This is a genomic window from Nonomuraea sp. NPDC048881 (genome assembly GCF_040649795.1).
Lineage (GTDB): Bacteria > Actinomycetota > Actinomycetes > Streptosporangiales > Streptosporangiaceae > Nonomuraea.
On record NZ_JBEZGC010000007.1, the window covers coordinates 4222 to 60875 of the forward strand.

48 protein-coding genes and 1 pseudogene (1 of these 49 running past the window's edge) are annotated in these 56654 nt (G+C 71.3%); 21 read left to right on the plus strand and 28 right to left on the minus strand.

The features are described 5' to 3' along the window. A pseudogene (locus tag AB0C33_RS24955) lies at positions 1-720 on the plus strand (hypothetical protein); the annotation flags it as partial. Between the two features lie 592 nt (positions 721-1312). Here the strand turns inward: AB0C33_RS24955 and AB0C33_RS24960 are convergent. Next, positions 1313-2569 carry a glucarate dehydratase family protein gene (locus tag AB0C33_RS24960; RefSeq protein WP_358291842.1) on the minus strand — a complete coding sequence of 419 codons (1257 nt, stop codon included), beginning with the start codon at positions 2567-2569 and terminating at the stop codon, positions 1313-1315. A 107-nt stretch (positions 2570-2676) separates the two neighbouring features. On the opposite strand from AB0C33_RS24960, the gene AB0C33_RS24965 reads away from it, so the two are divergent. Next, positions 2677-4149, plus strand: coding sequence for an aldehyde dehydrogenase (NADP(+)) (locus AB0C33_RS24965; RefSeq protein WP_358291844.1), 1473 nt, complete (start codon positions 2677-2679; stop codon positions 4147-4149). 60 nt (positions 4150-4209) lie between these two features. Here the strand turns inward: AB0C33_RS24965 and AB0C33_RS24970 are convergent, their stop codons facing one another. The 5 genes from AB0C33_RS24970 to AB0C33_RS24990 form a co-directional block, all read right to left on the minus strand. Continuing rightward, positions 4210-5118 (minus strand): 5-dehydro-4-deoxyglucarate dehydratase, encoded by a 909-nt coding sequence (locus tag AB0C33_RS24970; RefSeq protein ID WP_358291846.1) that lies wholly within the window; start codon positions 5116-5118, stop codon positions 4210-4212. Positions 5119-5141: 23 nt separating this feature from the next. After that, positions 5142-5903, minus strand: a complete 762-nt coding sequence (locus AB0C33_RS24975; protein WP_358291848.1) for an IclR family transcriptional regulator — start codon at positions 5901-5903, stop codon at positions 5142-5144. A gap of 66 nt (positions 5904-5969) precedes the next feature. Further along, entirely contained in the window at positions 5970-6830 is an 861-nt protein-coding gene (locus tag AB0C33_RS24980) for a carbohydrate ABC transporter permease (protein ID WP_358291850.1), read from the minus strand. Continuing rightward, complete coding sequence (locus AB0C33_RS24985; RefSeq protein WP_358291853.1) at positions 6827-7753, minus strand: sugar ABC transporter permease; 927 nt, start codon at positions 7751-7753, stop codon at positions 6827-6829. Before AB0C33_RS24985 ends, AB0C33_RS24980 begins: the two co-directional genes overlap by 4 nt. After that, positions 7750-9057 carry a sugar ABC transporter substrate-binding protein gene (locus tag AB0C33_RS24990; protein WP_358291855.1) on the minus strand — a complete coding sequence of 436 codons (1308 nt, stop codon included), beginning with the start codon at positions 9055-9057 and terminating at the stop codon, positions 7750-7752. The genes AB0C33_RS24985 and AB0C33_RS24990 overlap by 4 nt, the downstream gene beginning before the upstream one ends. Before the next feature lie 135 nt (positions 9058-9192). On the opposite strand from AB0C33_RS24990, the gene AB0C33_RS24995 reads away from it, so the two are divergent. The 3 genes from AB0C33_RS24995 to AB0C33_RS25005 all read left to right on the plus strand — a co-directional run bounded on the left by AB0C33_RS24995 (position 9193) and on the right by AB0C33_RS25005 (position 11964). Further along, complete coding sequence (locus tag AB0C33_RS24995; protein WP_358291857.1) at positions 9193-9987, plus strand: NAD(P)-dependent oxidoreductase; 795 nt, start codon at positions 9193-9195, stop codon at positions 9985-9987. An 82-nt stretch (positions 9988-10069) separates the two neighbouring features. Continuing rightward, positions 10070-11032 carry a LacI family DNA-binding transcriptional regulator gene (locus AB0C33_RS25000; protein ID WP_358291859.1) on the plus strand — a complete coding sequence of 321 codons (963 nt, stop codon included), beginning with the start codon at positions 10070-10072 and terminating at the stop codon, positions 11030-11032. After that, complete coding sequence (locus AB0C33_RS25005; RefSeq protein ID WP_358291861.1) at positions 11029-11964, plus strand: aldose epimerase family protein; 936 nt, start codon at positions 11029-11031, stop codon at positions 11962-11964. Before AB0C33_RS25000 ends, AB0C33_RS25005 begins: the two co-directional genes overlap by 4 nt. Here the strand turns inward: AB0C33_RS25005 and AB0C33_RS25010 are convergent. Both AB0C33_RS25010 and AB0C33_RS25015 read right to left on the minus strand, forming a co-directional pair. After that, positions 11954-14416: a SpoIIE family protein phosphatase gene (locus AB0C33_RS25010; RefSeq protein WP_358291863.1), complete on the minus strand. Its 2463-nt coding sequence runs from the start codon at positions 14414-14416 to the stop codon at positions 11954-11956. The genes AB0C33_RS25005 and AB0C33_RS25010 overlap by 11 nt on opposite strands. Positions 14417-14467: 51 nt before the next feature. After that, complete coding sequence (locus tag AB0C33_RS25015) at positions 14468-14650, minus strand: hypothetical protein (protein WP_358291865.1); 183 nt, start codon at positions 14648-14650, stop codon at positions 14468-14470. Positions 14651-14816: 166 nt separating this feature from the next. Between AB0C33_RS25015 and AB0C33_RS25020 the strand changes: the two genes are divergently transcribed. Further along, positions 14817-15524, plus strand: coding sequence for a GntR family transcriptional regulator (locus tag AB0C33_RS25020; RefSeq protein WP_358291867.1), 708 nt, complete (start codon positions 14817-14819; stop codon positions 15522-15524). Here the strand turns inward: AB0C33_RS25020 and AB0C33_RS25025 are convergent. Further along, positions 15508-15795 (minus strand): hypothetical protein, encoded by a 288-nt coding sequence (locus AB0C33_RS25025; protein ID WP_358291869.1) that lies wholly within the window; start codon positions 15793-15795, stop codon positions 15508-15510. The genes AB0C33_RS25020 and AB0C33_RS25025 overlap by 17 nt on opposite strands. 81 nt (positions 15796-15876) lie before the next feature. Between AB0C33_RS25025 and AB0C33_RS25030 the strand changes: the two genes are divergently transcribed. The 6 genes from AB0C33_RS25030 (at position 15877) to AB0C33_RS25055 (ending at position 22409) form a co-directional block, all read left to right on the plus strand. Continuing rightward, positions 15877-18387, plus strand: coding sequence for a DNA translocase FtsK (locus AB0C33_RS25030; RefSeq protein WP_358291871.1), 2511 nt, complete (start codon positions 15877-15879; stop codon positions 18385-18387). Between the two features lie 77 nt (positions 18388-18464). Next, entirely contained in the window at positions 18465-19229 is a 765-nt protein-coding gene (locus AB0C33_RS25035) for a helix-turn-helix domain-containing protein (protein WP_358291873.1), read from the plus strand. A gap of 58 nt (positions 19230-19287) precedes the next feature. Then, positions 19288-20697 carry a 30S ribosomal protein S12 methylthiotransferase RimO gene (gene rimO, locus AB0C33_RS25040; protein WP_352323163.1) on the plus strand — a complete coding sequence of 470 codons (1410 nt, stop codon included), beginning with the start codon at positions 19288-19290 and terminating at the stop codon, positions 20695-20697. Then, positions 20694-21266: a CDP-diacylglycerol--glycerol-3-phosphate 3-phosphatidyltransferase gene (gene pgsA / locus AB0C33_RS25045; protein ID WP_357985696.1), complete on the plus strand. Its 573-nt coding sequence runs from the start codon at positions 20694-20696 to the stop codon at positions 21264-21266. The genes rimO and pgsA overlap by 4 nt, the downstream gene beginning before the upstream one ends. Positions 21267-21274: 8 nt before the next feature. Continuing rightward, positions 21275-21766, plus strand: a complete 492-nt coding sequence (locus tag AB0C33_RS25050; protein ID WP_358291875.1) for a nicotinamide-nucleotide amidohydrolase family protein — start codon at positions 21275-21277, stop codon at positions 21764-21766. Positions 21767-22052: 286 nt separating this feature from the next. Further along, positions 22053-22409 carry a helix-turn-helix transcriptional regulator gene (locus AB0C33_RS25055; protein WP_352323171.1) on the plus strand — a complete coding sequence of 119 codons (357 nt, stop codon included), beginning with the start codon at positions 22053-22055 and terminating at the stop codon, positions 22407-22409. Here the strand turns inward: AB0C33_RS25055 and AB0C33_RS25060 are convergent. The 3 genes from AB0C33_RS25060 to AB0C33_RS25070 all read right to left on the minus strand — a co-directional run bounded on the left by AB0C33_RS25060 (position 22406) and on the right by AB0C33_RS25070 (position 25599). Further along, positions 22406-23185 carry a DNA-formamidopyrimidine glycosylase family protein gene (locus tag AB0C33_RS25060; protein WP_358291877.1) on the minus strand — a complete coding sequence of 260 codons (780 nt, stop codon included), beginning with the start codon at positions 23183-23185 and terminating at the stop codon, positions 22406-22408. The genes AB0C33_RS25055 and AB0C33_RS25060 overlap by 4 nt on opposite strands. Positions 23186-23269: 84 nt before the next feature. Further along, complete coding sequence (locus tag AB0C33_RS25065; RefSeq protein ID WP_358291879.1) at positions 23270-23719, minus strand: Rrf2 family transcriptional regulator; 450 nt, start codon at positions 23717-23719, stop codon at positions 23270-23272. 8 nt (positions 23720-23727) lie between these two features. Continuing rightward, entirely contained in the window at positions 23728-25599 is a 1872-nt protein-coding gene (locus tag AB0C33_RS25070) for an endonuclease/exonuclease/phosphatase family protein (protein WP_358291881.1), read from the minus strand. An 89-nt stretch (positions 25600-25688) separates the two neighbouring features. On the opposite strand from AB0C33_RS25070, the gene AB0C33_RS25075 reads away from it, so the two are divergent. Then, complete coding sequence (locus AB0C33_RS25075) at positions 25689-26870, plus strand: ROK family transcriptional regulator (protein ID WP_358292763.1); 1182 nt, start codon at positions 25689-25691, stop codon at positions 26868-26870. Positions 26871-26894: 24 nt separating this feature from the next. On the opposite strand, the gene AB0C33_RS25080 is transcribed toward AB0C33_RS25075, so the two are convergent. The 4 genes from AB0C33_RS25080 to AB0C33_RS25095 all read right to left on the minus strand — a co-directional run bounded on the left by AB0C33_RS25080 (position 26895) and on the right by AB0C33_RS25095 (position 31593). Continuing rightward, on the minus strand, positions 26895-28334 hold the full coding sequence (locus tag AB0C33_RS25080) for a glycoside hydrolase family 3 protein (RefSeq protein WP_358291883.1): 1440 nt from the start codon (positions 28332-28334) through the stop codon (positions 26895-26897). A 75-nt stretch (positions 28335-28409) separates the two neighbouring features. Beyond that, positions 28410-29261, minus strand: coding sequence for a carbohydrate ABC transporter permease (locus AB0C33_RS25085; RefSeq protein WP_352352381.1), 852 nt, complete (start codon positions 29259-29261; stop codon positions 28410-28412). Then, on the minus strand, positions 29258-30271 hold the full coding sequence (locus AB0C33_RS25090) for a sugar ABC transporter permease (RefSeq protein WP_357985677.1): 1014 nt from the start codon (positions 30269-30271) through the stop codon (positions 29258-29260). The genes AB0C33_RS25085 and AB0C33_RS25090 overlap by 4 nt, the downstream gene beginning before the upstream one ends. 2 nt (positions 30272-30273) lie before the next feature. Then, on the minus strand, positions 30274-31593 hold the full coding sequence (locus AB0C33_RS25095) for an extracellular solute-binding protein (protein ID WP_358291885.1): 1320 nt from the start codon (positions 31591-31593) through the stop codon (positions 30274-30276). A gap of 137 nt (positions 31594-31730) precedes the next feature. Between AB0C33_RS25095 and AB0C33_RS25100 the strand changes: the two genes are divergently transcribed. The 3 genes from AB0C33_RS25100 (at position 31731) to AB0C33_RS25110 (ending at position 34708) form a co-directional block, all read left to right on the plus strand. Next, entirely contained in the window at positions 31731-32879 is a 1149-nt protein-coding gene (locus AB0C33_RS25100; RefSeq protein ID WP_358291887.1) for an ROK family transcriptional regulator, read from the plus strand. Positions 32880-32891: 12 nt separating this feature from the next. Beyond that, entirely contained in the window at positions 32892-33548 is a 657-nt protein-coding gene (locus AB0C33_RS25105; protein WP_358291889.1) for a M15 family metallopeptidase, read from the plus strand. Positions 33549-33622: 74 nt separating this feature from the next. Next, positions 33623-34708 carry a glutamate--cysteine ligase gene (locus AB0C33_RS25110; RefSeq protein WP_358291891.1) on the plus strand — a complete coding sequence of 362 codons (1086 nt, stop codon included), beginning with the start codon at positions 33623-33625 and terminating at the stop codon, positions 34706-34708. A gap of 20 nt (positions 34709-34728) precedes the next feature. Here AB0C33_RS25110 and AB0C33_RS25115 read toward each other — a convergent pair whose 3' ends face one another. The 4 genes from AB0C33_RS25115 to AB0C33_RS25130 form a co-directional block, all read right to left on the minus strand. Next, entirely contained in the window at positions 34729-35475 is a 747-nt protein-coding gene (locus tag AB0C33_RS25115; RefSeq protein WP_358291893.1) for a sulfite exporter TauE/SafE family protein, read from the minus strand. 178 nt (positions 35476-35653) lie between these two features. Next, a complete protein-coding gene (locus AB0C33_RS25120; protein ID WP_358292766.1) occupies positions 35654-37468 on the minus strand; it encodes a gamma-glutamyltransferase family protein in 1815 nt (604 codons plus the stop codon). Between the two features lie 125 nt (positions 37469-37593). Further along, positions 37594-38271 carry a GntR family transcriptional regulator gene (locus AB0C33_RS25125; protein ID WP_358291895.1) on the minus strand — a complete coding sequence of 226 codons (678 nt, stop codon included), beginning with the start codon at positions 38269-38271 and terminating at the stop codon, positions 37594-37596. Between the two features lie 57 nt (positions 38272-38328). After that, positions 38329-43116, minus strand: coding sequence for an ATP-dependent helicase (locus AB0C33_RS25130; RefSeq protein ID WP_358291896.1), 4788 nt, complete (start codon positions 43114-43116; stop codon positions 38329-38331). Between the two features lie 191 nt (positions 43117-43307). Between AB0C33_RS25130 and AB0C33_RS25135 the strand changes: the two genes are divergently transcribed. After that, positions 43308-43694 carry a VOC family protein gene (locus AB0C33_RS25135; RefSeq protein ID WP_352352390.1) on the plus strand — a complete coding sequence of 129 codons (387 nt, stop codon included), beginning with the start codon at positions 43308-43310 and terminating at the stop codon, positions 43692-43694. A gap of 252 nt (positions 43695-43946) precedes the next feature. Then, positions 43947-44141, plus strand: a complete 195-nt coding sequence (locus AB0C33_RS25140; protein WP_352352391.1) for a DUF3046 domain-containing protein — start codon at positions 43947-43949, stop codon at positions 44139-44141. 28 nt (positions 44142-44169) lie between these two features. Here AB0C33_RS25140 and AB0C33_RS25145 read toward each other — a convergent pair whose 3' ends face one another. Beyond that, positions 44170-44436: a hypothetical protein gene (locus AB0C33_RS25145; protein WP_358291898.1), complete on the minus strand. Its 267-nt coding sequence runs from the start codon at positions 44434-44436 to the stop codon at positions 44170-44172. A 681-nt stretch (positions 44437-45117) separates the two neighbouring features. Here AB0C33_RS25145 and recA point away from each other — a divergent pair. Next, positions 45118-46215 carry a recombinase RecA gene (recA, locus tag AB0C33_RS25150; protein ID WP_358291900.1) on the plus strand — a complete coding sequence of 366 codons (1098 nt, stop codon included), beginning with the start codon at positions 45118-45120 and terminating at the stop codon, positions 46213-46215. 257 nt (positions 46216-46472) lie between these two features. Here the strand turns inward: recA and AB0C33_RS25155 are convergent, their stop codons facing one another. Then, positions 46473-46814: a hypothetical protein gene (locus tag AB0C33_RS25155; protein WP_358291902.1), complete on the minus strand. Its 342-nt coding sequence runs from the start codon at positions 46812-46814 to the stop codon at positions 46473-46475. 387 nt (positions 46815-47201) lie between these two features. Between AB0C33_RS25155 and recX the strand changes: the two genes are divergently transcribed. Continuing rightward, the gene (gene recX / locus AB0C33_RS25160) at positions 47202-48707 is read left to right on the plus strand and encodes a recombination regulator RecX (protein ID WP_358292770.1); all 1506 of its coding nucleotides are present in this window, start codon (positions 47202-47204) and stop codon (positions 48705-48707) included. Positions 48708-49348: 641 nt separating this feature from the next. Here the strand turns inward: recX and AB0C33_RS25165 are convergent. After that, complete coding sequence (locus tag AB0C33_RS25165) at positions 49349-49741, minus strand: NUDIX domain-containing protein (RefSeq protein WP_358291904.1); 393 nt, start codon at positions 49739-49741, stop codon at positions 49349-49351. Positions 49742-50269: 528 nt separating this feature from the next. Here AB0C33_RS25165 and rny point away from each other — a divergent pair. Beyond that, a complete protein-coding gene (rny, locus tag AB0C33_RS25170; RefSeq protein WP_358291906.1) occupies positions 50270-51886 on the plus strand; it encodes a ribonuclease Y in 1617 nt (538 codons plus the stop codon). 226 nt (positions 51887-52112) lie between these two features. Here rny and AB0C33_RS25175 read toward each other — a convergent pair whose 3' ends face one another. From AB0C33_RS25175 to AB0C33_RS25195, 5 genes are all read right to left on the minus strand, one after another. After that, positions 52113-53075 (minus strand): ABC transporter permease, encoded by a 963-nt coding sequence (locus tag AB0C33_RS25175; protein ID WP_352327360.1) that lies wholly within the window; start codon positions 53073-53075, stop codon positions 52113-52115. Between the two features lie 42 nt (positions 53076-53117). Continuing rightward, positions 53118-54173 (minus strand): ABC transporter permease, encoded by a 1056-nt coding sequence (locus tag AB0C33_RS25180; RefSeq protein ID WP_358291908.1) that lies wholly within the window; start codon positions 54171-54173, stop codon positions 53118-53120. Continuing rightward, entirely contained in the window at positions 54170-55168 is a 999-nt protein-coding gene (locus tag AB0C33_RS25185; protein WP_358291910.1) for a dipeptide ABC transporter ATP-binding protein, read from the minus strand. Before AB0C33_RS25185 ends, AB0C33_RS25180 begins: the two co-directional genes overlap by 4 nt. Then, a complete protein-coding gene (locus tag AB0C33_RS25190; protein ID WP_358291911.1) occupies positions 55168-56205 on the minus strand; it encodes an ABC transporter ATP-binding protein in 1038 nt (345 codons plus the stop codon). The genes AB0C33_RS25185 and AB0C33_RS25190 overlap by 1 nt, the downstream gene beginning before the upstream one ends. Before the next feature lie 61 nt (positions 56206-56266). Beyond that, a protein-coding gene (locus tag AB0C33_RS25195; RefSeq protein WP_358291912.1) for an ABC transporter substrate-binding protein crosses the window boundary here: on the minus strand, positions 56267-56654 show its 3' end. Its footprint extends 1283 nt past the window's final position; only the last 388 of its 1671 coding nucleotides appear in the window; its start codon lies off the right edge, out of view; its stop codon occupies positions 56267-56269.

The following is a 56654-nucleotide window of genomic DNA, read 5'->3' on the forward strand; positions in this document are numbered from 1 at the left end:
GGTGGGGTCTCTGAGGTGAGGGTCCGTGAGGGTGGGGTCTCTGAGGTGAGGGTCCGTGAGGGTGGGGTCTCTGAGGTGAGGGTCCGTGAGGGTGGGGTCTCTGAGGTGAGGGTCCGTGAGGGTGGGACCTCTGAGGCTTGGGTCCCTGAAGTGGGGGTCCCTGAAGTGGGGGTCCCTGAAGTGGGGGTCCCTGAGGGTGGGATTTCTGAGGTTGGCCGACCGGAAGCTGGCGTCTTTGAGGCTGACGTCTCCGAGGCTGAGAGCCCTGGAGCTGGGGTCTCCGCGGCCGAGGGCCACGGGGGTGGGGTGTCCAGGAGCGGGGTGCCGGGGCCTGCGGAGGGGGATTTCGGGGGGTGGGGGGCACGGGAGACGGCCTGTGCGCTGCTTGGAGCTGCGGGCGGTACGCCTTTCGCGCGTGTGGCCGCGGTGGTGTCGGTTGGGGACAAAGACGTCGCGGTGGTGTCGGTTGGGGACGAAGACGTCGCGGTGGTGTCGGCTTGGGACAAAGGGGTCGCGGTGGAGGCGGTTGGGGGAGGAGAGGTCGCGGTGGAGCTGGTTGAGGTGTCGGCAGCCGAAGGGGCGGTGGTCGGGGTTTCGGAGGCAGCGGCGGGGATGGTTGAGGCGGGTGGGGGGTTGGTCGGGAGGGGGAGGGTGGTGGAGGGGGGCTTGGCGGTGTCGATGGTGGTGCGGACTTGTGCGGCGGTTTCCGGGGGGTATTGAGGGGCGCAGGTGGTGCAGAAGCACAACGAGAGGAGGGCGGCGTCGGTGGGGGTCCAGTCGGCGCCGGACGTCTTCTCGTGCACGCCCTGATGCCCGAACCCCATCGGCCCGCACGCCTCCAGGATCAGGCCGTCCGGTTCGGCGAGGGTGAGGATCTCCGTGACGAGGGTCTCGCAGTACGCCAGGACGTCCTCATAGGCAGGGCAGAGCGCGTACGGGTACGGGTCGCCGAAGGCGTTGCGCACGACCACGTCGGGGAACCGGCTTCCGAGGTAGGAGTTGTGCGTGAGGACGGCCCAGGCATGGACCTTCAGGCCGGCCTGCCGCAGGGCCGTCTGGGCCTGGAGGTAGGCGTCCGGCGGGGTCCAGGTGGGGGCGGCGGGGACCAGGCGGGACCAGGCATGGGGGCGGATCGGCAGGTAGAAGGCGGGATGGGGGACGTCCAGGACGCGGTGTGCCGGGTGGTACGGCGTGGCGGCGCGGGTGGAGTGGTAGCCGGCGGCCAGGGCGATCGTGTCCACGCCCAGCTCGGCCAGGCGGGCGGGGGCGGCCGGGTCGCCGACGACGTCCCAGGGGTAGACGTAGGCGACGTTCACCAGCGGGGGATCTTCGCGGAGAAGGAAGGTTCGATGCGCCGCATGTAGGTCGTGTCGTCGCGGGCGCGGAGGCCGCAGGTCTCGTACTGCTCGTGCATGACCGCCAGCGCGTCGCGGTCCAGTTCGACGCCCAGGCCCGGGCCGGTGGGCACCGGTACGGCGCCGTCGACGAAGCGCAGGCTGCCGGGGAGCACCACGTCCTGGCCGTCCTGCCAGGGGGTGTGGGTGTCGCAGGCGAAGGTCAGGTTCGGGGTGGCGGCGGCCAGGTGGGTCATCGCGGCCAGGCTGATGCCGAGGTGGGAGTTGGAGTGCATCGACAGGTCCAGGCCGAAGGTGCCGCAGAGGGTGGCGATGTGCGCGGATCGTACGAGGCCGCCCCAGTAGTGGTGGTCCAGCAGGAGCACGCCGATCGCGCCGGCGGCGATGGCGGGCGGCAGGTGTGCGGGGGTGACGACGCACATGTTCGTGGCGAGCGGCATCGGGACGGCCCTGGCTACCTCGGCCATGCCCGCGATGCCCGGCGTGGGGTCCTCCAGGTACTGGAGGGCGCCGTCGAGTTCGCGGCCGACGCGGATGGACGTCTCGACGGTCCAGGCGGCGTTGGGGTCCAGGCGGAGGGGGACGCCGGGGAACGCCTCGTGCAGGGCGCGGATGCCGGCGATCTCCTGGTCGGGCGGCAGGACGCCGCCCTTCAGCTTGATCGAGGAGAAGCCGTGCTCCTTGATCAGGAGGGTGGCCTGCGCCACCAGGGCCGCCTCGTCGAGGGCCGGGCCGAAGCGGTCGGGGTCCGCGCCGGGGTGGCCCGCCCACTTGTAGAACAGGTACGCGCTGTAGGGGACGGCGTCGCGGACGCGCCCGCCGAGCAGGTCCACGACGGGCACGCCGGCCGCTTTGCCGCGGATGTCCAGACAGGCCACCTCGAAGGGGGAGAAGACCCGGTCGACGCTCTTCTCCTTGGTGGCGACGCCGGTCAGTCCGTGCAGGTCGGTGACGACGTCGCCGACGGTGGCCGCGATGCGCGCGTACATCTCGTTGGTCGCGTGGACGTCGAGCCCGAGCAGGACCTGCGCGCACTCGCGGACCTTGGTGAGGTGGCCGAGGTCGCCGTAGGTCTCGCCCAGTCCGGAGATGCCCTCGTCCGTGACGATCTCGACGATGGTCCGCAGGGCCCACGGCTCGTGCACGCCGGCGGCGTTGAGGAGGGGCGGGTCCCGGAAGGCGACGGGGGTGACGTGGATCTGCCGGATAATCATTTCAGAACCGCCGTCCATATATGTGAACAATGGCCAGATTTGTGGACAGGTTGCCGCAACTGTAAGAATCGGGCGGAGAAAGTGTCAAGACTCCGAAGGGCCACTCGATGATCTACGGATACGACCCCAGGACCGGTGAGACCGTGGGCGGCGGCCTGCCCGAGACCGACGGCGCCGGGGTCGACTTGATCGTCTCCGCGGCGACGGCGGCCGGGGCCGCGTGGCGCGCCACCCCGGCGGACGAGCGGGCGGCGGCGCTGGAGGCCGTCGCCGACGCGCTCACCGCGCACGTGGACGAACTGTGGCAACTCGCCGACCGGGAGACCGCGCTCGGAGAGGCGCGGCTGCGGGGCGAGGTGGCGCGTACGGCCGGCCAGTTCCGGCTTTTCGCCCAGGTCGTCAGGGACGGCGGCTATCTGGAGGCCGTCATCGACCACGCGGACCCGGCGCTCACGCCGCCGCGGCCGGACGTGCGGCGGATGAACCATCCGCGGCCCGGGGTCGTCGCGGTGTTCGCGGCGAGCAACTTCCCGTTCGCGTTCTCGGTGGCCGGCGGGGACACCGCCTCGGCACTGGCCGCGGGGTGTGCCGTGGTGGTCAAGGCGCATCCGGGGCATCCGCACACGTCCGAGCGGGTGGCGAAGATCGTACGGAACGCCCTGCCCTATCCGGACCTGCTCGGGTTGGTGCAGGGGATGCAGGCGGGTGCCGACCTGGTACGCCACCCGCGGGTGGTCGCGGCCGGGTTCACCGGGTCGGTGGCGGGCGGCAAGGCGATCCAGAAGCTGATCGACGAGCGGGAGACGCCCATCCCCTTCTACGGCGAGCTGGGCAGCGTCAACCCCGTCGTGGTGCTGCCGTCGGCGCCGGCGCAGGAGGTGGCGAGCGGGTTCGCGGCGTCGCTGACGCTGGGGGTCGGGCAGTTCTGCACGAACCCGGGGGTCGTGTTCGTGCCCGAGGACGACGAGTTGCGCAAGGCGCTGGTCGCGGCGGTGGAGGGCACGAGCGGCGGCCCCATGCTGGCCGAGCGGATCAGGGACGGGTATCTGGGCGGGCTCGGCCGGCTCGGCGAGCTGACCCTGCTGGCGGAGGGGAAGCCGGGGGAGGGGGCCTGGGCGGTGGCGCCCAAGGTGTTCACGACCGATCTGGAGTCGTTCGGCGAGCGGCTGCCGGGGATCGCGGAGGAGTGCTTCGGACCGGCGGCTGTTGTAGTGACCTATCGGGAAATTTCCGAGCTGAGGAGGGTGCTGGAGCGGCTGGAGGGGTCGCTCACGGCGACCGTTCACGGCGGTGATCCGGACGAGGCCGAGGCGATCGTCGAGGTGCTCGGCCGGAAGGCGGGGCGGCTGATCTGGAACGGATGGCCGACCGGGGTGGCGGTCTGCTGGGCGATGCACCACGGTGGACCGTGGCCCGCGTCGACGTCGGCGTACACGTCGGTGGGGGCGACGGCGATCGGGCGGTGGGTGGCGCCGGTCGCGTACCAGGACTGGCCGGAGGCGCTGCTCCCGGACGAGCTCAAGGACGCCAACCCCCTCGGGATCCCGCGCCGGGTGGACGGCCGCCCGCGGACGGCGTGACAGGCCGCCCACGGCCCTGGAAAGCGGGCCCACCAGGCGCTTCTCGAAGCCAGGAGCGGGTCAGGGCGTGGCCAGTTCGAGGCCCCTCGCGATGAGGTGGCGCAGGATGGCCAGATGGTCGGGGGCCGGGTCCGTCAGGGGGGCGCGGACGCCGCCGACGTCCAGCCCCTGCATCCGTACGCCTGCCTTGACCAGCGAAACCGCGTACCCCGGCACCAGGTCCCGCAGCTCCACCAGCGGCAGGTAGAACCCGGTGAGCAGCCGCCGCACGAGCAGGTCGTCCCCGCGGGTCACCGCCTGGTGGAAGGCCAGCGCGATCTCGGGCGCGAAGGCGAACACGGCGCTGGAGTACAGGTTCACCCCGAGCCCCCGGTAGGCGGGCACGGTCAGCTCGGCGGTGGGCAGTCCGTTGAAGAACGTGAACTCCCCGGCGGGCGCGGCCGCCCGGACGGTCAGGATGATGCGCTGGAGAAGGTCGAGGTCGCCCAGCCCGTCCTTGAAGCCGATCACGTTCGGCAGGGCGGCGAGCTCGGCCACGGCGGCGGGGGAGAAGCGCGCGTTCCCCCGCTGGTAGATGACGACCGGCAGGTCGGTGGCCGCCGCGACCTCCCGCACGTACCGCACCAGCCCCGCGGGCGGGGCGCTGACCAGGTACGGCGGCAGCAGCAGCAACCCGTCGGCCCCGCTGTCGGCGGCGGCCCGCGCGGTGGCCCTGGCGGTGGGCAGCGGCCCGCCCGCCCCGCCGAACACCGGCACGCGCCCGCCCGCCGCCGCCACCGACGTGGCCATGACCTTGGCGTGGTCGGCGAGGTCGAGGGCGTTGTACTCACCGGTGCCGCAGGCGGCGAACACTGCTCCCGCCCCGGCCGCGACCCCGGCGGAGACGTGCTCGGCCAGCACCGGCTCCGAGACGGCGCCGTCGCCGTCGAAGGGGGTCACGGGAAAGAAGAGAACACCATCCAGCCGCATCGGCAGTCCTTCCAACGAGGGGTCTAGCGGATGCCCTCCCTGCGCAGAGTGGCAGCCAGCTTGCGGGTGTGCTTGATCACCGCTTCGGTGACGCGCTCGATCTCGGCGGGCGGCGACGCGGCCGGCATCGAGCAGCTGATCGCGTCGGTGGCCGGGATGCGGTAGTCGACCGCCACGGCCACGCAGGCCACGCCGGGGGTGCCCTGCTCGCGTTCGAGGGCCCAGCCGCGGGTGCGGACCTGGTCGAGCTCGTCGGTCAGCTTGGTCAGGTCGGTGATGGTGTGCTCGGTCAGCGCCCGCAGCGGGTCGGGCAGCAGGGCCACGACCTCGTCGTCGGTGAGCTGGGCGAGCAGCACCTGGCCGAGCGCGGTGACGTGGGCGGGCAGCCGCCGGCCCACCCTGGGGATCACGTGACCGGCCTCGCGCGACTCGCGGGTGGCCAGGTAGAGGACGTGGGCCTCGTCCCTGCGGGCGAAGTGCACGGTCTGGCCGATCTCGTCCCGCAGGTCCTCCAGGGTCTCCTGGGCGAAGCGCAGGGCCGGGTCCTTGTCGAGGTAGGCGGTGCCGGTCAGCAGGGCGTGCGGCCCGATCCCGAACGCCGACCTGGTCGTGTCGGTCTCGACCCAGTTGAGCTCGACGAGGGTGCGCATGAGGGCATGGAGGCTGCTGCGCGGGAAGCCGGTGCGCCGCTGAAGCTCCGACAGCGTCATGGGGGCGGCGGACTCCGCCAGGGTCTCCAGGATGCGTACGGTCCGCTCGGCGGACTTGACCAGCTGTGGCTCCATACTCGTCCCATCTCGGCGGCGGCTTCAGGGTGTCAGGATATGGGATCCCGTCCAGATACATGGACATCAACCCTTGATCGCGCCACTTGTCAGACCCCGCATGAACTGCCGCTGGAACGCCAGGAACACGATGATCGACGGCAGCAGCGCCAGCAGCGAGGCCGCGAGCAGCACGCCGATGCCGACCTCCTCGTCGGAGCGGAGCGAGCGCAGGGCGATGGGCAGGGTCCAGGTGCTGGAGTCCGTCGAGACGATCAGCGGCAGCAGGTACTGGTCCCAGATCATGGTGAAGCCGAAGACGCCGATCACGCCGAGCGCCGGCCGGCACAGCGGCACGATGATCGTCGCGAAGACGCGCAGCTCGCCCGCGCCGTCGATGCGGGCCGCCTCCTCCAGTTCGACCGGCACCTCCTTCATGAACTCCGTCATGACCAGGATCGAGAAGCCCCAGGCGCCGACGGGCAGGATCATCCCGGCGTACGTGCCGATCAGGTTGAGGTGCAGGACGGGCAGGTCGGCGAGGACGAGCGACAGCGGGATCGCGATGATCTCCTCGGGCAGCATCATCGTGGCCAGCATGAGCAGCATCACGACGGTCATGCCGCGGAACCGCTTGCGCGCCAGCGAGTACGCCGCGAACACGCTCACCAGCAGTTGCAGCAGCAGCCCGAACCCCACGACGACGAAGGAGTTGACCAGGTACAGGTAGACGTTCTTCTCCCCGGCCTGGACGAAGTTCTCCAGCGTGAGGTCGTCCGGCCACAACGAGAAGGACGTCGGGTCGAGCGTCCTGCTGAACGCGCTGACCAGCAGCCCCACCAGCGGCCCGGTGAACACCAGGACCATCGCCGAGTAGAGCGCGACCTTCCCGAGGGTGGCCGCCGGCCCCTTGCGCGCCTCCAGGCCCAGGGCGCTGTCGAACCTCATGTCGCCTGCCTCCTGCGCAGCGTCTGCACGACCAGGGTGAGCGCCAGCGTGGCCAGGAAGAGCACGATCCCGCCCGCGGCGGCCACCCCCAGCTCGTTCTTCTGGAAGCCGAGCTTGTAGATCAGCGTCATCAGCACCTCCGACGAGCCGTTGGGGCCGCCGTTGGTCAGGACGTAGACCTCGACGAACACCCGCAGCCCGCGGATGGCGGCCAGCGTGAACAGGATCCAGAACACCGGCCGCAACGCCGGCAACGTGATGTGCCGCAGCCGGTGCCGGGTGGCGGCGCCGTCGACGGCGGCGGCCTCGTACAGGCTGCGGTCCACGCCGACCAGACCGGCCAGGAAGATCATCATGTCGTACGGCGTCCCACGCCAGACGCTCATCATCATGATCGACCAGAGCGAGGAGTCCTCGCTGCCCAGCCACGGCTGCGGATCGACGCCCACCCAGCCGATGACGACGTTGAGCAGGCCGGTGTCGCCCGGATGGAACATGATCCGCCACACCTCGGCCACCGCCGCCATCGTGGTGACGACCGGGAGGAAGGCCGCGGTCCTGACGAACCACAGGTAGCGGGCGGGCCCCTCGATGAGCAGCGCGAGCACGAGCCCGAGCAGGAGCGAGCCGACCGTGGTGCCGAGCGCCAGCACGAGACTGTGCCAGGCGGCCGAGACGAACGCGTCGTCGGCGATGATCGTGCGGTAGTTGCCGAGTCCGACCCATTCGTCGGAGGCGTACTGGACCTTGTTGAAGCTCTTCCACAGGCCGAGGGCCATCGGGATGAACTTGAAGTAGAGGAACAACAGCAGGGCGGGCGCGAGGAACAGCCAGGCGACCAGCGTTCCGCGCCGCCGCGCCCGCCCGGCGCGGCGGCGCGGGGCGGCCGTTGTCGCCGGCGTCCCCGTGACGGTCGCGGTCATGACGCTTTCTGGCTCTGCAGTTCCTGGTTGAGCCTGGCGGTCAGCTCGGCCATCTTGGCCTTGACGTCGGCGCCGCAGTCGGCCCACACCGTGTTGATGACGTCGGCCGAGTCCTGCCGGATGGGCGCCCAGTTGGGCACCGGCGGCGCGTAGACGGCGTGCTCGTAGGACTCCTGGAACACCTTCCAGCGCGGGTCCTGCCGCTCGGCGGCCAGGTCGACGCCCTTGTTCACGGGCAGACGGACGATCGCGCCGTTGGCGTCCTTGTTCATGCCGATCCGCTGGCCTTCGGGGGAGATCGCGAACTCGGCGAACTTCTTCTGGGCGTCGGCCAGGTCCGAGCCGACCATGAGGTAGACGTTCTCGCCCTCGCCGAGAGTGCCGGGGCCGCCGGACGGGCCCTTGGGCACCGGCAGCACCTCGATCCTGTCGGTCCCGACGCTCTTGACGAACCGGGCCAGCACGTACGGCCCGACCAGGTAGATGCCGCCCTGTCCCTTCTCGAACACCTCGTGCGTGACGGTGGTGTCGTTGCTCACCGCGCCCGGATTGACCGTCTTGCTCTTGCAGAACTGGTCCTGGAGGAACTGGACGGCCTCGACGGTCCTGGGATCGTCCGTCATCGCGGCGAACTTGCCGGGTCCGGTGGGCTTCACGAAGTCGCCGCCGTTGGCGTAGACGAGGGAGGAGGCGTACCAGGAGGCGTAGCCGCGTTTGGTGCCGGCCGGGATCACGAAGCCCGCGGTGTCCTTTTGCCCGTTGCCGTCCGGGTCCTTCTCGGTGAAGGCGCGCGCGAGCGCGGCCAGGTCGGCCCAGGTCGCCGGCGGTCGCATGCCGATCTTCTCCCGCCAGTCCTTGCGCACGATCAGGGCGAAGGCCTGCGCGGAGAAGGGGGCGCCGTAGAACTTGCCGTCGGAGCCGGTGGCCGCCTTCCAGGCCAGGTCGGAGAGCTGGTCGCCGCCGGCCAGCCGGCCCTTGTCGACCTCCTGCAGCCAGCCCTGCGAATGCATGTTGCCGAGTTGGGCGGTGTCGTTGATGACGATGTCGGGAAGCGCCTTCTGGGCGGCCTGCTGGTTGAGTTTCGTCTCGAAGTCGTCGAAGAGCGCGACGACTTTGGTCCTGACCCCGGTGGCCTTGGTGAAGGCGTCGGCGAGTTTCACCGCCGTCTTCGCGGAATCGGAGTCGGGCGGTTGCCTGATCCAGATCTCCAGCGTGTCGTTCTTGCTCGATCCCCCGGAACCGCAGCCCGTCAGCGTTGCGGCCAGGGCCGCGGCGAGCACGACCCCCAGCAAACGGCGTGACATCAGACCGCCTCCCGTTCACATACGTGGACACGTGTCGTGTGTATGAACTTGTTCCTGTGAAGGTAACTAGCGCGAGACAAGGCGGTCAATATTCAAGTATGTGAATTTGAATCAGAATTGTGTACAACGGTGGGCATGCGCATTCTGATGACCGGCGCCGCGGGAAAAGTCGGCACGCTGCTCCGTCCGCGGCTCGCCCGTCCAGGCCGTACGCTGCGGCTCTCCGACCTCCGGCCGGTCGAGCCGGGCCCGGGCGAGGAATGGGCGGGCGCCGACCTGGCCGACCGCGCGGCCGTGGCCGAGGCCATGAAGGGCGTGGACGCCGTCCTCCACCTGGGCGGCCAGAGCCGCGAGCACCCGTGGGAGGACATCGTGCACGCCAACGTCAACGGCACCCAGGTCCTCATGGAGGCCGCCAGGAACGAGGGCGTCCGGCACCTGGTGCTTATGGGCAGCCACCACGCGGCCGGCTTCCACACCAGGCCGCGGGACGGCTCCGACCTGCCCGACTACGCCTTCCCGCGGCCCGACACCTTCTACGGCGTCAGCAAGGTCGTCATGGAGGCCCTGGGCAGCCTGTACCACGACCGGTTCGGCATGAACGTGACCGTGATCAGGCTCGGCACCTGCAACGAGGGCTCGGCCGACACCCGCGGCCTGGCCACCTGGATCTCGCCCGGCGACCTCGCCCGCCTGGTGGAGGCCGCGCTGGTCGCGCCCGGCTACCACGTCGTCTGGGGCGTGTCCGGCAACGCCCGCCGGTGGTGGTCGCTGGAGGAGGCCCGCCGCCTCGGCTACGAGCCCCGCGACGACTCCGAGCCGCAGGCCGCCGCCCTCGTCGCCGAACAGGGCGAGCCCGACCTGTCGGACCTGGTGCACGACCGCGCCGGCGGGATGTTCACGCTCAACGAACTCGGCGGCTCCTGGTAGGCAAACGGTTGCAGAAACCTTGACGCCGGGACCGCCGAAGGTCAAGGCTTGGCTCTGGCAACCGTTTGCAAGGAGGACGGCCATGACGGTGACGATCAAAGACGTCGCCCGCGCCTGCGGCGTGCACGTCTCGACCGTCTCGCGCACGTTCTCGGCGCCGCACCTGGTCAATCCTGCCACGCGGAACCGGGTGCTGGCCGCCGCCGACGACCTCGGCTACCGGCCCAACAGGGCGGCCAGGGCGCTGACGACCGGCCGCACGTTCAACCTCGGCCTCATCGTCGCCGACATCGCCAACCCCTTCTTCCCGCCGCTGATCAAGGCCGCGCAGGCGCAGGCGCGGGGGCGTGACTACCACGTCTTCGTGGCCGACACCGACGAGGATCCGCGGGTCGAGGAGGAGCTGATCCGCACGTTCGCCAAGCAGGTGGACGGCGTGCTGCTGTGCAGCCCCCGGCTGTCCAACCGGATGATCGAACGCCTGGCGGAGGACGTGCCGTTCGTGCTGGTCAACCGGCGGATCAAGGGCATGCCCGCGGTGCTGATGGACGTCGGCAAGGGCGCCAGGCTCGCGCTGGAGCACCTGGCCGGGCTCGGCCACCGCAGGATCGCCCTGCTGTCCGGCCCGCCCGGCTCGTGGACCAGCAACGAGATGCAGGCCGCCGCGGCCGAGATGCCGGGCCTCGACCTGCTGTTCTTCGGCCCCAACCAGCCCACCGAGTCCGGCGGCCTGGCGGTGGCGCCGGAGGTGGCCGCCTGCGGGGCGACCGGCGTGCTGGCCTACAACGACCTCGTCGCGCTGGGCCTCATCGAAGGGCTCACCGCGATGGACGTCGAGGTGCCGGGCCGGATCAGCGTGATCGGGTTCGACGACATCCTGCCGGGGCGGCTCGGCCGGCCCAAGCTCACCACGGTGGCGATGCCCGCCGCGGTGGCCGGCCGGATGGCGGTCGATCTGCTGCTGCAGTCAGAGGGCGAGGGCGCGGTGATCAACCTGGACACCGACCTCATCGTCCGCGAGTCCACGGGAAAGGCCAACTCATGATCTTCGGAACGCTGCCGTCGGGGGAGACCGTCGAGCGCGTGGAGCTGTCGTCCGGACGGCTGCGCGCCGAGGTGCTGACCTACGGCGCCGTCCTGCGCTCGCTGGCGGTCTCCGGCCTCGACGTCGTGCTCGGCCTGGACACGCTGGAGGACTACCGCACCCGCAGCCGCTACTTCGGCGCCGTGGTCGGCCGCTACGGCAACCGCATCGCCGGCGGCTGCTTCACCCTCGACGGCCGCGAGCACCGCCTGCCCGTCAACCACGCCCCCAACAGCCTGCACGGCGGCACCGAGGGCTTCGACGGCAAGGTATGGACGATCACCGCCCGCACCCCCGCCTCCGTCACCCTCGAACTGACCAGCCCCGACGGCGACCAGGGCTACCCCGGCACGCTCACCGCCGCGGTCACCTACACCCTGGAGGACGACGCCCTCCGCCTCGACTACGCCGCCGAGACCGACGCGCCCACCGTGCTCAACCTCACCAACCACTCCTACTTCAACCTGACCGGCGGCGGCGACGTGCTCGGCCACCTGGTCAGGCTGGAGGCCGCCCACTACCTCCCGGTGGACGACGGCAAGATCCCCACCGGGGAGCTCGCGCCGGTCAAGGGCACCCCCTTCGACTTCACCGAGCCGCACGCGGTGGGCGAGCGGATGGGCGGCGCCTACGACCACTGCTACGTGCTCGACGGCGACATCGAGGTCAGCGCGGGCGGCCTGACCATGCGGGTGACCACCACCGAGCCGGGCGTGCAGTTCTACACGGGCGGCATGCTCGACGGGGTGGCCACGCCGTACGGGCCCTTCGCCGGGTTGTGCCTGGAGACCCAGCACTTCCCCGACTCGCCGAACCAGCCGCACTTCCCCTCCACCGTGCTGCGGCCCGGCGAGCGCCACACCTCCTCGACCACCTACCGCTTCACGGCCTGACCCCGCGCAGCTCCGTCGCGGCCTTGATGACCAGCAGCGCCACGTCGTCCTGCGACGGCTCCTGGGCGAACGTCTCGACCGCGTGCCGCACGCGTTCGGCCACCGCGTGGGCGCTCAGTCCGCGGCAGGTGGACAGCAGCGCCGACAGGCCGTCGTCGTCGTCGAGCAGCCGGTCGCCGTCGCGCCGCTCGGTCACGCCGTCGGTGACGCACAGCAGCACCTCCTCCGGCGCCAGCTCGAACGTCTCGACGTAGAACCTGGCGCCGGCCTCGACGCCGAGCAGCAGTTGCGGCGCGGCCACCGTGTCGACCGCGCCGTCGGCGCGCAGCAGCAGCGGCGGCGGGTGCCCGGCGGACGCGATCGTGCACAGCGCGCCGCCCTGGGGCAGCGGGATCAGCTCGCCGCACAGCAGGCTCAGGAAACGGCCGTCGTCGCCCTCCTCCAGCAGGGCCTGGTTGAGCCGGTCGAGGATGTCGGCCACCGTGTAGTGCTCCTTGGCCAGCAGCCGGACGGCGTGCCGGGCCAGGCCGGTCACCGCGGCCGCCTCGGGGCCGCTGCCGCACACGTCGCCGAGGGCGAAGCACCAGTGGTCGGAGACGGTGAACAGGTCGTAGAAGTCGCCGCCCACGTCGGCGCCCTCCTCGGCCGGCTCGTAGACGACCGCCGACTCCAGGCCCGGCATGGGGGCCACGCGCATGGGCAGCAGGCTGCGCTGCAACACCCGGGAGGTGGTCGCCTGGCGGGCGTACAGCATGGCGGTGTGCAGGTTGAGCGCGACCAGCCGGCACAGGTCGGCCAGCAGGTCGGCCAGCTCCAGCGGCAGGGTCGGCTCGGCGCGGCCGATCACCAGCGCGCCGTGCGACCTGCCCTGCGTGAGCAGCGGGAACGACAGCACCGTCTCTGGGCCGACCGGCCAGCTCACCTCGTTGAGCGCGGTGCGCGGGATCGCCGGCAGCGACCTGCGCAGGTTGGCGTTGTAGCGCTCCTCGCTGTGCCAGACGTGCGCCAGCCTGGTCATGCCCGCCAGATCGGTCAGGTAGACCGCCGCCCACGTCGCGATCTTGGGCACGACGAGCTGCGCGGTCAGCGCGGCGATCAGCTCCTCGTCGTGCACCCCGGCCAGCAGCTCGCCCGCCTCGGCCAGGAACGACAGGCGGCCCCGGTGGGCGCGTTCGCGCTCGGCCAGCCGCTCGCGCTGCACCGGCACGGCCACCTGGTCGGCGATGTGCTGCAGGCTGACCGTGAGCTCCTGGTCGAAGCGGCCCGGCTGGGCCGCGGTCACCACGATGTAGCCGGTCACCTCGCCGCCCACGCTCATCGGCGCGCACGCCAGCGACCTGGCCCGCAGCTGCTGGGCCAGCTCGACGTCGCCGGCCAGCAGGTCGTCGATCATCGACGGCGTCCTGCCGTCGGGGCCGAACACGCCCGCGGCCAGCACGCCGACCAGCCCCGCCGTCGCGCCCGCGCCCGCCGCCACGCCGAACCGGTCGCCGCCCTCGGCGGCCAGCAGCACGTACGCCGCGTCGCCGCCGCTGCTGGTCTGGACGATCCGCGCGATGGTGTCCAGCAGCTCCGCGAACGGCATGTCCCGGTCGAGCAGGTCCTTGATCCGCCGCCCGGCCTCCCTGCGCAGCGGCGCGGCCGGCGGCGTCAGCACGTAGCGGTGGTCGCCGGCCACCATCATCCAGATCGACCGCCGGTCCTGCGACCCGCCGCGGCTGCGCACGTGGGAGACGTAGACGGGGATCAGCCGGCCGTCGAGGTGGCGCATGCGCGCCTCGCCCCGCCAGCGGCCCAGGGACAGGGTGCCGGCCAGGGACATCGCGTACGGGCCGTGGCCGCGCCAGGCCACCAGGTCGGCCAGCGGCCTGCCGACGGCCTGCTCGGACGTCCAGCCCAGCAGGTGCTCGGCCTCGGAGTTCCACGACTGCACGGTCCCGTCGCCGTCGGCGAGCAGCACCCCGACGTGCAGCCCCTCGATGGGCGCGGCCACGGTGGCGGGCGCCAGGCCCGGCGTGCCGACCATGACCTCCTGGTGGTCGGGCCCGTCGGTCAGCTCCATGCGGACCCACACCCGTTTGGCGGTCCTGGTGTAGGTGACGCCCCAGGCGTCGGCCAGCATGGCGGCCAGCGCCAGCCCGCGCCCGGACGTGCGCGCGGGGTCGGTGGACATGGCCTCGGGGGTCGGGACCGTCCTGCCGGGCCGGTGGTCGTCGACCTCGATCTCCAGCCTGGCCGGGCTCGCCGCGACGTCGAGGCGGCAGGTCAGCTCGATGCCGGTGCCCGCGTGCAGCACGGCGTTGGTGACGAGCTCGCTGGTCAGCAGCACCGCGTCCTCCGTCAGGTGGCCCAGGCGCCACTCGCCGAGCACCTGGCGGATGAAGCGGCGCGCGTGCGCCGGGGCGTGCGGAGTGCCGTCGAAGGCTGTGCTCGACACTCTGGTCGTGTCCACTGTGCGTCCTAGAACATCACTCGTTGTGGCAGTTCGGTCACAGTCAGAGTGTCAGATGGGTGCCGTTGATACCTCCGGTTGTGAAGAAGGTGCTCCCGGCCGCCGCTCGTCGGGCAGCACCTGGGTCACCATGCCGAGGTCGATCGCGTAATAGACGCCGGTCGCCGCCTCCGAGACCACGGCCACCAGCACCACGACGGCCACGCTCGCGGTCGCCGCCTTGAGCAGCGGCATGGCGGCGACGATCCAGCCGAGCGCGACCAAGGGGACGGAACCGGCCGTTGCCGGCAGGAGCAGGCCGGCCAGGCCGGTGAGTGAGCCGCCGAGGATCCAGGGGCGGCGGAATGGCTGCCCGCATGTGGCCGGAGGATGAACCCCGCGGCGCCTTTAAGGTGTTCACGTGCCACGACAAGCCCGCTACCGGGAGATCGCCCAAGCCCTCGGCAGGTCCATCGAGTCGGGCGAGCTGGCGCCGGGCGAGCGCCTGCCGACCGAGGACGCGCTGGCCGAGCGCTACGGCGTCCACCGGCTGACCGCCCGCCAGGCGATGGTGGAGCTGCGCAAGGCCGGCCTGGTCGAGACCCGGCAGGGGCTCGGGAGCTTCGTCAGGCGGGCGCCGCGCCGGATCGAGGTCTCCGTCGACCCCGAGACGCGTCGGCACCGCCCTTCGGACATCGCGGGCATGGCGGGCGTGTTCGGCGGCGGCGAGCGGGTCGTGGAGCGCGCGGAGGCGGCGCATCCGGTGGCGGCCGGTCACCTGCGGCTGCCCGGCGGCGTCGTGCACGAGATCACCACCCTGCTCCGCAACGCCGAGCGGCCCTGCGTGCTCAGCCGCTACCGCCTGGCCCCCGAGCTGGCCGGGCTGCGCCTCGACGCCAGGGCGGGCGTGCTCGCCGCGCTGGAGGCCGCCGGGCACGCCTACCGCTACGCCTGGCACGCCATCTCGGCCGAGCCCGCCGACCTGCACGACCAGAGCATGCTGGAGATGCAGGCGGGCGAGGCGGTGCTGGTGCGGGAGGGGCTGCTCACGCACGACGGGCAGCCCCTGTGTCACGTCGAGCGGCGCTGCCGCGGCGACATGATCTCGTTCGTCACCCGATATGACTGAGCAGGACCTCGGTGTCCGGCTCGTGGACCGGCGGCGCGGCCGACAGCGGCACGAGCGTGGCGAGCGCCCCTGACGGGCCGAGGTCCACGCGGGTGAACGCCTGCAGCGGCCGCGCCCGCGCGGCCTCCCCGACCGCCTCCGCCGGCAGCCGGTGCGAGGCCGCCGAGCCGTGCAGCGGCCCCTCGGGCACGACGTGGACGTCGGTGAGATGGATCAGCGGGTACGTCATGACGGCGGACGACGCACGACGCCACTGAACGTGATCGGCCATCTATATGAATAGAGTAGGACATTTCGGGCGCACGGCGCGTCTCCGCGCGTGCGACGCCGTCTCCGACGTACCTTTGGCATCATGGCCACCCGTACGCCGAAAAGCGCATCGAAGGGGCCGGCGAAGCGGTCGACCTCGCCTCGATCGACCCCCGCGAAGCGGCCGGCCACGGCGGCGGGGCGACCGAGGGCGAAGGCCGCGAGCTCCGGCCGCAAGTCCTCCGTGACCCATCCCGACCCGATCAGCTGGGTCTTCACGATGATCGGCAAGCTGATCGTCGGGCTGTGGATGCTGCTCGCCAACGGCATCGGCAGCACCGCCCGCGCGCTCGGCAAGAACGCCCGCGAGCTCGACCCCGCACACCGGCGCGACGGCGTGGGCCTGTCGGTGCTGGCCGGCGCGATCGTGCTGGCCTCGATGACCTGGCGCAACCCCGAGGGCACGGTCTCCGGCGTCGTGAACACCGTCGTGCACGCCGTGTTCGGCTCGCTGGCCTGGGCGCTGCCGCTGCTGCTCGGCCTGCTGGCCTGGCGCTACCTGCGCCACCCCGACCAGAACGCCGACACCGGCCGCATGGTCATCGGGTGGAGCGCGCTCATGGTCGGCGTGCTCGGCGTCATCCACGTGGCCAACGACACCCCCTACCCGGCGGGCCAGGGGCAGGGCATGGACAAGGTGTCGGCCGCCGGCGGCATGATCGGGTTCATCGTGTCGGCGCCGCCGATGAGCATCCTGCCGTCCTGGATCACGATCCCGCTGCTGCTGCTGCTGTCCGGGTTCGGCGTGCTGGTGATCACCGCCACGCCCGTCCACCGCATCCCCGAGCGACTGTCGGAGCTGCGGCACATGTTGTTCGAGCGGCACGCCGAGCCGCTCGCGCCGCGCGAGCCCGCCAAGCGCCGGCCGCGGTCCAAGAAGGCGGAGGGCGAGGGCGTCGAGACGGTCAAGCCGTACGACACCCCGGTCATCGCCGAGAAGGACAAGCTGGCCGACCACTCGCCGGAGATCGTGCCAGGGCTCGTCGACGGGCCCGCGGACGAGGAGCCGTCCGTGCCCGAGCGCAGGCCGGAGCCGCCGGAGCCCACGCCCGCGCCGCGCAAGGTCGAGCAGCTCGTGCTGTCGCCGCAGGCGGGGCCGTACAGCCTGCCCGACCTGCAGTTCCTCAAGCCAGGCACCGCGCCCAAGCCGCAGACCAAGGCCAACACGACCGTGGTCAACGCGCTGACCAGCGTGCTGGAGCAGTTCTCCATCGACGCGCAGGTGATCGGCTTCACCCGCGGCCCGACGGTCACCCGCTACGAGATCGAGCTGGGCCCGGCGGTCAAGGTGGAGAAGGTCACCGCCCTCACCAAGAACATCGCCTACGCCGTCAAGTCGGCCGACGTCCGGATCCTGTCTCCCATCCCCGGCAAGTCGGCGATCGGCGTCGAGATCCCCAACGCCGACAAGGACCTGGTCGCGCTCGGCGACGTGCTGCGCTCCCAGGTGGCCCAGGCCGACCACCACCCGATGATCGTGGGCCTGGGCAAGGACGTCGAGGGACGGACCATCGTCGCCAACCTCGCCAAGATGCCTCACCTGCTCATCGCGGGCGCGACCGGCGCCGGCAAGTCGGTCTGCGTCAACGGCCTCATCACCAGCATCCTCATGCGCTCCACCCCCGACGAGGTGCGCATGGTGCTGGTCGACCCCAAGCGCGTCGAGCTCAGCGTCTACGAGGGCATCCCGCACCTCATCACGCCCATCATCACCAACCCGAAGAAGGCCGCGGAAGCCCTGGAATGGGTCGTGGGCGAGATGGACCGCCGCTACGACGACCTGGCCGCCAGCGGGTTCCGGCACGTCGACGAGTTCAACAAGGCCGTGCGCGCGGGCAAGCTCGTGCCGCCGCCGGGCAGCGAGCGGGTCTACCAGCCCTACCCGTACCTGCTGGTGATCGTGGACGAGCTGGCCGACCTCATGATGGTGGCCCCGCGCGACGTCGAGGACTCGATCGTGCGCATCACGCAGCTCGCCCGCGCGGCCGGCATCCACCTGGTGATCGCCACCCAGCGGCCCTCGGTCGACGTCGTCACCGGCCTGATCAAGGCCAACGTGCCGTCCAGGCTGGCCTTCGCGGTGTCGTCGCTGACCGACTCGCGGGTCATCCTCGACCAGCCGGGCGCCGACAAGCTGGTCGGCCAGGGTGACGCGCTGTTCCTGCCGATGGGCGCGAGCAAGCCCATCCGGATCCAGAACGCGTTCGTCTCGGAGAAGGAGATCGCCGAGATCGTCACGCACTGCAAGGAGCAGATGCAGGTCGAGTACCGCGACGACGTGGCCGCCGCGCCGGTCAAGCGGGAGATCGACGAGGAGATCGGCGACGACCTCGACCTGCTGATCCAGGCCGCCGAGCTGATCGTGACCACCCAGTTCGGCTCGACCTCGATGTTGCAGCGCAAGCTGCGGGTCGGCTTCGCCAAGGCCGGACGGCTGATGGACCTGCTGGAGAGTCGCAACGTGGTGGGCCCCAGCGAAGGCTCCAAGGCCCGCGAAGTCCTGGTGAAACCGGACGATCTGCCCGGCCTGCTGGCCGACCTGCGTGGCGAATGACCCCAATGCACGGTTCCACGGCGATAACTGATTGAATATGAACCACTACGCACTGTCGTGGTGGGGAGGCGTTCGCTGTGCAGGAACAGAGCATCGGGGCCATGCTGGCAGCGGCCAGGCAGGCGGCGGGATTGACGGTCGCGCAGGTCAGCGCGGCGACCCGGATCAGAGAAACGATCATCAACCGGATCGAGCAGGAAGACTACGAACAGTGCGGGGGCGGGTTCTACGCCCGCGGTCACGTCAAGGCCATAGCCAAGGTCGTCGGGCTCGATCCCGAGGCCACGGTCCACCTGTTCGACCAGCAACACGGCGGGGCGCCGCAGCCCGTCCGCGCCGCCGCCGTGTTCCAGGCCGACCGCACGCTCGCCCTGCGCGAACGCCGGGGGCCCAACTGGACGATGGCGCTCGGCGTGGCGCTGGCCGTCGTGGTGGTGTTCGGCACGGTGCGCGTGCTCGGCGGCGCGAGCGACCAGGTGCGCACCGCCGACGTGCACGCCATCACGCCCAAGCCCAGCGTGCCGCCGAACACGCCCATCACCGAGGGGCCCAGGGCCGCGGCGGGCAAGGGCAAAGCGGGCAAAGGCATGGTCACCCTGAAGATCGAGGCTAGGCGTACGTCGTACGTGAACGTGCGCGACGGTCAGGGCCGGATGCTCTTCGCCGGGATGTTGAAGGCCGGAGACAGCTCGACCTGGCGGGCCGCCGAGAAGGTCAGCCTGCTCCTCGGTGACGCCGGAGCGGTGTCCTTGCAGGTCAACGGCAAGAAGGTGGACAAACTCGGGGGCCGGGGCGAGATGGTGACCCGCTCGTTCGGCCTCGACGCGTCGCCTCCGCGGTAGTCCGGCGGGGAGGCCGTGCATCAGGTGGTGGCCAACTCCCGATATCGTAGTGTTCACCATGTCATCCCGCCGAACCGCATCGCTGATCACCCTGGGCTGCGCGCGCAACGAGGTCGACTCCGAGGAGCTGGCCGCGCGACTAGAGGCTGCCGGCTGGCAGCTGGGCGACGACGACCCCGACGTCGTCGTCGTCAACACGTGTGGCTTCATTGACTCGGCCAAGAAAGACTCCATCGACACGCTGCTCGCCGCCGCCGACTCCGGGGCGAAGGTGGTGGCCGCGGGTTGCATGGCCGAGCGCTACGGCAACGAGCTGGCCGAGGCACTGCCCGAGGCGAGCGCCGTCATCTCCTTCGACGACTACACCGAGATCGGCGGCCGGCTCGACGACGTGCTGGCCGGGCGTCCGCTCAAGCCGCACACGCCGCGCGACCGCCGCACGCTGCTGCCCATCTCGCCGGTCGAGCGCGGCAGCGCGCCCAAGACCGGCATCCCCGGCCACGGCGAGCTGCCCGACGGGCTCGCGCCCGCCAGCGGCCCGCGCGTGCTGCGCAAACGCCTCGACGAGAGCCCGGTCGCCTCGCTCAAGCTGGCCTCCGGCTGCGACCGGCGCTGCACGTTCTGCGCCATCCCGGCCTTCCGCGGGGCCTACGTCTCGCGCAACCCCGACGAGCTGCTCGCCGAGGCCGACTGGCTGGCTCATCGCGGCGTGCGCGAGCTCGTCCTGGTCTCGGAGAACTCCACCTCCTACGGCAAGGACCTGGGCGACCTGCGGGCGCTGGAGAAGCTGCTGCCGCAGCTGGCCGCCGTGCCGGGCATCGACCGGGTGCGGGTCAGCTACCTGCAGCCCGCCGAGCTGCGGCCGGGGCTGATCGACGTCATCACCGCCACCGAGGGCGTGGCCGACTACTTCGACCTGTCCTTCCAGCACGCCAGCGGCGGCGTCCTGCGCCGGATGCGCCGCTTCGGCGACCCCGAGCGTTTCCTCGGCCTCCTGGAGAGCGTGCGCAAGGGCGCTCCCGAGGCGGGCGTGCGCTCCAACTTCATCGTGGGCTTCCCGGGCGAGACCGAGGAGGAGTTCGGCGAGCTGGTCGGCTTCCTGGAGCAGGCCAGGCTCGACGTGATCGGCGTGTTCGGCTACTCCGACGAAGACGGCACGGAGGCTGCCAACCTGCCGGGCAAGCTCGACCAGGAGGTCATCGACGAGCGCGTGCGCGTGCTCACCGAGCTGGCTGAGGAACTGACCGCCCAGCGCGCGGAGGAGCGCATCGGCACGGAGGTCGACGTGCTCATCGACGACGACCTGGGAGACGGCGGCTACGAGGGCCGGGCCGCCCACCAGGGCCCGGAGGTCGACGGCTCGGTGACGGTCCAGGGCATCGGCCTGGTCAAGGGACAGATCGTGCGCGCGGTCGTGGTCGACGCCGAGGGGGTTGACCTGATCGCGCGCATCAAGGCCAGTCCATGACCAGGGACGAGCGCCGCGTGGTGAGCCCGTGGAACATCGCCAACGTCCTCACGGTCCTCCGGTTGGCGCTCGTCCCCTTCTTCGTCGCATGCCTGTTCCTGCCCGGCACCGGCTGGCGGCTGGCCGCCCTAGGGGTGTTCGGGGTCGCCTCGATCACCGACCATCTCGACGGCGAGCTGGCCCGCCGCTACGGGCTGATCACCGATTTCGGCAAGATCGCCGACCCGATCGCCGACAAGGCGCTCACCGGGGCGGCGCTGGTGTGCCTGTCGATCCTCGACGAGCTGCCGTGGTGGGTCACGATCGTGATCCTGGGCCGCGAGCTGGGCATCACCCTGCTCCGGCTGGTCCTGCTGCGGCACGCGGTCATCCCGGCCAGCTACGGCGGCAAGGTCAAGACCGTGCTGCAGATCGCCGCCATCGTGCTCTACATCCTGCCGGGGGTGCCCGACCCGCTGCGATGGGTGGTGATGGGCGCGGCCCTGGTCGTGACCGTCGCGACGGGCGTCGACTATCTCGTACGGGCGGTCAAGCTGCGCCAGGTGGCCAGACGGGCGCGTGGGGAGTGATCTGAGCGATGGCGGACGTGGCCGAGGTCGTGGCCCTCCTGGTGCGGCAGGACGCCACCGTGGCGGTGGCCGAGTCGCTGACCGGCGGGCTCATCGGGGCCGCGTTCACGTCGGTCCCTGGGGCGTCCAAGGCGTTCCGGGGCGGGGTGATCTCCTACGCCACCGATCTCAAGCGCGATCTGCTGGGCGTGCCCGGCGAGCTGCTGAGCCGCGAGGGGGCCGTGCATCCCGAGGTGGCCGCGGCGATGGCCGAAGGGGTCGCCCGGGTGTGCGGGGCGGCGTACGGGCTGGCCGTGACTGGTGTGGCCGGCCCAGAACCACAGGACGGAAAGCCCGTGGGCCTGGTGTACGCCGCGGTCCACGGCCCGGGCGGGGAGAACCTGGTGCGTGCGTTGAGCCTTGAGGGGTCGCGCGAACGTATCCGGGTAAGGACGGTGCACGAGGCAGTCGATCTCCTCGCAGGTGTGCTGAAGGCCAACAAAGGGGAACATTCCGGATGATTACCGTGTTACGTCCCGAGCGAACATGCGAAGCACGGTCTGACGCGGTGTCGGTGGATACGGGTACGGTGGAGCTGTGAGTGAGGTCCGTGAGCCAACTGCAAGCACCGAGCGCCCGGCAGGCGGGCCTGATGAGTCGCGCGACCAGGCACGAGCGGCAGACCCGGGGAGGCGACGCCCCATGATGACGGCGAGGAGTATGTACGAAGCCAAGAAGACCAATGTGCGGCACGATCCGATCGCGCGGGGCGTGGTGAAGACATCCACGCCGGGGAGGGAGCGACAGATGATTCTGCTGCGTCAGCTGCTCGGTGACGTGCTGAGGCGGTTGCGGGTGCGTCAGGGGCGCACGCTACGCGAGGTGTCCACGCTGGCGCGTGTCTCGCTCGGTTATCTTTCCGAGGTCGAGCGTGGCCAGAAGGAAGCCTCGTCCGAGCTGCTCGCGTCCATTTGCGGTGCCCTCGGTGTGCCGCTCTCGCAGGTGTTGCGTGAGGTTTCCGACCAGTTCGCGCTGGCGGAGCTCCAGGCCGCGCCTGTTCTGGCCGACATGCCCGAGCACGAGCGCCTGCCCCTTGCCGAGACGGTTCCCGGTTCGATCGGCGACACTGTCTTCCCCGAGGTCAAGGACATGGTGGCGGCCTAACGCGGCTGGCAGCCACCACACCACAGGATCAGCCTTTCCTGTGGCTGTGCCCCCATCTCCCCGCGGCTGATGCGCGTGCCGCATCGGCGACAGGGTCTCCCTGCCCTGCCGTAGACCCAGGTCTGGTTCGCCGGGCGGCGATCACCTGTGGTCACCGTGCCGCCATGTCCCTTGTTGGCCTCCAGCAGCCGGTGGGCCAGCGTGACGAGCCCGTCGAGATCCTCGATCTCCCCGACCTTCCGCCACGGCCAGATCCCGCGCAGGAACAGGGTCTCGGCGCGATAGATCGTGCCGATCCCCGCCAGGTTGCGCTGATCGAGCAGCGCTTCGCCGATCGTCCTGTCCGGTGCCGCTCGTAGCCTTCGCACGGCCTCGCCCGGATCCCAGTCGGCGCCCAGCAGGTCCGGCCCCAGGTGCCCCACCAGGCGCTCCTCGTCGGCGGTCGTGACCAGGTCGACCATGCCGAGCTTGATCCCCACCGCCTGCCACTCCTCGTTGGCCAGGATCAGCCGCACCTGGTCGCCGCCGGCCGTGCGCCGGCCCGCGGGCATGACCCGCCAGCTTCCGTCCATGCGCAGGTGGGTGTGCACGGTCAGGCCGCCCTCGACCCGGGTCAGCAGATGTTTGCCCCTGGAGACGGTGGTGAGCACCGCCCGGCCTCTCAGGTCCGCGGTGGCGTGCCGTGGGACGCGGAAGTCCGACCTGGTCAGCACGCGGCCGTCGAGCGCGCCGCGCAGGCGCGCCGCGGTGCGGTAGACGGCGTCTCCCTCGGGCATCCCTCCAGTCTAGGTACCCGCCTCCCGGCCGGGACGGCGGCCATGGGCCCGAGGGCGCCGGCCGCCAGGCCCGGCCGGGAGGCGTCAGTCCCAGGCGGCGGGGTCGGCGGCGAGCTGGCGGACGCGCTCGGGAAGGCTGCCCGAGGCGACCTGTTCGAGCGTGACCTCCTCCAGGATGGCCCGCTCGGTGGCGCGCAACGCGATCCACACCTGCTGCAACGACTCGGCCGGACCCCGGTAGCCGACGTGTTCGGGACGCTCGCCCCGCACGTTGGCCAGCGGCCCGTCGACGGCCCTGATCACGTCGGCGAGCGAGATGTTCGCGGCGGGCCGGGCCAGCACGTAGCCGCCCTCGGGACCCCGCTGGCCGCGCACCAGGCCGGCGCGGCGCATCTGGAGCAGGATGTTCTCCAGGTATTTGGGAGGCATGTCCTGTTCCTTGGCGAGCTCACCCACGGTAGTCGGACCCGCGCCGGCTGCGGCGAGTTCAGCGGCGGCACGGAGGGCGTAGTCGACACGAGCGGAAAGGCGCATGTTCTCGATTATCCCTCCTGGTCAACACTGGTTAGGCGCAAGGTCGTCAGAACGGGCAGGTGATCCGAATACGGCAACCGCGGCGCCTGCGCAGAAACCGCGGTCAATCCCTTGGTGAGCAGGACGTGGTCGATGCGCTCCTTGGGGGCGTCGGCGGGCGAGGTCGGCGGGTCCCCGAACGCGGTCAGCGGGTCGCTCAGCCCGGCCGCCTTCAGCACCTCCATGGCCGGATCGGTGGGCCGCGTGTTGAGGTCGCCGGCCAGGACCACCGGTCGCCTCACCTGCTCCCCGGCTCCGGCCGCGCTGTGCCCGGCCTCGTCGGCGTCCCGGCCGGCGGCCAGGGCGCGGGCGATCGCGGCGACCTCGGGCGCCTGGCCCTCGGGAGCCTGCAGATGGGTGTTGACGATGCCCACCTCCCTGCCGCCGACCTCCAGGACGACCGTCTGGGCCTGCGCCCCCGTCGGGTAGTCGTGGGAGCCCAGCGGGTGGGAGTGCACCTGCTTGACCGGGAGGTTGGTGAGCAGCGCGTCGCCCCACACCTGGTCGGCGGCGGGCGCGAAGTGGTAGCGCATGCCGAGGCGGCGGGCGATCCTGGCCAGGTCGTCGTGGCCGCCGTTGAGCAGCCAGCCGCGGTCCACCTCGCTGAGCAGCACGACGTCGGGCTTCTGGGCGGCGGCCCACGCGCCGATCTTGTCGAGCGACAGGCGGCCGTCCAGGCCGTAGCCCATGCGGATGTTGTAGGCGATCAGGGTGAAGGTGTCGCCCTGCTTGGCCCGTACGGGCGGCGCGGACGGCGCCCCGAGGGTGACGAGCCCCACCAGCAGCACGGCGGCCGCCGGCGGCAGCCAGCTGAGGCGGATCGGCCCGGCTGGCGGCGGCGAGTGCCGGACCAGAGCCGTGATCACGCTGAGGGCGGCCACCAGCACTGCCACCGCCACGAGGATCTGGCCGTTGGGGAAGCCGAGGTTCATGTCGTAGGCCGCGTAGTAGACGAACAGCCCGACGAAGAAGACCAGCCCGCCCCCGAGCACGGCCACGCCAGGACGTCGCCCGGCGGGATAGTCGGGCCGCGCGGTTCCGGCGAGCAGGGCGCCGAGCCAGCCGATCAGCAGCACGGCGACGTAGGGCGCCGACAGTGTGAAGAGCACCGTGAAGGCCACCAGCAGGACGCCGATCATGAGATCGAAGACCGGCGACAGCGGCGGGCGGGCGGCCTGCACAACGGCCATGACCAGGACAGCGGCGAGCAGGCCGGTGCCCACCAGCATCTGCCACAGGTCGGTCGGGCTCTGTTCCGGCTTGGCCCAGCCCGTGGCGGCGACGCCGGTCAGCAGCATCGCCGGGCCGAGCAGGAACCACGTCAGCGCGGGCGCGCGGTCCACCTCGGCGACCGGCGGGCGGAGGAGGCTCAGGAAGGCGGCGCAGACGCAGAGCACCGCCAGCCACGGGACCAGGCCGTCGCGCCAGACCAGGTCCACGCCGTCCAGCAGCAGGTGGACGACCAGCGACAGGCTCAGTCCGCCCATGACGCCGATCGGGACCGCCCGGCGCGGGACGGTGTGGGCGCAGCCGTACAGGAACACCAGGCCCGCGGTGACGCCGGCGGAGGCGACGTAGAGCTGGCTCACGCCCGCCTGCAGCAGGATCCTGGTGAGGACCAGCGCCGCGGCGCCGCCGAGCAGAGCGTGGCGCGGCTTGGCTAACAGCGCCAGGAAAGGCAGGATGAACCAGGCGGCGGCGTAGAGGCCCATCAGCTCCGGCGGCGTCTCGCCCGCCCGGCCGAACAGGGTGATCAACGACGGGAGGAAGACTCTCAACACGTCCAGCAGCAGCACGAGGCCCAGCGCGAGCATGATCGCCGGGCCGCGGGGGATTGTCATGAGGCATCCTCGTGTTCGGCTCCGATGATATGCAAGAGCTGGGACGCTAAACTTCCAACAACCTTTTCGAATTGACGGTGGGAATCAGCGTGGAGCGTCGTCCTGGTGTGCCCAGACTTCTCCGGGAGATCAACGATCGGGCCGCACTGGAGCTGTTGCTGGCCACCGGCCCCATGACGAGGGGGCAGATCGGCGACCTGACCGGTCTGTCCAAGGTCACCGCCTCCCAGACGCTCGCGCGGCTGGAGGAACGCGGCCTGGTCGAGGTGGTGGGCGCGCAGGCGGGCGGCAGGGGGCCGAACGCGGCGCTCTACTCGGTCATCCCCTCCAGCGCGTACGTGGCCGGTCTGGAGGTCGGGCCCGAGCTCATCTCCACCGCCGTCGCCGACATCCACGGCCGCACCATCGCCGAGGTCACCGTCGATCCCGGCGGCCACGACGACCCGGTGGCCGCCGTGCACGGCGCGATCGTCAAGGCGTGCCGCAGCGCGAAGGTCAGCCTGGCCAAGCTGCGCGGCGTGGTGATCGGCACCCCGGGCGTGGTCGATCCGCGCAGCGGCGACGTGCGCTTCTCCTTCGACCTGCCGGGCTGGCACGAGGGCATCCACGAGGCGCTCGCCGGCGACCTGCGGCGCGAGGTGACGATCGAGAACGACGTGAACCTGGCCGCCATCGCCGAGTACGCCGACGGCGCGGCCAAGGGCGTCGACGACTTCGTGCTGGTGTGGGCGAGCCGGGGCCTCGGCATGGCCGTCATGCTGGGCGGCAAGCTCCACCGGGGGCGTTCGGGCAGCGCGGGGGAGATCGGCTACCTGCCGGTGCCCGGCGTGCCGCTGCCGGAGGACATCCGCACCAAGCCGGGCCGGCTGCCGTCGCTGGCGGGCGGCCTGCAGTCGCTGGTGAGCGCCGAGGCGGTGGCCGAGCTGGCCCGCGGCTACGGTTTCACGGCCGAGAGCGCCGGCGAGTGCGTCGAGGTCGCGGTGGCGGCCGGGCCCCGCGGTGAGCCGATGCTCGACGAGATCGCCCACCGGCTGGCGCTGGGCGTGGCGGCGGTCTGCGTGATCCTCGACCCGGGGCTGGTCGTGCTGGCCGGGGAGGTGGGCCACGCCGGGGGATCCGCGCTGACCTCCAGGGTGGAGGAGGCCGTGGCGCGGATCTGCCCGGTGCGGCCGCAGGTGGTCACCACGGCGGTCGCCCACGCCAACCCGGTGCTGCGCGGCGCGGTGCTGGCCGCCCTGGACCAGGCGCGCGAAGAGCTCCTCACGCCCTGATCCGGCGGGCCCGGGCTGTTCGCCTCAGGCGGTGATCAGTTCCACGGCGGCCTGGGCGTTGGCCCTGGCCGCCCCGTACGTGGCGATGTAGGCGGCGCTGTCGGGCCGCCAGACGGGCAGGCCCATCTCGATCACCGTCGCGTCCTGGCGGGCCGCCACCAGAGCGGAGACCAGTTCCTGGCTCGCCTGGTAGCGGTGGGCGTCCTTCACCACGATGACCAGCGACCGGTTCGCGGCCTTGGCCAGCAGGGCGGGGACGTCGGCGGCCGCGGGCTCGACACGGACGATCTCGGCGTCCGGCAGCCACGGGCCGACCCCCCATGGCACGTTCCCCACGGCGATCGTGGGCGGGGTGTCCACCTCGATCACCAGGGGTTCCACCAGAGGTTCCGTCTCGCCGGTCAGCCGCACGGCGCGGCGGGCGGCGTGCAGGCCGACCCCGTTCTGCTCGGCCGCGATCACCTCGGGCGTGCCGAACCAGGCCCTCAGCGCCCCCACGCGGTCGGCCGCCTCCTCCAGCCTGGCGGCCGGCAGGCGTCCCTCGGTCACCGCGGCCACGATCTCCCCGATGACCCGCTGGACGTCGTCCTCGCCGGGGATCGGGCCGAGGCAGATCAGGTCCGCCCCGGCCGCGAGCGTGAGCACGGCGCCGTTGGCCAGCCCGACGCTCTTGGTGATCGCGTGCATGTCCAGCGCGTCCGTGATCACCACGCCGTCGTAGCCGAGCTCGCCCCTGAGGAGCCCGGTCAGAGCGGCGGGTGACAGGGTGGCCGGAGTGTCCCCGGTCACCACCGGAACCGCCACGTGAGCGGTCATCACGGTCTTGGCGCCGGCCTCGATGGCCGCCCGGAACGGCGCGAGCTCGCGGGCGCGCAGCACGTCCAGGCCGACGTCCACGACGGGCACGGCCAGGTGGGAGTCCACCCGGGTGGCGCCGTGGCCGGGGAAGTGCTTGACGCAGGCGGCCACGTTCACCGACTGCAGCCCGTTGACCGCCGCGACCGTGTGCCTGGCCACCAGCGCCGGGTCGGCGCCGAAGGACCTGGTCCCGATCACCGGGTTGTCGGCCTCGGTGTTGACGTCCGCGCTCGGCGCGAGGTCCACGTTGATGCCGCACGCGGCCAGCTCGGACCCGATCGCCGCGTAGACCCGGCAGGTCAGGTCCATGTCGTCGACCGCCCCCAGCGCCGCGTTCCCGGGGTACGGGCTGCCGACGTGGTAGGCCAGCCTGGTGACGTCCCCGCCCTCCTCGTCGAGCGAGATGACGGGCTCGGCCGAGGCGCGCAACGTCGTGGTGAGCGACCTGACCTGGTCGGGACCGGCGACGTTGAACCCGAAGAGCGTCACGCCGCCCAGGCCGTTGTCCAGCTCACGCAGCACCCAGTCGGGCGCCGTGGTGCCCTGGAAGGCGACGAGCAGCGTGCCGGCCGCGAGGCGACGCAGCCCCCGATCACTCTGACTCATGGCTCCTCATCACTTGAATGAAGGCACGATCGGGTACGGCCCGGACCAGCCGAGCCGTACGAGGATCAGTGCCTGTTACCCCTTCACGGCCCCGGCGGTGAGACCGGCGACCATGCGGCGTTGTACCAGCAGGAAGAAGACGACCACCGGAAGGGTCATCAGGGTGGAACCGGCCATGATCGCGCCCCAGTCGACGCCCTTCTGGCCGAAGAAGTACTGCAGGGCGACCGGCATCGTGTAGCCCTCGGAACCCGACATCAGGTAGAGGGCGAACACCAGATCGTTCCAGGCGGTGATGAACGAGAAGATGCTCGTGGCCACCAACCCCGGCGCGACCAGCGGGAACAGCACCTTCCAGAACGTGGTCAGGCGGCTCGCGCCGTCGATCCAGGCCGCCTCCTCCAGCGTCCGCGGCACCGCGGCCACGAACGTGCGCAACATCCAGATGCCGAACGGCAGCGTCAGCGCGACCTGGGTGATGATCAGCCCGATGAGCTGGTCACCGAGGCCGACCCGCTTGACCATCATGTACAGCGGGATGAGCAGGCCCTCGGCCGGCAACATCTGCACGATCAGCAGGATGACCAGGAACGTGCCACGCCCCTTGAAGCGGAAGCGGGCGATGGCCGTGGCCGACAGCAGCGCGAAGACCGAGCCGATGAGCACGGTGCCGAGCGCCACGATCGCGCTGTTGCGCATGTAGAGCCAGATGGAGTTGTTCGCCACGCCCTCGGTCAGCACCCGCGCGAAGTGGTCGAAGGTGAAGTGCGTCGGGAACGGGATGAACTCCGTCGTGAAGATCTGGTCGTTCTCCTTGAAGCCGGTGGAGACCATCCAGTAGACGGGGAAGACCGCGTAGAGGAAGACCAGCACACCGGCCGTGTTCAGGAGGATCTTCCCGAGCTTCTTGCGGGCCAGCGCGTTCACATCTCCTCCTGCTTCACGATCTGCCGGACGTACGCGACGGTGATGATGAGCAGGATGATCGTCAGCACGATGGAGATCGCCGCGCCCGTGCCCAGCTTCTGCGGGGGCTTGAACGCCTCCGCGACCGCGTACATCGACAGGTTGAAACCGTCGCGGTTGGTCGGGCCGTTCATCAGCACGTAGAGCTGGCTGAAGACCTTGAAGTCCCAGATGATCGACAGGATCGTCAGGACGGCGAAGACCGGCTTGAGCAGCGGCAGGGTGATCTTCCTGAACGTCCGCCACGCCCCCGAGCCGTCGACCTTGGCCGCCTCGTACAGCTCGGACGGGATGCCCTTGAGCCCCGCCAGCACCGAGACCGCGATGAACGGGAACCCGGCCCACACCACGCACACGATCAGCGCGACGTAGAGCGGGAAGGTGTCGTTGAGCCACGGGGTGCCCGTCCAGTCCTGCTGGCCGGCGGGTGGCGCGGCCAGCCAGTCGGGCAGCAGGTTGAGCAGCCAGTTCACGATGCCGGACTCGGCGTCGAAGAGCGAGCGCCAGATGACGCCCTGCGCGACCGGCGGCACGGCCCAGGCGAACATGCACCCGATGACCACGAACAGGGACATCTTCTTGCCGAGCTTGTTCAGCAGCACGCCGACCGCGGTGCCCACGATCAACGTGAGGCTGACGGCGACGAAGGCGAACACCACGGTGTTGCGCAGAGCCGACCAGAAGATGTCGTTGGAGAGGACCTTGTTGAAGTTGTCCAGGCCCACCCATTCGGCCGGCTTGCTCCCCCTGATCTGCGCGAGCCCGACCTTCTGGAAGGCCATCACGCCGAGCTGGAACATCGGGTACAGCAGCAGTCCCGCGATGACCAGCAGACCGGGGATGAGCAGCACGTACGGGATGCTCCACGTGGGCATCCCGGTGGCCTTGACGGGCCCGCCGCCCTTCTTACGGCGGCGCCCCGGGGCGGGGGACGAGCCCCTGCCCCGGGTGACCGTAGTCGTGTTCGCCATCGTTACTGGTTCAGGATCTCTTCGAGTTCCTTGTTGGCGTCAGCGAGAGCCGTGGTGGTGTCCTTCTTGCCCTCGATGACGGCGCGCGCCGCGTTCTGCAGCACGGCCTTGGTGGCGTCGGCCTCGGCCCAGTTCGGGTCGGCCGGGAACGCCTTGGCCTTGGCGAAGGCCTGGGCGAACGGGCCCTGCGCCGGGTCCTCGTTCAGCGCCGCCAGGGTGTCGGGGTAGACCGGCAGCAGGCCGCCTTCCTTGGCGTAGCGGTCGGCCCAGGTCTTGCTGGTGGCGAGCTTGAGGTACTCCTTGCCGAGGTCGGCCTCCTTGGTGCCGCCCCACAGCGCGATGTCGTTGCCGCCGAAGAAGGACGGGGCCAGGCCGCCGGTCTTGGCGGGCAGCGGGAAGAAGCCGAGCTTGTCGCCCTTCAGCTTGCCCTTCGAGTCCTCCTCGATGCCGGGCAGGTCCCAGCCGGCGGTGAGGTACATCGCCACCTTGTTGTTGGCGAAGCGCTTGCGGATGTCGACGGTGTTCAGCGTCAGGTTCGCCTTGCTGGACAGGCCGCCGGTGACCAGGCCGGTGTAGGTCTCGAAGCCCTTCTGGAAGCCGGGGTCGGTCAGCTTGCCGACCCACTTGTCGCCCTCCTTGACGGCGAACTCGCCGCCCTCGGACCAGGCGAACGCGGCCAGCAGGTGGTTGGCGTCGGAGCCGCCGTTGAAGGCGAAGCCGTCGACGCCGGCGCCCTTCTCCTTCTGGATCTTCTTGGCCGCGGCGACGAGCTCGTCCCAGGTCTTGGGAACCTCGATCTTCAGGTCGGCGAACCAGTCCTTGCGGTAGAGCACCGCGCGGGCGCCGGCGCCCCACGGGATGCCGTAGATCTCGCCGTCGACCGTCTCGTAGCCGTAGAGGTTCTCGGGGATCTGGGCCCGGTCGCCCTCACGCGCGATGTCGGTGATAGGGGTGAGCGCGTCCTGGCTCTGCCACATCGGGACCTGGTCGTTGCCGATCTCGGTCACGTCCGGGCCGGTGCCGGTCGCGGCGGCGGCGAACTTGTCCGCCACCTGCGGCCACGGGATCCACTCAAGCTTGACCTCGGCGCCGGTCTGCTTCTTGAACTCGGCGTTGAGCTCTTCCATGTACTTGGCGGCGGCAGGGTTGCTGTCGCCCAGACGCCACACGCTGAGCGTCTTGCCCGCGAACTTCGGGCCACTGGAAGCGGGGGCGGCCGCGCTGGACGACGGCTTCGGCTCCTCGCTTGACCCACAGGCGGCCAGGCCCAGGGCCAGGGCGGCCGTGGTGACCGTAGTGGCTGTGATCTTCGCGATCCTCACAGGGTTCTCCCTTCCCGGGTGCTGGCCTACGGTCCGCACCAGGCTGATCGTCAAATGCCGAACGACGCTGTTAAACTAACAAGAAACTTTCTTAAAAGAAACGCTCGTTAGCCATTCGTGACGAGAGGGGTGCGGTAATGAGTCGAAGCCCGGGGATCCCTCGGTTGCTGCGCAGGTTGAACGACCGCTCGGCACTTGAACTCCTCCTCGCGGACGGTCCGCTGACCCGCGCCGAACTGGGGGAGCGAACAGGGCTATCCAAGGTAACCGCAGGTCAGCTGCTCGCTCGACTCGAAGAACGGGGCCTGGTGGAGGTCGCGGGCGAGCGCGCCGGCGGCCGCGGCCCGCACGCCGCCCTGTACGCGGTGGTTCCGTCGAGCGCGTACGTCGCCGGGCTGGAGGTGCTGCCCGACAGCCTCACTGTCGGTGTGGCGGACATCACAGGTAAAATCGTTGTCGAGGTGACGGTCAACCCGTCCGACGCCCGCGATCCGGTGAAGGCGGTCCACTCGGCAGTCCAGCGGGCCTGCGCCACGGCCAGCGTCGAGCTCTCCCAGCTCCGCTCGTTCGTCATCGGCACCCGGGGCGTCGTCGATCCCCGCAGCGGCGATGTGCGCTGGTCCTACGACCTGCCCGACTGGCACGTCGGCGTGCTGGCCAGCCTGCGCCAGACCCTCGGCGGCTCGGTGACGATAGAGAACGACGTCAACCTGGTCGCCCTGGCCGAGAGCCGCTACGGCGCCGCCGTCGGCCACGACGACTTCGTGGTCATCTGGGCCGGCGTCGGCCAGGGCCTCGGCGTCATGCTCGGCGGCCGGCTGCACCGGGGGATCACCGGCGGCGCGGGCGAGATCGGCTGGCTGCCAGTGCCGGGAGAGCCGCTGCCGTCCGACGTCTCGCAGCCGCAGTCGGGCTCGTTCCAGCGCCTGGTGGGCCACGACGCCCTGCGCGGCCTGGCCGGCGAGCACGGCGTGATCGGCTACACCGTGCCAGACCTGGTCCGCAACGGCGACGAGGACTACCTGGACGAGGTGGCGGGCCGCCTGGCCGTGGGCGCGGCGGCCGTGGCCGTCGTGCTCGACCCCGGGCTGATCGTGCTCAGCGGCGACGTCGGCCGGGCCGGCGGCGAGCGGCTGGCCGCCAAGGTCGAGGAGGCCGTGGCCCGCGTGTGCCCGAGCCAGCCGACCGTGGTGACCACCAGGGTGACCGGCAACGCGGTGCTGCGCGGGGCCATGGTCGCGGCCCTGGAGCAGGCCCGGGAGCAGGTTTTCTCCGACACTGTGTGAGAATTTCTGCCCATGTGGCAGCTCGACACTGACGTAGTCCTCATCTCCGACCCGCGCGTCTCGGCGGTTCCCGTCCGGGAGTGCGGTGAGCCGCTGGCCGACGTGCGCGGGCGGCTGCGGGTCGACACGCGGCTGGCCGACGCCGACGGCGCGTACGCGCACCTGCGCGCGGGGCTGCTCGACCGGCTGGAGCGGGCCGAGAGCTCGTTGCCCGACGGCTTCCACCTGCTGATCGTCGAGGGATACCGGCCCATCGCTACGCAGCGGCGTATTTTCGAGGGGTACCGCGAGGAGCTCCTCACCACTTATCCCGACATGTCGCCTGACGAGTCCTTTATCGCGGCCAGTCGGTATGTCTCCCCTGTTGAGGTCGCCCCCCACACTGCCGGCGCCGCTGTCGACCTGACCCTGTGCGCCCCCGACGGCACCGAGTACGACATGGGCACCCAGGTCAACGACAACCCCGAGGAGAGCGGCGGCGCCTGCTACACGGCCGCCACCGGCATCCCGGCGCAGGCCCGCGCCCACCGCGAGATCCTGGCCGCCGCCCTGGAGCCCGTGGGCCTGGTCAACTACCCGACCGAGTGGTGGCACTGGTCGTACGGCGACCGCTACTGGGCCATGTCCACCGGCGCCCCTGCCGCCCTGTACGGTCCTGCCCCCTTCTAGCCAGGTTTTCCCCCGGCGGCGGCACGGGCACAACCTGTGGCGGAGGCTCTTCGGACTCCCCCAGCGAGGTGTGCATGGTTCCGTTGATCGGGATCGAAGAGGAATACCTCGTCGTCGATCCCCGCACCCGCCACGTGTCCCCCCGGGCGGCCGAGGTCCTGGCCGCCGCGACGGACATGCTCGACGTGGCCCACGAGATCACCCGTTTCCAGGTGGAGGCCCGTACGCCGCCCTCCGCCGACCTCAGTGAGCTGGGCTCCCAGCTCCGGGCAGCACGGAAGGAGGTGTCCGAGGCGGCCCGGTCCTGCGGCCTGGCGGTCGTGGCCAGCGGCATCCCGGTGCTCGGCAACGTCATGCCGCCGCCGCTCACCGACGACCACCGCTATCAGCAGGGCAAGGAGCTCTACCGGGCGTTGCAGGACGAGATCAGCATCTGCGCGCTGCACGTGCACGTCGACGTACCGGACGAGGAGATCGCCGTCTACGTCGGCAACCATCTCAGACCCTGGCTGCCGACGCTGATCGCGCTGGCCGCCAACTCGCCGTTCTTCGTGGGCCGCGACACCGGCTACGCGTCCTGGCGGGTGATCAGCTGGGGGCGGTGGCCGGTGTCCGGGGCGCCGCCGTACTTCCCGACGTTCGGCGACTACGAACTGGCGCTGCGTGCGCTGTCGGAGTCGGGCGCGCTGATGGACCCCAAGACGGTCTTCTGGGACACCCGTCCGTCGCCGAGGCTGCCGACGGTCGAGATCAGAGTGGCCGACGTGCCGCTCGACGTGAGTGACAGCCTGACGATCATCGGCCTGATCCGGGCCCTGGTCGTGACCGCGTTGCGGGAGGTGGCGCGCGGCGACCGCGGGCTGCCGATCCCGTCGGAGGTGCTGCGGGCCGCCTACTGGCGGGCCGCCCGGGACGGCCTGGTCGGCGACAGCCTCGACGTGCGGCACGGAACGCTCGTGCCCGCCACGGTGATGGCCCGCCGCCTGTTCGGCCACGTGAGCGCTGCGCTGGCCGAGGCCGGCGACCTGACCTTCATCGAAGAGGGCCTGGAACGGCTGCTGAGCAAGGGCTCCGGGGCGGTGCGCCAGCGGCGCGTGCACGCCCGGGGCAACGACCTGACCGACGTGGTCGATGACCTGATCGAGGCCACCGTCGCCTGAACCGCCCGTTCGACGCAGCTTCACCGCAGCGCGAGCACCGCCGCCACGCCGAGGCCGAAGGTCACGACGACGCCGCGCAGCACGTTCGGCGGCATGAGCCGGGCCACGCGGGTGCCGAGGAAGCCACCCGCCAGGCTGGCCGGCGCCACCACCGCCACGGCCTGCCACTCCACCGGGCCGAACAGCGCGAACGCCACCACCGACACCGTACTGACGACCAGCGACAACGCGGCCCGTACGGCGTTGACCCGGTGCAGGTCGTCGTGCAGGAACATGCCGAGCACGGCCAGCAGCAGCACGCCCATCCCGCCGTTGAAGTAGGCGCCGTAGCAGCCGCCCAGGAACACCCCGGCGTACACCAGCCTGCTCGGAGGCTGCCCGGCCGCGCCGCCGAAGCGGTCCTTGAGCCACGGCTGGGCCAGCAGCGCGAGGCTGGCGAAGGTCACCAGCCACGGCACCAGCGAGTCGAACAGCCGGCCCGGCGTGAGCAGCAGCAGCGAACAGCCCGCCACGGAGCCCGCCACGGTGGCGGCCGACAGCGCCGTCACCCTGCGCCGCTGCCCGCGCAGCTCGGCGCGGTAGCCGACGACGCCGCCCAGGTAGCCGGGCCACAGGGCCACCGCGTTGGTCACCGACGCGGTGACGCCCGGGTAGCCGAACGCCACCAGCGCCGGGAAGGAGATCAGCGTGCCGCCCCCGGCCAGCGCGTTGACCGCCCCCGCCAGCAACCCGGCCCCCACCAGAAAAACCAGCTCCCCAACCGTCACCACCCCACCCCCAGCCGCGACGCGCGATCGGTGGTGGTCCCCGCCGTGGGTCGGGGCGTGCGGTCGGTGGTGGTTCTCGCGTTCAGGCGGGACGTGCGGTCGGTGGTGGTCCCGGCCTTGGGGCGGGACGTGCGGTCGGGGGGCGTCCTCGCGTTCAGGCGGGGCGTGCGGTTGCCGGTCATCGGCCCGCCGCGTAGCCCTGGGCGCCGCGGGGGTTGGCGGCGGCCCGCAGGAAGGCGCCGTCGCGGGCCACCGCGCTGAGCCTGCCGAGCGACCACGGGCCCTCGACCTCGACCTCGTGACCGCGCCGCCGCAGCTCGGCCACCACCCCCGGGTCCAGCCGCTCCTCGACGTGCAACACCCCGGGACGCGAGCCACGCGGGAAGAACGAGCTGGGGAAGTGCGCGGAATGGAACATGGGCGCCTCGATCGCCTCCTGGAGGTTCAGCCGCCCGTGCACGACGGCCAGGAAGAAGTTGACACTCCACTGGTCTTGCTGGTCGCCGCCCGGCGTGCCGAACGCCAGCCACGGCCTGCCGTCCCGGGTGGCGAACGACGGCGACAGCGTGGTGCGCGGGCGCGCGCCGGGCCGCAGCGAGGCGGGCAGCCCCTCCTGCAGCCAGAACATCTGCGCCCTGGTGCCCAGGCAGAAGCCGAGCTCGGGGATCGTGGGGGAGCTCTGCAGCCAGCCGCCGCTGGGCGTGGCCGAGACCATGTTCCCGAACCGGTCCACGACGTCCACGTGACAGGTGTCGCCCCGCACCGCGCCGTCCGGCGTCACCGTCTGCTCACCGGCGCCGGTCAGAGTGCGCGGGCGGCCGGTCGGCGGTGCGTCGTGGCGGGCGACCGTCGGCTCGCCGATGCCCGGACGAACGGGCGCCGGAATCGCGGGGGAGAGGGCCGCCGTGCCGGGCGGGAGGACCGGCAGCCGCGGCTCCCGGCCGCCGGGCGCGCCCGGCCGCAGCTCCAGGCTGGCCTCGGTCCCGATCAGCCGCCGCCGCTCTTCGTTGTACGCCGCGCTCAGCAGGTCCGCCATGGGGACGTCCGCGTCGCCGTACCAGGCTTCGCGGTCGGCGAAGGCGAGCTTGGCCGCCTCGGTCACCACGTGCACGTAGTCGGCGTTCAGGAAGCCGGCGGCGTCGAGGTCGAACCCGGACAGCAGGGCGAGCTGCTGCAGGAAGACCGGCCCCTGCCCCCAAGGTCCCGTCTTGTACACGGTGTGCCCGCGGTAGTCGAAGCTCACCGGCTCCTCGACCGTGGCGGACCAGCGGGCCAGGTCGTCCCCGGTGAGCAGGCCGCCGTGGACCTCGCCCGAGCTGTCCCGCCAGGCGGTGCCGGTGCTGAAATCGGCGACGGCCTCGGCGACGAAACCCTCGTACCAGGCATGCCGGGCGGCGGCGAGCTGACCTTCGCGGGTGGCCGAGGCGTCCTCGGCCTCGGCGACCAGCCTGCGGTAGGTCGCCGCGAGCACCGGGTTGGTTAGCCTCGAACCCGGTGCGGGCACCCGGCCGTCCGGCAGCCAGGTGGCCGCCGACGTGGGCCAGTCGTGCCTGAACAGCTCCTCGACCGTGCCGATCGTGGCGGCGATCCGGTCGAGCACCGGCACGCCGCGCTCGGCGTAGTGGATCGCCGGGGCCAGCACCTCGGCCAGCGACCAGGTGCCCCAGCGCTCCAGCAGCAACATCCAGCCGCCGAACGCGCCCGGCACCGTCGCGGCCAGCAGACCCGTGCCGGGGACGACGTCCAGCCCCATCGCGGCGAAGCGCTCGACGGTCGCGGCGGCGGGGGCCACGCCCTGGCCGCACACCGCCGAGACCTTCTGCTCCTCCTCGCTCCACAGCAGGATCGGCACCTCGCCGCCGGGGCCGTTCAGGTGCGGTTCGGCGACCTGGAGCACGAACCCGGCCGTCACCGCCGCGTCGAAGGCGTTGCCGCCGCGCTCCAGCACGCCCATCCCGGCCGCCGAGGCCAGCCAGTGGGTGCTGGCGACCATGCCGAAGTCGCCCGTCAGCTCGGGTCTGGTGGTGAACAACGGTCTCTCCTCCGGGGGGACGGTTCAGGAGACTGTATACAATCCGTGCGTCTCACCCGTGCTGCGGGGTACCGGTTGCCGCCTGTCTAGTCGATCGGCTGGTTCGCCGTACGGGGCACGGCCGCGAGGAACGACCGGCGGGCGGCGGCGACGTGCGCGACCGCCCTGGCCTGGGCCTCGTCCTCGTCGCCCGCCGCGATGGCCTCGCACAGGCTCAGGTGTTCCGTCCAGGAGTGCGGCCCCCGGGCGGCGGCGGTCTGGCTGAAGACCCACTGCGCCCGCAGCACCATGGGCCTCATCATCAGGTTGAGGTAGGAGTTGCCCGCCGCCTCGCCCACGGCCAGGTGGAAGGCGGTGTTGAGCTCGGCCACCTCCGCCGGTCGCCCGGCCTCCACGGCCTCCCTGGCCGCGTCGAGGATCCGGCGCAGCCGCGCGACGGCCTCGGGGCTGCGTTTGCGCGCCGCCAGCCGGGCGGCCAGGCCCTCGACCGCCATGCGCACGTCGAAGAGCTCCTCGCCCTCCTCGGCCGTCAGCCGCGCGACCGTCGCGCCGACCCGCGGGACGACCTCGACGAACCCCTCGGCCGCCAGCACCCGGATGGACTCGCGCACGGGGTTGCGCGACACGCCGAGCAGCGCAGCCAGCCGATCCTCGACCAGCCGCTCTCCCTGCGCCAGCTCACCGGACAGGATGCGACGACGCAGCTCCTCGGTGACCTCGCCCAGCAGCGTCGTACGCCCCGCGCCCCGCATCACATCAGCCATATGGCCGCCCATCGTATACAAATCCGCGGGCGGCCGACCGCCACCACCACCGACTGGTCAGGCGCGTAGGCGCAGCCCCCGGGGGGTCGGATGGAACCCGGCCGCCTCCAGGGCGGCCGCCAGCGGCGATTCCACGATGGACGTGCCGTCGGCCCGCTCCACCGTCAGCTTGCCGAGCGCCCCGTCGCGTACGGCCAGCGCCAGCGCGTCGACCGCCGGTTGCAGCCGCTCGTCGTCGGCGAACGACAACAACGTCTTGCCGCCCCGCTCCACGTACAGGACGAGGTAGCCGTCCACGAGCACGACCAGCGCGCCCGCCTTCCTGCCCGGCTTGTGCCCGACGTCGCCGGGACGTTGCGGCCAGGGCAGCGCGGCCCCGTACGGACTGGCCGGGTCGGCGGCGGCCAGCACCACGGCCCGCCGCCCGGCCCCGCTCCGGCCGCCTTGACCAGGCATCCCGGCCTCGCCGCCCTGGCCGAACCCGCCGCCTCCGGGCCGTGAGCTCCGGCCACCCTCTCCACCACCGAACCCCCCGCCGGGGGGACCGAACCCCCCGCCGCCGGGCCGGCCGGTCTCCCAGGCGGGGATCTCGGGCGGCGAACCAAAGCCCTCGCCCGGCCCACCGCCGGTCGGTGCGACGCTCGGGGTCATGGCGCGCATCCGGTCGACCGCGCCCGCCAGCGCGAACTGCGCACCCCCCAGCCCTTCGACGAAGTACCCCCGGCGGCACCGCCCGCTCTCCTCATAGGCGCGAAGCACCTGGTAGACGGGCGTGAACCCGCCGGGCAGCCGTTCGGAGGTCACCGCCCCGCGCGTCACCACGCCGTGCCGTTCGAGCAGCACCTCGGCCTGCGCGTGCGCCCGCTGCGTCGCGTCGTCGGCCGGACCGGGCAGCAGCCACCACCGCCCGGCCACGGTCGGCGGCCCGCTCCTCGACGGCAGCACGGCCCGGCGCCGCCGCGTCGTGGCGGGCCGGTGCGCCGGACGCCCGGTGCCCAGCGTGGCCCGCAGCGGCGCGAGCGTGTCGCCGGAGACCCGGCCCGACCACACCAGATCCCACAACGCCGAGACCAGCGTCGCGTCGTCGAGCGCCCCGCCCTGGGCCCCGAGCTGGTCGGAGATGCCGCGGAAGAACAGCGCGCCCCCGCCGCCCAGCAGGTCGAGCACGCGCTCGTGCAGCGGGGTCATCGTGATCTCGGCCGGGTCGGGCAGCAGCAGCGGCGCGGTGTCGGCGAAGTAGAGCGACACCCATCCGTCGCCGCCGGGCAACGACCCCTGCCCCACCCACATCACCTCGCCCGACGAGGTCAGCTCGTCGAGCAGCGCCGGATGGTAGCCGGGCACCCGCGAGGGCAGCACCAGCGTCTCCAACGCGGACGCCGGCACCGCGGCCCCCTGGAGCTGCTCGACGGATCGCACCAGCGCGTCCATGGCCCGGGCCGCCCCCGCCCGTGAACCGTCGGACGACGTGCCAGAACCGGTGATGCCGTGCCAGGCGGGCAGGAAGCGGGCCAGCGTCTCGGGCGCGACCGGCTCGACCTCTTTGCGCAGCCGGGCCAGCGACCTGCGGCGCAACATCCGCAGCACCCCGGCGTCGCACCACTCCTCGCCTCGGCCGCCCGGCCGGAACTCGCCGTTCACCACGCGCCCCGAGGCGGCCAGCCGCCGCAGCGCGTCGGTCACCACGGCCGCGCCGAGCCCGAACCTGGCGGCGGCGGTGCCTGCGTGGAAGGGCCCGCGGGTGCGGGCGTGCCGGGCCACCAGGTCGGCCAGCGGGTCGGGCACCGGCTCCAGGAACACGTGCGGCACCCCCACGGGCAGCGGCACGCCGAGCGCGTCGCGCAGCCGGGCGGCGTCCTCCACGGCCGCCCACTGCTCCTCGCCCGCGATGCGCACGCGGATGGCCCGGCGCGCGCGTTCGAGCTCCTCCAGCCAGGACGGGTCGCCGCCGCGCACGCTCACGTCGGGCGTCAGCAGCGGCCCGTGCGAACGCAGCAGGTCGGCCAGGTCTTCGGCGTCGCGCAGCGGCCGGTCGAGCCGGGCCAGCTCGCGCTCGCTGCTCACGATCACGTCGGGGTCGAGCAACTCGCGCAGATCGGCCTGGCCGAGCAGCTCGGCCAGCAGCGTGGTGTCCAGCGCCAGGGCCTGCGCGCGGCGTTCGGCCAGCGGCGCGTCGCCCTCGTACATGAACGCGCCGACGTAGTGGAACAGCAGCGACGCGGCGAACGGCGAGGCCTGCGACGTCTCGACCTCCACCACCCGGATCCGCCGGGCCGCGATGTCGCGCATGAGCTGGACCAGCCCCGGCACGTCGAACACGTCCTGGAGGCACTCGCGCATCGTCTCCAGCACGATCGGGAACGAGGCGTACTGGGAGGCCACGCCCAGCAGATGGGCGGCCCGCTGGCGCTGCTGCCACAGCGGGCTGCGCCGGCCCGGCACGCGGCGCGGCAGCAGCAGCGCCCGCCCCGCGCACTCCCTGAACCGGGAGGCGAACATCGCCGACCCGCCCAGCTCCTCGGTGACGATCTGCTCGATCTCCTCGGCGTCGAACGCCGCCACGTCGGTGGGCGGCTCGGCCAGCGTGTCGGGGATGCGCAGCACGATGCCGTCGTCGGAGTGCACGGCCTGCACGTCGATGCCGTAACGCTCGCGCAGCCGCCGGTTGATCGCCAGCGCCCAGGGCGCGTGCACCCGCGCGCCGTAGGGGGAGTGGATCACCACCCGCCAGTCGCCCAGCTCGTCGTGGAAGCGCTCGACCAGCAGAGTACGGTCGTCGGGCACGTAGCCCGTGGCCTCGCGCTGCTCGTCGAGGTAGGCCAGCAGGTTGCTCGCGGCGAACTCGTCGAGCCCCGCCTCCCTGATGCGGTCGGTGGAACCCTGTTTGGCCTGCTCCCGCAGGAACTGCCCGATCGCCCGGCCCAGCTCGGCCGGACGCCCGGCCGTGTCGCCGTGCCAGAACGGCAGCTTCCCCGGCTGGCCGGGAGCGGGCGAGACCAGCACCCGGTCGGCCGTGATGTCCTCGATCCGCCACGACGTCGCGCCCAGCACGAACACGTCGCCCACCCGCGACTCGTAGACCATCTCCTCGTCGAGCTCGCCCACCCGGGACGCCTTCTCACCCACGAGGAACACCCCGAACAGGCCGCGGTCGGGGATCGTGCCGCCGTTGGTCACGGCCAGCCGCTGCGCGCCGGGCCGCCCCTGGAGAGCGCCGGTGACGCGGTCCCAGACGATGCGCGGCCGCAGCTCGGCGAACTCCTCGCTCGGGTAGCGGCCGGCCAGCATGTCGAGCGTCGCCTCCAGCGCGCTGCGCGGCAGGGTGGCGTAGGGGGCGGCCCGCTTGACCACGGTCTCCAGCTCGTCGACGGTCCACTCGTCGAGCGCGGTCATGGCCACGATCTGCTGGGCCAGCACGTCGAGCGGGTTACGCGGGTAGCGCAACTCCTCGATCTGCCCGCCGCGCATGCGCTCGGCCACCACGGCCGTCTGGACGAGGTCGCCCCGGTACTTGGGGAAGATCACCCCTCGGGAGACCGCGCCCACCTGGTGGCCGGCCCGGCCGATGCGCTGCAGCCCGCTGGCCACGCTCGGCGGGGCCTCCACGCACGCCACCAGGTCGACCGCGCCCATGTCGATGCCCAGCTCCAGGCTGGAGGTGGCGACCACGGCGGGCAGCCGCCCCGACTTGAGCGCCTCCTCGATCTGGGCCCGCTCCTCCTTCGACACCGAGCCGTGATGGGCCCGGACGATCTCGCTCACCACGCCCTTGCTCGCCCCCGCCTGCGCCATCGTCTCGGCGGGCATGCGCCTGGACGGCGGGGGTTCCTGGTCGTCCGGCGACGGCTCCTGGCCCTGCGGCGGCGTCTCCCAGATCGACAGGTCGATCGCCTCCGGGCCCTGCCGCCGCGTGTAGGCCAGCTCGTTGAGCCGGGTGCACAGCCGCTCGGCCAGCCGCCTGGAGTTGGCGAACACGATCGTCGAGCTGTGGGACTCGATCAGGTCGAACAGGCGGTCTTCCACATGGGGCCAGATCGACCGGCTGGACGACGGCTCGACCTGCTCGGGATCGGGCGCCCCCGCCATCTCCGTCATGTCCTCGACCGGGACGACGACCTCGATCTCGATGCGCTTGTCGGACGGCGGCTGCACCACCGTCGCCGGACGCGTGCCGCCGAGGAAGGCCGCCACCTCGCTCACCGGCCGCACGGTCGCCGACAGCCCCACCCGCTGGGCCGGACGCTCCAGCAGCGCGTCGAGCCGCTCCAGGCTGAGCGCCAGATGGGCGCCGCGCTTGGTGGCCGCGACCGCGTGCACCTCGTCGACGATCACCGTCTCGACGTCGCGCAGCGCGTCGCGCGCCTGGCTGGTGAGCAGCAGGAACAGCGACTCGGGAGTGGTGATCAGGATGTCGGAGGGCTTGGCGGCGAACCGCCTGCGCTCCTCGGCCGGGGTGTCGCCGGAGCGGATCGCCACCGAGATCTCCGGCACCGGCAGCCCGAGCCGGCGCGCCGTCTGCCTGAGCCCGGCCAGCGGCGCGCGCAGGTTGCGCTCGACGTCGACGGCCAGCGCCTTGAGCGGCGACACGTAGAGCACGCGCGTGCCCGGCTTGTGCCCCTTCGCGACGCCTTCGCCCGGTGCCTGATCGGCCGCCCGCGCCGCGAGCCGGTCGAGCGACCACAGGAACGCCGCCAGCGTCTTGCCCGACCCCGTGGGGGCGACGACCAGCGTGTTGTCGCCGCGCGCGATCGACTCCCACGCGCCCTCCTGGGCTGCCGTGGGCGCCTGGAAGGCGCCGGCGAACCATTGCCTGGTCACCTGGGTGAAGTGGTCTAGCGAGCTCACCAGCACATACTGCCTCGCGCCACCGACAGAAAACGCATTCGAGCGGCGCCGGGTGGTTGAGCGGGGGGCAAGGCGGACATACAGCGACCGTGACCATTGATTATGCCGCCGTCGAGACCCGACGCGCACAGTTGAGAAGCCAGTACGCCTTACCGCACCGGCCGTCGAGCAGCGCCCGTGGCCTGCACCACGTGGCCATGTTGTCGTCCGATGTGGAGCGGACCATCAAGTTCTACCAGGAACTGCTGGAGTTCCCGCTGACGGAGATCATCGAGAACCGCGACTACAAGGGTTCGAGCCACTTCTTCTTCGACATCGGCAACGGCAACCTGCTCGCGTTCTTCGACTTCCCGGGGCTCGACCTCGGCCCGTACCAGGAGGTGCTCGGCGGGCTGCACCACGTGGCGATCTCCGTCGACCCCGCCACCTGGGAGCGGCTGCGCGGCAAGCTGGAGATGGCCGGCGTGCCGCACCAGATCGAGAGCGGCGCCTCCATCTACTTCAAGGACCCCGACGGCGCCCGCCTGGAGCTGCTCGCCGACCATCTCGGTGAGATGTACGGTGCGCGAGTTCTGTGACGGTTCGTCCCGGCTCAGCGCCGTGACGCCCTGCGCGTACGCGGGCTGCCCGCACGCGGCTCCCGCCTGATTCCCGCGTGCCGCTCCGATCGCTGTCCCTTCTCCTTCTGGACGGCCTGCCGCATCGCGAGTAACAGCCGGCGGCGCCGCGCCCTGTTGGCCTTGGTCCTGGCGGTCTTCGGGGGTGAAGACTTGGGGGTCTTTGGCATGCGGATGTCTTACCCACACCTGACGCGATTCCATACTTGGTCCATGCGCCTGACCGAGTTCTGGAGACGGATGAACGTCCATTTCGGCGAGACCTATGCCGAGTCGTGGGCCCGCGACTACGTGATCGCCCCGCTGGGCGGCCGTACCGTCATCCAGGCGCTGGCCGACGGCGAGAGCGCCAAGACCGTGTGGCGGGCCGTGTGCCAGGTGGAGGACGTCTCGCCCGGGCTGCGCTGAACCCGGGTCGGGGACGTTCCGTCCCGGGCTACGTCGAGCCCAGCGTCCGGCGAAGCGCGTCCGCCGTGGCCTCCAGGTCGTCCGCGCTGCCCTGGCCGCCCGGCGACCACAACAACGTCCAGCCCCCGCTGGAGGGGGTGGCGAAGATGATCGTCTGGCGGCGCGTGCGCGGATGCCACACCCACAGCACCGGATCGTCACCGCCGACCATGCGGCTGACCAGCCCCTGATGGGGCAGCAACTCGGCGAGCGCCTCCAGAAGGGTGCGTCGTTCCCCGGTGTAGCCACTCGCCACTTCGCCGCCTCCCAGCCAATCCCCTGCATGGGAGTCTCCCCAGCTCACGGCGTATGACAACACGTCGGCGGCAACCCGCGCGGGAGATCGCGAACGCCCTCGCCCCACGTGTCCCCGGTGCCCCCCTGGCCCCGGTGCCCGTGCTCTCCGCGTCGGTGGGGAGAGCGTCCGTGACGTCTCCCCACGCGGCGATCCGCATCCTTCGGGACGGTCCAGGTCCGCGTTCTCCGGGACGGTCCAGGTCCGCGTTCTTCGGGACGGGCCGGATTCGTGTTCTCCGGGACGGCCGGAGCCGCGTTTTCCCGGAGGGGTCAGATGTCGCTCGTCCGCGAGGGACAGGCGTTCGTCGGACCCGGACCCAGGCAGCCGCCCATGCGGGGGCACCCCGTCACCTCCGCCCGCCGCGCCCGATCCCACGGCCGTGACCCCCCGGGCAGACCCCACGGCCAATCGGCCGGCAACCACCATGAACGCGAGCGACGTCCGAGCATCGGCCTCGCCCTCCTCTGAACACGCCGCATGCATCCCAGCAGCGTGTTCGTGATGTGATCGAACAGCCGTTCGGCTACGATGAACCTGCCGAACCCGGCCACGCCTTCCCCGACCGTCTCAGAAAATGTCGGTGGCAGGCCGTAGCTTTCACTCGACTGATCGGACCACGACCCTCCAGAGGGAGCTCCCATGGCTATCAACGACCGCGAGAAGGCCCTCGAGACCGCGCTCGCTCAGATCGAGCGGCAGTTCGGCAAGGGCTCCGTCATGCGACTGGGCGACGACGCCCGAGCCCCCATCGAGGTGATCCCCACCGGGTCGATCTCCCTTGACGTGGCCCTCGGCATCGGCGGCCTCCCGCGTGGGCGCATCGTCGAGATCTACGGCCCCGAGTCCTCGGGCAAGACCACGGTCGCCCTGCACGCGGTGGCCAACGCCCAGCGGGCCGGCGGCATCGCGGCGTTCATCGACGCCGAACACGCCCTTGACCCCGAATACGCCAAGAAGCTGGGCGTCGACACCGACGCCCTGCTGGTCTCCCAGCCCGACACCGGTGAGCAGGCGCTCGAGATCGCCGACATGCTGATCAGGTCCGGCGCGGTCGACATCATCGTCATCGACTCGGTGGCCGCCCTGGTGCCCAAGGCCGAGATCGAGGGCGAGATGGGCGACAGTCACGTCGGCCTCCAGGCCCGCCTCATGTCCCAGGCCCTGCGCAAGGTCGCCGGCGCGCTCAACAGCACCGGCACCACCGCGATCTTCATCAACCAGCTCCGCGAGAAGATCGGCGTCATGTTCGGCAGCCCCGAGACCACGACCGGTGGTAAGGCGCTCAAGTTCTACGCCTCCGTCCGCATGGACATCCGCCGCATCGAGACCCTGAAGGACGGCACGGAGGCGGTCGGCAACCGCACCCGGGTCAAGGTCGTCAAGAACAAGATGGCCCCGCCCTTCCGCGTCGCCGACTTCGACATCCTCTACGGCGTGGGCATCTCCCGCGAGGGCGGCCTCATCGACATGGGCGTCGAGCACGGCTTCGTCCGCAAGTCGGGCGCCTGGTACACGTACGAGGGCGACCAGCTGGGCCAGGGCAAGGAGAACGCGCGCAACTTCCTGAAGAACCACCCCGACATGGCCAACGAGATCGAGAAGAAGATCAAGGACAAGCTCGGGGTCGGTCCGAAGCTCGACACGCCCGCCGAGCCCGCCGCCGCCGCCGTCCCGGCTCCCGCCGCCGCGCCCTCGGGTCGTGGCTCGAAGTCCACCCCCAAGCCGGGTGACGTCTGATCGGTCGGCGCATGAGTGACAGGGATCCGTCGCAGGCGCCCCGTTCCCAGGACTGGGGCGCATGGCCCGACCTCCCCGCCTCGGGGGAGCGCAGAAAGCGCGGACCCCGCGGCCCCCGGGCCACCCCCTCCGACCCGACGTCCACCTCCACCACCCCCGGGTCGCCGACCTGGGCCACCCCGGCCGAGTCGATGTCCGGGGCCACCACCCCCGAGCCGGTGACCCGGGCTACCGGCCGTCCGGCCTCGGGCAGGGGCTCACGTGGCGCCGACCTGGCCCGGTCGGCCGCGGACGGCTGGCCGTCGGTAGACGAATGGCACGAACAACGCGCCCGCCTCCGCGCCGCCGCCTCCGAGCCGACCACCCCCGACGACGACCACCCCCCGACCACCCACACCAGGGCAGATGACCCGGCTCCCCACGACGGGCTGGCCGACGCCGCCGATCCCGCCGGGGCCGCTGGCGTGGAGGGCATGGCCGTCCACGATCAGGCGGACGCTGCGGTCGTTCACCATGAAGCGGACGACGTGGTGGTTCGCGACGATGTGGACGACGTGGTCGTCCTTGCGCAGGTGGACGACGTGGTCGTACCTGCGCACGTGGACGACGAGGGTGTGTCGGGCTGGGGCACGGGCGGGCAGGCCGTTGTCGTGCCCCCGGCGTGGGGCCCCGGCCGGGAGATGGCCGCGCCGACCTTCCACTGGCCGGGCGACCCCCGCCCCCAGGCCGACGAGAAAGATACGGACTCGACTCGCGAAGCCGACAGGAGCCTGAGCAATAGGGCTGAGGTCGGGCTGGGCCAAGGGGCGCCCGTCGTCCCGAACGATGAGGCTGACGTCGGGCCGCGCAGAAGGGCGGGCGTTGCGCCGGAAGGTGACGCCGGTGTTGGGCTGGGCGAAGGGGCTGGCGTCACGCCGGGCAGTGAGGCCGATGTTGGGCTGGGCGGTGAAGCGGGTTTCGGGCTCAGGCCGCGCAGTGAGGTGTTCATGACGTGGCCGGGCACTGAGCATGGCGATCCGGCTGACCGGCCCTCTCCCGGCCGGCTCCACTCGGCCGCCCCCAGCGCTCAGGACGACGAAGCCGCCCCCGACGGCAGCCCGTCTGATCGCGGCCGAGCTGGTGGGCGAGGCAGTGCCCGGACCGGCGGCCGGGCCGGGGGACGGGGATCCCGAGGGCGCTCGGACGAGGGCGCCGACGCGCCGATCTTCGTCTGGCCAGGCGAGCGTAAGACCCCTGCCGACCGCAGCGGTGTCCCGGACTTGCTTGCCGAAGACGCCCGCACCGAACCGGCCCGTAAGGGCAGTTCCGGAAGGCGTAAGAAGAAGGCCCAGATCGACGAGGGATTCGCCGGAAGCTCCCCGGGCGAGCTGGGCGATCATGAAGGCGAGGGCGCTGCCGGGGATGCTGGGCGGCGCACGAGCAGGCGGAGGGCTCGGGACGGCGAGGGTTTCTCTGGAAGCCCTTCGGATGAGCTGAGTGGCCATGACGGCGAGGATGCTGCCGGCGTTGCTCCGCGGCGTACGAACGGGCACGGAGATCAGGAGAATGAGGAAAGCTCCGGGGCGCGGTCGGCTGGGCTGAGTGGTCAGGATGACGACGGGGTCGCTGAGGAGCGCCTGCGGGAACGGGAAGATCCGTACGAGCCGGGCGGCGTTGGCGGAAGGCCGGAGGGTGAGGCTTCCTCCGAGGAGAAGCGCGGCGCCGATGAGTGGCATTCTGAGGTGCTGGCCGGAAGCAGTTGGTTCGGCGATGAGCAGGACGCGGGTGGGAAGAAGCGTTCAGGCAAGGGGCGCCGGACAGGCGGCCGGGGCACTGGACGAGGGAGCGGCAGGGGGAGCGGACGCTTCGGGAGAGGCGCGACCGGCCGTGGCGGCCCGCCGTCCGACGGGTCGCCGTCTGACGGGCCAATGCACGACGGGCCAATGCACGACGGGTCATCGCATGGCGGGCCGTTGCCTGATGGGCCGGACGTCGGCAGTTCCGCTGCGGCGGCGCCCGCGGCGGACCCGGAGTCCGTTGCGCGGGCCATCTGTCTTCGGCTGCTCACCATGGCTCCCAAGACGCGGGCGCAGCTCGCCGAGGCCCTTCGTAAGCGGGACGTACCGGATGAGGCTGCCGGAAGGGTGCTTGATCGGTTTGTCGAGCTCGGGCTGATCAATGACGAGGCGTTCGCGGAGGCATGGGTCGATTCCCGGCACCATGGTCGGGGCCTCGCCAAGCGTGCGCTCGCGGCCGAGTTGCGCCATCGGGGTGTGGACACCGAGACCGTGAAGGAAGCCGTGGAGCGCCTGGACTCCGACCAGGAGGCCGAGACGGCCCGACGGCTGGTGGACCGTAAGCTCGCCTCCACCCGATCTCTCGACTCGCAGACCCGTACGCGGCGTCTGGCCGGCATGCTCGCCCGCAAGGGGTACTCGTCGGGGCTGGCGTACCGGGTGATCCGAGAGGCTCTCGAACAGGAGGGCATCGACCTGGAGGACGACTTCTCCTGATCCCCCAGCGGCCTCCACCAGGTCCGGAGCTCGTCACGCTCGGGGCTCAGAGAGATGGAGGGGCTGTGGGTCTGCCTCCGGGCCGGGCACTCTCTCGCTCGGGGCTTGTGGGAGGGGCTGGAGGTCTGCCGCCGGATTTCGGATTTCAGGGAAGCCGAAGGGGGCCGTCGGTCTGCCGCCGGGTTCTGAGCTCGGAGACCCAGGTGGTTGTGGGGGTGCTGCAGGGTTGGAGCTTCCCCGTGCTCAGGTTCAGAGAGATGGAGGGGCTGGGGCTGCCTCCGGGGCTGAACCCCTCTCCCATTCGGGGCTTGAGGGGGCTGGAGGGCTGACGCCGGGTTCGGAGCATAGGAAGGCCGAAAGGGTTGCGGGTCTGACGCCGGGTTTGGGGCTTCTCGCGCTCGGGCTCAGGCAGATGAAAGGTTGTGGGGCTGCCGGGCCGAAGCGTCTCGTGTTCAGGGGGCAGGGAGGCGGAGGGCGTGGGCTGCTGCCTGGATAGGCGCCCATAAGGATGGGGTTGGGGCGCGGAGGAGGCGGAAGGCGAGGCAGGGGGATCGCCTCAGAGCGCTGGTCCGTGGAGGCTTGGGGTGCTGAGTCACTGGAGGTTGGGGGATTGGCTTGGGGCTTGGGGCGGTGGGGTGGGGTTAGGGGAGTTGGTTGGTTTGGTGGAGGTGGTCGAAGATGAGTTGGTCGACCGGCGATACGCGGTTGCGGTCGGCGTAGGTCAGCCAGGTGATCTCTTCGATCTCGTTGCCGGGGGTCGGGACTCCGTGGTGCTCGGCGGTGTAGCAGGTCATCCATACGGTGACGCCGTCGGCGTGGCCGTGTGCCTGGGCGTGGAAGGTGCCCAGGTGGGTGGCGGTGGCCGGGATGATGGTGATGGAGAGTTCCTCGCGGATCAGCGTGTCGAGGTCGGTTTCGCCGGGCTCGCGTTTGCCGCCGGGGAGGTAGTAGGCGTTCTTGCCTCGTGAGCGGGTGCTGAGGATCTTGTTGTTGTCCAGGTGGATCCAGGCGATCTTGTCGATGAGGTTGTTCACCGTGTGCTCCTGTTGGGGCGGGCGAGCTGGGCGTCGGGCGTTCGAAGAGTTTCTCGCGGGCGGCGGGGGACGTAGGGCTGGGGTGCCCGTCGGAGGCCTACGGTTTCACGGCCGGTGGTCGCTGGGTGCTGGTTGTGGGGTTTGTCTGGGCTATGGGGGTTGGAGAGGTGCGGGTGGGGGACAAATGGGGGTGATCGTGGGTTATGTGGTTGATTGGGGAGATGCGGGCCTGTAAGACACGCTTGAGGACGCGTTTGCTTGCCCGTGACCTGTTCGACGCATAACCTCGACGGCAGTGAGGAGTTACTCCGCGCAGCGCGGATTGCCATACCGGTGAACGACGGACGAACGAGCTCGGTTGATCGAGGCAGGCGAGGTGTCGGCTATGGGGGCCGATGCCCGGTCCGCCTTGGCCTGACATCGGCCCTGGAGACGACGCCGACCGGGCTTTCCGTGGCGCGCACGTGACCCCTCCCGTTTTGGGTCCGCGTTATGAGGTGTTGACGACGCGAGGAGGGCGGGGCGCGCATGCAGCCGCTTGTCGTGGTGCTGATGGTGGCGGTGCTCGTGCTCGCGTTCGGGATGATCGTGGCGCTGCTCGTCGTCATACGCCGTACCTCTAGCGGTTTGCCCCGGAAGTCCGAGCCGAGCCCTGAGCAGGTGGAGGCCGTACACACGGAGCTTGAGGAGGCGCGGGAGCGGGCCAGGGAGATCCGCGCCAAGGCGGAGAGCGACGCCGAGGAGCTCCTGCGCAGGTCGGAGAGCGCCGTCGAGAGCGCCGCGCAGATGCGGCGGGAGGTCGAGGAGGAGAGCCGGATCCTGAAGTCCGAGCTCAAGGAGCTCCGGACCGATCTCGAACGCAGGGAGGCCAGGCTGGCCGAGCGCGAGCAGCGGCTCGACGAGGAGGCCAGGCGGCAGTCCGAGCGGGACAGGAAGCTGGCCGAGACCGAGGTCGAGCTGGCCGACCGGCGCGAGGAACTGCTCCAGGTCGAGGACGAGCGGCGGGTGATCCTGGAACGGGTCGCCGGGCTGACGGGCGAGCAGGCCAAGTCCGAGCTGGTCAAGGAGATCGAGAACCAGGCCAAGCGCGAGGCGGCGCTGATCATCAGGGAGATCGAGGGCGAGGCCCGCAAGGAGGGCGAGAAGCGGGCCACCAAGATCGTGACGCTGGCGGTCCAGCGGGTGGCGGCCGAGCAGACGGCGGAGTCGGTCGTCAGCGTGCTGCATCTGCCCGGCGACGAGATGAAGGGCCGGATCATCGGGCGCGAGGGGCGCAACATCCGGGCGTTCGAGTCGACCACCGGCGTGAACCTGATCATCGACGACACGCCGGAGGCGGTGTTGTTGTCGTGTTTCGACCCGGTGCGCAGGGAGACGGCGCGGCTCACGCTGGAGAAGCTGGTGCTGGACGGGCGCATCCATCCGCAGCGCATCGAGGAGGCGCACGACCGCAGCCGCCAGGAGGTCCAGGACCTCTGCGCGCGGGCCGGCGAGGACGCGCTGGTCGAGCTCGGCATCACGGACATGCATCCCGAGCTGACGCTGCTGCTCGGGCAACTTCGATACCGTACCTCCTACGGTCAGAACGTGCTCAAGCACCTCATCGAGTCCGCGCACATCGCCGGGATCATGGCGGCCGAGCTGAAGATGAATCAGCAACTCATGAAGCGGTGCGCGCTGCTGCACGACATCGGCAAGGCCCTCACGCACGAGGTCGAGGGCAGTCACGCGCTGATCGGCGCCGAGATCGCCCGCCGGTACGGCGAGCAGGAGGACGTGGTGCACGCCATCGAGGCGCACCACAACGAGGTCGAGGTCCGTACGGTCGAGGCGGTGCTCACGCAGGCGGCCGACGCCATCAGCGGCAGCCGTCCGGGGGCGCGCAGGGAGTCGCTGGAGGCGTACGTCAAGCGGCTGGAGCGGCTGGAGGAGATCGCGCAGTCGTACGAGGGCGTGGAGAAGGTGTTCGCCATGCAGGCCGGGCGGGAGATCCGGGTCATGGTCAAGCCGGACGCGATCGACGACATCCAGGCGCAGGTGATCGCCCGGGACGTGGCCAAGCAGGTGGAGGAGGAGCTGACGTACCCGGGGCAGATCCGGATCACGGTGGTGCGCGAGTCCCGCGCCACCGAGTTCGCCCGCTGACCCCGAGGAGACCACCCGCCGGTCCCAAGCAGGCCCGCTCATTCCGAGCCCCTTCCGAGCCCCTTCCGAGCCCCTTCCGAGGAGGCTGGGAGCGCGGGGCAGGGGCGGAGCGTCCAAAGGCGCAGATCAGGCCGATGCCGAAGCCCTCTGACGGGCGAGATGGTTGCGAGGGCGGCGCGTCGGCGGGCGCGCGTGGTGCGCCCGCCGGGAGGCGCCGCTCGCATCGTCAGGCCAGACGGATCCGGGGGTCCAGGAGCCCGTAGGCGATGTCCACGATCAGGTTCGCCACCACCACGGCGGTGGTGGCCAGGATGACGACGCCCATGATCACCGGCAGGTCCCCGCTGATGAACGCCTGCACCACCGCCTGCCCGATGCCGCCGAGCCCGAAGACCGACTCCGTCACCACCAGACCGCCGATCAGCGTGCCGATGTCCACGCCGAGCTGGGTCACCACGGGGGTCAGCGCGGCCCGCAGGCCGTGCCGGTAGATGACGCGGCCCTCGGGCACGCCCTTGGCGCGGGCCGTACGGATGTAGTCCTCGCCCAGGACGTCCAGCATGGAGCCCCGGGTGAGCCGGGCGTACGAGGCCGCCTGGACCATGGCCAACGTGATCCACGGCAGGATCAGGTGCCGGGCCCATTCGCCGGGGTTCTCGGAGAAGGGCACGTAGGAGTCGGGCGGCAGGATCGGGGCGCCCGCCATGGTGAGCTGGAAGAAGAAGAAATACAGCAGCAACAGGCCGACCACGAACGTCGGCATCGAGACCCCGGCCAGGGCCAGCGTGGTCAGGGCGCGGTCGAGGAACGAGCGTACGCGGGTGGCGCTGAGCACGCCGGCGCCGACGCCGACGCAGAGCCACAGGACGGCGCCGCCGAGCACCAGCGAGAACGTCGGCGGGAAGTCCTGGGCCAGCAGCTTGCCCACCGATTCGCCCGAGAAGTACGACTGGCCGAGGTCGCCGTGCAGGAGCCGACCCAGGTAGTCGAAGTACTGGACGATGGTGGGACGGTCGAGGCCGAGGTTGTGCCGGATCAGGTCGACCTGTTCGGGGGTGGCCTGGCGGCCGGCCAGCGTACGGGCGGGGTCGCCGGGGGCGACGAAGAACAGGAAGAACGTGCCCAGGGAGACCAGCCACAACACCAGCACCCCGAGCAGTGTCCGCCGCAGCAGGAACCGTCGCAACATCAGCCCTCCACCTCCTGAAACAACCCCGGCATCCCACCCCGGTCACGAAGCAGCGGCATCGGACCCCCCAGCACCGGCATCGGACCCACCGACGGCGGGCGCGGAGGCCGAAGTGGACGCCGGAGCGGACGCCGGAGCGGACGCCGCGCGCCGGTTCCGCCGTCGCCGGCGGCTGAACAGCCGTTCCATCCGGGGATCGATGGCGTCCCTGATCCCGTCGCCCACCAGGTTGAACGCCAGCGTCGTGATCAGCAGCGAGGCCGCCGGGAAGCCCAGATACCAGTACGCCACCCGGTAGAACCCCTGGGCCTCGCTCAGCAGGTTCCCCCACGACGGGGTGGGGGGAACGATCCCGAGCCCCAGATAGGACAAGGTGGACTCGAACACGATCGCGGCCGGCACCAGCAGCGTGGTGAGGACGATGACGGGGGCCAGCAGGTTCGGCAGGATGTCCACGAACATGATCCGCGCGTCGCCGGCCCCCATGGACCGGGCCGCCTCCACGTACTCGCGTTCCTTGAGCGACAAGGTCTGGCCGCGCACCACGCGGGCGATCGCCGCCCAGGAGTAGAACGAGATCACCCCGATCGTCGCGGTCAGCGAGGGCCCGGCGATGGACACCACCGCGATCGCGAAGATCAGGTACGGGAACGACAGGACCACGTCCATGAGCCGGGACAGGATGGTGTCGATGACGCCGCCGTAGTAACCGGCCAGCAGCCCGATGACGACTCCGATCAGCGCCGCCACGCCGGTCGCGACCACGCCGACGAGCAGCGAGACGCGCGCGCCGTACAGGACCCTGATGAACAGGTCGCGGCCGAGGCGGTCGGTGCCGAACCAGAACTCGCCGTTGGGCGCGACGGGCAGGCCCTGGTCGGTGATGCCGGTGTCGCGGAACTGCTCGTCGGGGTCGTGGCCGTTCCACGCCGAGATGAGCGGCGCGGCCAGGGCGAGCAGGCACAGCAGCACGACGACGATGCCCGAGATCAGAGCCACCCGGTCGGACCTGATCCGCGCCCAGGCGAGCTGCCAGGGGCTGCGTCCGGCGATCGTGCGGTCGGTGACGACGTCCGGACGGATCTCCGTGAGAGTCATGCGGTCCTCCCGGCGGTCAGGTCCTCGCCCGCCTCGACGGGGTAGTGACAGGCCACCAGGTGCTCCTGGGGCGCCAGCAGCGGTTCCTCGGCCGAGCAGCGTTCGCGCGCCTTCGGGCACCGCGGATGGAACCGGCAGCCGGCGGGCGGGTCGATCGGCGAGGGCACGTCGCCGGTGAGGATGATGCGGTGCCGCCGTTCGGCCTCGTCGGGGTCGGCCACGGCGGTCGCCGACAGCAGCGCGTTCGTGTACGGATGGCGGGGCGCCGCGTGCAGCTCCTCAGCGGTGGCCAGTTCGGCCACCTTGCCCAGGTACATGACCGCGATCCGGTCGCTGACGTGCCGCACCACCGACAGGTCGTGGGCGATGAACAGGTACGTCAGCCCGAAGTCGTCCTGGAGGTCCTTGAGCAGGTTGAGGATCTGGGCCTGGATGGACACGTCGAGCGCCGACACCGGCTCGTCGCAGATGATCAGCCGGGGACGCAGCGCGAGCGCCCGCGCGACCCCGATGCGCTGCCGCTGCCCGCCGGAGAACTCGGCGGGGAACCGGTTGTAGTGCTCGGGGTTGAGCCCGACCCGTTCCATCAGCTCCTGGACGGTCCGCCGCAGCTCCTGGCCGCTCTGCACCCGGTGGATGACGAGCGGGTCGGCGATGATCGAGCCGACCCGCCGGCGCGGGTTCAGCGAGCCGTACGGGTCCTGGAAGATCACCTGGATGTCGCGCCGGTAGGGCCGCATCCGGCGCCGCGGCAGGTTCGTGATGTCGGCGCCGTCGAAGCGCACGCTGCCGGAGGTGATGGGATGCAGGCCCGCGATGCACCGGGCCAGCGTGGACTTGCCGCAGCCGGTCTCGCCGACCAGGCCGAGCGTCTCGCCGGGCGACAGCGACAGGCTGACGCCGTCGACGGCTCTGACCTGGCCGATCGTCTGCTTGATCAGCATGCCGCTGGTGATGGGGAAGTGTTTGACCAGGTTCTCGACTTCGAGCAGCATCAGGTCTCCTCCGCCGTGCCGAGCACCGCCCGCTTGCGCAGCGCCTCGGCCTCCGCGCCGAGCCCGATCGCCTCGTGCGGCAGCCAGCACGCCGAGGCGTGCCCGCGCGCGCCCGTGATGGAGGCCAGCGGCGGCCGTTCGGCCGGACAGACCGGCATCACGTACGGGCAGCGCGGATGGAAGGCGCACCCGGACGGGATCGCGATCAGGCTCGGTGGCGAGCCGGGGATGGGCCGCAGCCGTCCGCCGCGGTCGCCGGTGCTGCCCGGGATCGACTCCAGCAGGCCCTTGGTGTACGGGTGGTGCGGTTGGTAGTAGAGCGTGCGCCGGTCGGCCCGCTCGACGACGAGCCCGGCGTACATGACGAGCACCTCGTCGGCCATGCCGGCCACCACGCCGAGGTCGTGCGTGATGAGGACGAGCGCGATGTCGAACTCGGCCTGCACCCGCCCGATCAGCTCCAGGATCTGCGCCTGGACGGTCGCGTCCAGCGCGGTGGTGGGCTCGTCGGCGACGATGAGCTTGGGGTTGAGCGCGAGCGACATGGCGATCATCGCCCGCTGCCGCATGCCGCCGGAGAACTGGTGGGGGTAGTCGTCCACCCTGCGGTCGGGACGGGGGATGCCCACCAGGCCCAGCAGCTCGACGGCCCGTTTCCTGGCCTCGGCGCGGCGCGTGCCGGGGTTGTGGACGCGGATCAGCTCCTCGATCTGCCAGCCGACCTTGTAGAGCGGGTGGAGGCTGGTCAGCGGGTCCTGGAAGACCACGCTGATCTCCGCGCCGCGGATGCGGCGAAGTTGTTCGTTGTCGAGTCCGAGCAGGTCGACGCCCTCGAACAGGGCCGTGCCCGTGATGTCGGCGTCGGGGGTCAGCCCGAGTATCGCCTGGGTGCTCACGGTCTTGCCGCTGCCGGACTCGCCGACGATCGCCAGAGTCTGGCCGCGGTCGACGGTGAACGACAGCCCCCGCACCGCCTGGACCACGCCGTCGGAGGTGGGGAAGGACACCTGGAGGTCGGTTACCTCAAGCAGGCTCATATGTCTCCCTCGCGGCCGTCCCGCGGGCCCGCCTGCCGGCGCGCCCGCGGGACGCCGGTCGTCAAGGCGTGCTGGGGTTCAGCCAGAGGTTGGTGACGTCGTAGATCTGGTACGACGGCAGGTACAGGGCGTTCTGCACCCGCTTGTTCTTGTAGAGCGGCGTGTTCTGGTTGTTCAGCGGTACGATCACCGCGTCGCCCAGCACCGTCTGGTCGGCCTCGTGCCACAGCGCCGCGGCCTTGGCCTGGTCGGTCTCGGCGAGCGCCCGCTTGATCAGGTCGTCCACCTTGGGGTTGCTGTAGCAGCCGTAGTTGCTGGTGCCGGCGTTGCAGTTGGTCTGGAACAGCGGCTGCATGACCGCGCGGCCGTTGTTGCCGTACCAGTCGGGGATCCAGCCGGGGGCCGACAGGTCCCATTCGCTGTTCTTGGCGTGCGAGGGCGTCTGCAGG

What these genes read in the sequence shown, in the direction of transcription:
- AB0C33_RS24960 (WP_358291842.1), bottom strand. Translation starts at nt 2,569, where the DNA reads ATGATTATCCGGCAGATCCACGTCACCCCCGTCGCCTTCCGGGACCCG.
- AB0C33_RS25055 (WP_352323171.1), top strand. Translation starts at nt 22,053, where the DNA reads ATGATTCTGCTGCGTCAGCTGCTCGGTGACGTGCTGAGGCGGTTGCGG.
- rimO (WP_352323163.1), top strand. Translation starts at nt 19,288, where the DNA reads ATGTCATCCCGCCGAACCGCATCGCTGATCACCCTGGGCTGCGCGCGC.
- recX (WP_358292770.1), top strand. Translation starts at nt 47,202, where the DNA reads ATGACGTGGCCGGGCACTGAGCATGGCGATCCGGCTGACCGGCCCTCT.
- AB0C33_RS24990 (WP_358291855.1), bottom strand. Translation starts at nt 9,057, where the DNA reads ATGTCACGCCGTTTGCTGGGGGTCGTGCTCGCCGCGGCCCTGGCCGCA.
- AB0C33_RS25120 (WP_358292766.1), bottom strand. Translation starts at nt 37,468, where the DNA reads ATGGTCGCCAGCACCCACTGGCTGGCCTCGGCGGCCGGGATGGGCGTG.
- AB0C33_RS25110 (WP_358291891.1), top strand. Translation starts at nt 33,623, where the DNA reads ATGGTTCCGTTGATCGGGATCGAAGAGGAATACCTCGTCGTCGATCCC.
- recA (WP_358291900.1), top strand. Translation starts at nt 45,118, where the DNA reads ATGGCTATCAACGACCGCGAGAAGGCCCTCGAGACCGCGCTCGCTCAG.
- AB0C33_RS25065 (WP_358291879.1), bottom strand. Translation starts at nt 23,719, where the DNA reads ATGCGCCTTTCCGCTCGTGTCGACTACGCCCTCCGTGCCGCCGCTGAA.
- AB0C33_RS25125 (WP_358291895.1), bottom strand. Translation starts at nt 38,271, where the DNA reads ATGGCTGATGTGATGCGGGGCGCGGGGCGTACGACGCTGCTGGGCGAG.
- AB0C33_RS25180 (WP_358291908.1), bottom strand. Translation starts at nt 54,173, where the DNA reads ATGACTCTCACGGAGATCCGTCCGGACGTCGTCACCGACCGCACGATC.
- AB0C33_RS25140 (WP_352352391.1), top strand. Translation starts at nt 43,947, where the DNA reads ATGCGCCTGACCGAGTTCTGGAGACGGATGAACGTCCATTTCGGCGAG.
- AB0C33_RS25015 (WP_358291865.1), bottom strand. Translation starts at nt 14,650, where the DNA reads ATGCCGCTGCTCAAGGCGGCGACCGCGAGCGTGGCCGTCGTGGTGCTG.
- AB0C33_RS25100 (WP_358291887.1), top strand. Translation starts at nt 31,731, where the DNA reads ATGAGTCGAAGCCCGGGGATCCCTCGGTTGCTGCGCAGGTTGAACGAC.
- AB0C33_RS25105 (WP_358291889.1), top strand. Translation starts at nt 32,892, where the DNA reads ATGTGGCAGCTCGACACTGACGTAGTCCTCATCTCCGACCCGCGCGTC.
- AB0C33_RS25005 (WP_358291861.1), top strand. Translation starts at nt 11,029, where the DNA reads ATGATCTTCGGAACGCTGCCGTCGGGGGAGACCGTCGAGCGCGTGGAG.
- AB0C33_RS24980 (WP_358291850.1), bottom strand. Translation starts at nt 6,830, where the DNA reads ATGAGGTTCGACAGCGCCCTGGGCCTGGAGGCGCGCAAGGGGCCGGCG.
- AB0C33_RS24975 (WP_358291848.1), bottom strand. Translation starts at nt 5,903, where the DNA reads ATGGAGCCACAGCTGGTCAAGTCCGCCGAGCGGACCGTACGCATCCTG.
- AB0C33_RS25050 (WP_358291875.1), top strand. Translation starts at nt 21,275, where the DNA reads ATGGCGGACGTGGCCGAGGTCGTGGCCCTCCTGGTGCGGCAGGACGCC.
- pgsA (WP_357985696.1), top strand. Translation starts at nt 20,694, where the DNA reads ATGACCAGGGACGAGCGCCGCGTGGTGAGCCCGTGGAACATCGCCAAC.
- AB0C33_RS25000 (WP_358291859.1), top strand. Translation starts at nt 10,070, where the DNA reads ATGACGGTGACGATCAAAGACGTCGCCCGCGCCTGCGGCGTGCACGTC.
- AB0C33_RS24965 (WP_358291844.1), top strand. Translation starts at nt 2,677, where the DNA reads ATGATCTACGGATACGACCCCAGGACCGGTGAGACCGTGGGCGGCGGC.
- AB0C33_RS25175 (WP_352327360.1), bottom strand. Translation starts at nt 53,075, where the DNA reads ATGTTGCGACGGTTCCTGCTGCGGCGGACACTGCTCGGGGTGCTGGTG.
- AB0C33_RS25185 (WP_358291910.1), bottom strand. Translation starts at nt 55,168, where the DNA reads ATGCTGCTCGAAGTCGAGAACCTGGTCAAACACTTCCCCATCACCAGC.
- AB0C33_RS25070 (WP_358291881.1), bottom strand. Translation starts at nt 25,599, where the DNA reads ATGACAATCCCCCGCGGCCCGGCGATCATGCTCGCGCTGGGCCTCGTG.
- AB0C33_RS24985 (WP_358291853.1), bottom strand. Translation starts at nt 7,753, where the DNA reads ATGACCGCGACCGTCACGGGGACGCCGGCGACAACGGCCGCCCCGCGC.
- AB0C33_RS25190 (WP_358291911.1), bottom strand. Translation starts at nt 56,205, where the DNA reads ATGAGCCTGCTTGAGGTAACCGACCTCCAGGTGTCCTTCCCCACCTCC.
- AB0C33_RS24995 (WP_358291857.1), top strand. Translation starts at nt 9,193, where the DNA reads ATGCGCATTCTGATGACCGGCGCCGCGGGAAAAGTCGGCACGCTGCTC.
- AB0C33_RS25080 (WP_358291883.1), bottom strand. Translation starts at nt 28,334, where the DNA reads ATGAGTCAGAGTGATCGGGGGCTGCGTCGCCTCGCGGCCGGCACGCTG.
- AB0C33_RS25060 (WP_358291877.1), bottom strand. Translation starts at nt 23,185, where the DNA reads ATGCCCGAGGGAGACGCCGTCTACCGCACCGCGGCGCGCCTGCGCGGC.
- AB0C33_RS25030 (WP_358291871.1), top strand. Translation starts at nt 15,877, where the DNA reads ATGGCCACCCGTACGCCGAAAAGCGCATCGAAGGGGCCGGCGAAGCGG.
- AB0C33_RS25025 (WP_358291869.1), bottom strand. Translation starts at nt 15,795, where the DNA reads ATGGCCGATCACGTTCAGTGGCGTCGTGCGTCGTCCGCCGTCATGACG.
- AB0C33_RS25090 (WP_357985677.1), bottom strand. Translation starts at nt 30,271, where the DNA reads ATGGCGAACACGACTACGGTCACCCGGGGCAGGGGCTCGTCCCCCGCC.
- AB0C33_RS24970 (WP_358291846.1), bottom strand. Translation starts at nt 5,118, where the DNA reads ATGCGGCTGGATGGTGTTCTCTTCTTTCCCGTGACCCCCTTCGACGGC.
- rny (WP_358291906.1), top strand. Translation starts at nt 50,270, where the DNA reads ATGCAGCCGCTTGTCGTGGTGCTGATGGTGGCGGTGCTCGTGCTCGCG.